General features: G+C 68.3%; 42 protein-coding genes. 22 read left to right on the forward strand and 20 right to left on the reverse strand.

What is annotated here, in order from left to right; genetic code table 11:
- On the reverse strand, window positions 1-2,550 hold a 2,550-nt coding region (locus ACAH41_RS16340), incomplete at its 3' end, for a DUF3683 domain-containing protein (protein ID WP_370538374.1).
- A gap of 174 nt (window positions 2,551-2,724) precedes the next feature.
- Here ACAH41_RS16340 and ugpQ point away from each other — a divergent pair.
- The 3 genes from ugpQ (at window position 2,725) to ACAH41_RS16355 (ending at window position 6,131) form a co-directional block, all read left to right on the forward strand.
- Entirely contained in the window at window positions 2,725-3,495 is a 771-nt protein-coding gene (gene ugpQ / locus ACAH41_RS16345) for a glycerophosphodiester phosphodiesterase (RefSeq protein ID WP_325654811.1), read from the forward strand.
- A gap of 252 nt (window positions 3,496-3,747) precedes the next feature.
- Window positions 3,748-4,944 carry a choice-of-anchor tandem repeat GloVer-containing protein gene (locus tag ACAH41_RS16350; RefSeq protein WP_325654812.1) on the forward strand — a complete coding sequence of 399 codons (1,197 nt, stop codon included), beginning with the start codon at window positions 3,748-3,750 and terminating at the stop codon, window positions 4,942-4,944.
- Window positions 4,945-4,952: 8 nt separating this feature from the next.
- Window positions 4,953-6,131, forward strand: coding sequence for a choice-of-anchor tandem repeat GloVer-containing protein (locus ACAH41_RS16355; RefSeq protein WP_325654814.1), 1,179 nt, complete (start codon window positions 4,953-4,955; stop codon window positions 6,129-6,131).
- A 19-nt stretch (window positions 6,132-6,150) separates the two neighbouring features.
- On the opposite strand, the gene ACAH41_RS16360 is transcribed toward ACAH41_RS16355, so the two are convergent.
- The gene (locus tag ACAH41_RS16360) at window positions 6,151-7,464 is read right to left on the reverse strand and encodes an MFS transporter (protein ID WP_325654816.1); all 1,314 of its coding nucleotides are present in this window, start codon (window positions 7,462-7,464) and stop codon (window positions 6,151-6,153) included.
- Between the two features lie 372 nt (window positions 7,465-7,836).
- On the opposite strand from ACAH41_RS16360, the gene ACAH41_RS16365 reads away from it, so the two are divergent.
- Window positions 7,837-8,997 (forward strand): rhodanese-like domain-containing protein, encoded by a 1,161-nt coding sequence (locus ACAH41_RS16365; protein WP_325654818.1) that lies wholly within the window; start codon window positions 7,837-7,839, stop codon window positions 8,995-8,997.
- A gap of 72 nt (window positions 8,998-9,069) precedes the next feature.
- On the opposite strand, the gene ACAH41_RS16370 is transcribed toward ACAH41_RS16365, so the two are convergent.
- From ACAH41_RS16370 to ACAH41_RS16380, 3 genes are all read right to left on the reverse strand, one after another.
- Complete coding sequence (locus tag ACAH41_RS16370) at window positions 9,070-9,807, reverse strand: MetQ/NlpA family ABC transporter substrate-binding protein (RefSeq protein WP_325654820.1); 738 nt, start codon at window positions 9,805-9,807, stop codon at window positions 9,070-9,072.
- Window positions 9,808-9,842: 35 nt separating this feature from the next.
- On the reverse strand, window positions 9,843-10,895 hold the full coding sequence (locus ACAH41_RS16375; RefSeq protein ID WP_370538375.1) for an SUMF1/EgtB/PvdO family nonheme iron enzyme: 1,053 nt from the start codon (window positions 10,893-10,895) through the stop codon (window positions 9,843-9,845).
- Between the two features lie 108 nt (window positions 10,896-11,003).
- Window positions 11,004-12,944, reverse strand: coding sequence for an arylsulfatase (locus ACAH41_RS16380; RefSeq protein ID WP_325654822.1), 1,941 nt, complete (start codon window positions 12,942-12,944; stop codon window positions 11,004-11,006).
- 195 nt (window positions 12,945-13,139) lie between these two features.
- Between ACAH41_RS16380 and ACAH41_RS16385 the strand changes: the two genes are divergently transcribed.
- The 5 genes from ACAH41_RS16385 (at window position 13,140) to ACAH41_RS16405 (ending at window position 15,269) form a co-directional block, all read left to right on the forward strand.
- Window positions 13,140-13,472: a hypothetical protein gene (locus ACAH41_RS16385; RefSeq protein WP_325654824.1), complete on the forward strand. Its 333-nt coding sequence runs from the start codon at window positions 13,140-13,142 to the stop codon at window positions 13,470-13,472.
- Window positions 13,473-13,477: 5 nt separating this feature from the next.
- Window positions 13,478-13,930: a polymer-forming cytoskeletal protein gene (locus ACAH41_RS16390; protein ID WP_325654826.1), complete on the forward strand. Its 453-nt coding sequence runs from the start codon at window positions 13,478-13,480 to the stop codon at window positions 13,928-13,930.
- A gap of 37 nt (window positions 13,931-13,967) precedes the next feature.
- Window positions 13,968-14,447: a polymer-forming cytoskeletal protein gene (locus ACAH41_RS16395; RefSeq protein WP_325654827.1), complete on the forward strand. Its 480-nt coding sequence runs from the start codon at window positions 13,968-13,970 to the stop codon at window positions 14,445-14,447.
- A gap of 23 nt (window positions 14,448-14,470) precedes the next feature.
- A complete protein-coding gene (locus ACAH41_RS16400) occupies window positions 14,471-14,704 on the forward strand; it encodes a hypothetical protein (RefSeq protein WP_325654829.1) in 234 nt (77 codons plus the stop codon).
- A gap of 130 nt (window positions 14,705-14,834) precedes the next feature.
- Window positions 14,835-15,269: a polymer-forming cytoskeletal protein gene (locus ACAH41_RS16405; RefSeq protein ID WP_325654831.1), complete on the forward strand. Its 435-nt coding sequence runs from the start codon at window positions 14,835-14,837 to the stop codon at window positions 15,267-15,269.
- Window positions 15,270-15,353: 84 nt separating this feature from the next.
- On the opposite strand, the gene argJ is transcribed toward ACAH41_RS16405, so the two are convergent.
- The 10 genes from argJ to ACAH41_RS16455 all read right to left on the reverse strand — a co-directional run bounded on the left by argJ (window position 15,354) and on the right by ACAH41_RS16455 (window position 31,630).
- Window positions 15,354-16,583, reverse strand: a complete 1,230-nt coding sequence (gene argJ, locus ACAH41_RS16410; protein WP_325654833.1) for a bifunctional glutamate N-acetyltransferase/amino-acid acetyltransferase ArgJ — start codon at window positions 16,581-16,583, stop codon at window positions 15,354-15,356.
- A 158-nt stretch (window positions 16,584-16,741) separates the two neighbouring features.
- On the reverse strand, window positions 16,742-17,104 hold the full coding sequence (locus ACAH41_RS16415) for a hypothetical protein (RefSeq protein ID WP_325654835.1): 363 nt from the start codon (window positions 17,102-17,104) through the stop codon (window positions 16,742-16,744).
- Between the two features lie 81 nt (window positions 17,105-17,185).
- Window positions 17,186-18,307, reverse strand: coding sequence for a hypothetical protein (locus ACAH41_RS16420; protein ID WP_325654837.1), 1,122 nt, complete (start codon window positions 18,305-18,307; stop codon window positions 17,186-17,188).
- A 357-nt stretch (window positions 18,308-18,664) separates the two neighbouring features.
- A complete protein-coding gene (locus tag ACAH41_RS16425) occupies window positions 18,665-19,819 on the reverse strand; it encodes a hypothetical protein (protein WP_325654839.1) in 1,155 nt (384 codons plus the stop codon).
- 148 nt (window positions 19,820-19,967) lie between these two features.
- A complete protein-coding gene (locus tag ACAH41_RS16430) occupies window positions 19,968-22,502 on the reverse strand; it encodes a glycogen/starch/alpha-glucan phosphorylase (RefSeq protein ID WP_325654841.1) in 2,535 nt (844 codons plus the stop codon).
- An 82-nt stretch (window positions 22,503-22,584) separates the two neighbouring features.
- Window positions 22,585-24,030: a glycogen synthase GlgA gene (gene glgA, locus ACAH41_RS16435; protein ID WP_325654843.1), complete on the reverse strand. Its 1,446-nt coding sequence runs from the start codon at window positions 24,028-24,030 to the stop codon at window positions 22,585-22,587.
- Between the two features lie 12 nt (window positions 24,031-24,042).
- On the reverse strand, window positions 24,043-25,314 hold the full coding sequence (gene glgC, locus ACAH41_RS16440) for a glucose-1-phosphate adenylyltransferase (RefSeq protein WP_325654845.1): 1,272 nt from the start codon (window positions 25,312-25,314) through the stop codon (window positions 24,043-24,045).
- Between the two features lie 4 nt (window positions 25,315-25,318).
- Window positions 25,319-27,523, reverse strand: coding sequence for a glycogen debranching protein GlgX (gene glgX / locus ACAH41_RS16445; RefSeq protein ID WP_325654847.1), 2,205 nt, complete (start codon window positions 27,521-27,523; stop codon window positions 25,319-25,321).
- Entirely contained in the window at window positions 27,510-29,813 is a 2,304-nt protein-coding gene (glgB, locus tag ACAH41_RS16450) for a 1,4-alpha-glucan branching protein GlgB (RefSeq protein WP_370538376.1), read from the reverse strand. The genes glgX and glgB overlap by 14 nt, the downstream gene beginning before the upstream one ends.
- A gap of 95 nt (window positions 29,814-29,908) precedes the next feature.
- Complete coding sequence (locus ACAH41_RS16455) at window positions 29,909-31,630, reverse strand: alpha-glucosidase (protein WP_325651441.1); 1,722 nt, start codon at window positions 31,628-31,630, stop codon at window positions 29,909-29,911.
- A 170-nt stretch (window positions 31,631-31,800) separates the two neighbouring features.
- Here ACAH41_RS16455 and ureA point away from each other — a divergent pair, with 170 nt between their 5' ends.
- From ureA to ACAH41_RS16490, 7 genes are all read left to right on the forward strand, one after another.
- The gene (gene ureA, locus ACAH41_RS16460) at window positions 31,801-32,103 is read left to right on the forward strand and encodes an urease subunit gamma (RefSeq protein ID WP_325651440.1); all 303 of its coding nucleotides are present in this window, start codon (window positions 31,801-31,803) and stop codon (window positions 32,101-32,103) included.
- An 11-nt stretch (window positions 32,104-32,114) separates the two neighbouring features.
- Window positions 32,115-32,336 carry a hypothetical protein gene (locus ACAH41_RS16465; RefSeq protein ID WP_325651439.1) on the forward strand — a complete coding sequence of 74 codons (222 nt, stop codon included), beginning with the start codon at window positions 32,115-32,117 and terminating at the stop codon, window positions 32,334-32,336.
- Window positions 32,333-32,638, forward strand: a complete 306-nt coding sequence (locus ACAH41_RS16470) for an urease subunit beta (RefSeq protein WP_325651437.1) — start codon at window positions 32,333-32,335, stop codon at window positions 32,636-32,638. The genes ACAH41_RS16465 and ACAH41_RS16470 overlap by 4 nt, the downstream gene beginning before the upstream one ends.
- Window position 32,639: 1 nt before the next feature.
- Window positions 32,640-34,367: an urease subunit alpha gene (gene ureC, locus ACAH41_RS16475; protein WP_325651435.1), complete on the forward strand. Its 1,728-nt coding sequence runs from the start codon at window positions 32,640-32,642 to the stop codon at window positions 34,365-34,367.
- A gap of 391 nt (window positions 34,368-34,758) precedes the next feature.
- Complete coding sequence (locus tag ACAH41_RS16480) at window positions 34,759-36,999, forward strand: M4 family metallopeptidase (RefSeq protein ID WP_325651433.1); 2,241 nt, start codon at window positions 34,759-34,761, stop codon at window positions 36,997-36,999.
- A gap of 150 nt (window positions 37,000-37,149) precedes the next feature.
- Window positions 37,150-37,674, forward strand: coding sequence for a GNAT family N-acetyltransferase (locus ACAH41_RS16485; protein ID WP_325651431.1), 525 nt, complete (start codon window positions 37,150-37,152; stop codon window positions 37,672-37,674).
- A 118-nt stretch (window positions 37,675-37,792) separates the two neighbouring features.
- Window positions 37,793-40,270: a glycoside hydrolase family 2 protein gene (locus ACAH41_RS16490; protein ID WP_325651429.1), complete on the forward strand. Its 2,478-nt coding sequence runs from the start codon at window positions 37,793-37,795 to the stop codon at window positions 40,268-40,270.
- A 21-nt stretch (window positions 40,271-40,291) separates the two neighbouring features.
- Here ACAH41_RS16490 and ACAH41_RS16495 read toward each other — a convergent pair whose 3' ends face one another.
- On the reverse strand, window positions 40,292-41,419 hold the full coding sequence (locus ACAH41_RS16495) for an ABC transporter substrate-binding protein (RefSeq protein WP_325651428.1): 1,128 nt from the start codon (window positions 41,417-41,419) through the stop codon (window positions 40,292-40,294).
- Between the two features lie 192 nt (window positions 41,420-41,611).
- Here ACAH41_RS16495 and ACAH41_RS16500 point away from each other — a divergent pair, with 192 nt between their 5' ends.
- Window positions 41,612-42,244 (forward strand): DUF1653 domain-containing protein, encoded by a 633-nt coding sequence (locus ACAH41_RS16500; protein ID WP_325651427.1) that lies wholly within the window; start codon window positions 41,612-41,614, stop codon window positions 42,242-42,244.
- A 362-nt stretch (window positions 42,245-42,606) separates the two neighbouring features.
- Here ACAH41_RS16500 and ACAH41_RS16505 read toward each other — a convergent pair whose 3' ends face one another.
- From ACAH41_RS16505 to ACAH41_RS16515, 3 genes are read right to left on the reverse strand one after another with little or no spacing between them, the layout of a single operon-like run.
- Window positions 42,607-43,611 carry a tripartite tricarboxylate transporter substrate binding protein gene (locus ACAH41_RS16505; protein WP_325651426.1) on the reverse strand — a complete coding sequence of 335 codons (1,005 nt, stop codon included), beginning with the start codon at window positions 43,609-43,611 and terminating at the stop codon, window positions 42,607-42,609.
- A gap of 41 nt (window positions 43,612-43,652) precedes the next feature.
- Window positions 43,653-45,020, reverse strand: a complete 1,368-nt coding sequence (locus ACAH41_RS16510; RefSeq protein ID WP_325651425.1) for a DUF1254 domain-containing protein — start codon at window positions 45,018-45,020, stop codon at window positions 43,653-43,655.
- A 35-nt stretch (window positions 45,021-45,055) separates the two neighbouring features.
- The gene (locus ACAH41_RS16515) at window positions 45,056-46,165 is read right to left on the reverse strand and encodes a porin (protein ID WP_325651423.1); all 1,110 of its coding nucleotides are present in this window, start codon (window positions 46,163-46,165) and stop codon (window positions 45,056-45,058) included.
- A gap of 163 nt (window positions 46,166-46,328) precedes the next feature.
- On the opposite strand from ACAH41_RS16515, the gene ACAH41_RS16520 reads away from it, so the two are divergent.
- The 5 genes from ACAH41_RS16520 (at window position 46,329) to ACAH41_RS16540 (ending at window position 51,416) form a co-directional block, all read left to right on the forward strand.
- Complete coding sequence (locus tag ACAH41_RS16520) at window positions 46,329-47,096, forward strand: Crp/Fnr family transcriptional regulator (protein ID WP_325651421.1); 768 nt, start codon at window positions 46,329-46,331, stop codon at window positions 47,094-47,096.
- Between the two features lie 76 nt (window positions 47,097-47,172).
- Window positions 47,173-47,820 (forward strand): urease accessory protein UreE, encoded by a 648-nt coding sequence (gene ureE, locus ACAH41_RS16525; protein WP_325651419.1) that lies wholly within the window; start codon window positions 47,173-47,175, stop codon window positions 47,818-47,820.
- Window positions 47,786-48,523: an urease accessory protein UreF gene (locus ACAH41_RS16530; RefSeq protein WP_370538377.1), complete on the forward strand. Its 738-nt coding sequence runs from the start codon at window positions 47,786-47,788 to the stop codon at window positions 48,521-48,523. Before ureE ends, ACAH41_RS16530 begins: the two co-directional genes overlap by 35 nt.
- A gap of 212 nt (window positions 48,524-48,735) precedes the next feature.
- Window positions 48,736-49,374, forward strand: coding sequence for an urease accessory protein UreG (ureG, locus tag ACAH41_RS16535; protein ID WP_325651415.1), 639 nt, complete (start codon window positions 48,736-48,738; stop codon window positions 49,372-49,374).
- A 53-nt stretch (window positions 49,375-49,427) separates the two neighbouring features.
- On the forward strand, window positions 49,428-51,416 hold the full coding sequence (locus ACAH41_RS16540; protein ID WP_325651414.1) for a diguanylate cyclase domain-containing protein: 1,989 nt from the start codon (window positions 49,428-49,430) through the stop codon (window positions 51,414-51,416).
- Between the two features lie 42 nt (window positions 51,417-51,458).
- Here ACAH41_RS16540 and ACAH41_RS16545 read toward each other — a convergent pair whose 3' ends face one another.
- Window positions 51,459-51,656, reverse strand: a complete 198-nt coding sequence (locus tag ACAH41_RS16545) for a bacterioferritin-associated ferredoxin (RefSeq protein ID WP_141289845.1) — start codon at window positions 51,654-51,656, stop codon at window positions 51,459-51,461.
- Between the last annotated feature and the right edge of the window lie 347 nt (window positions 51,657-52,003).

The raw sequence follows: 52,003 nt of genomic DNA on the forward strand, positions 1-52,003 counted from the left end.
ACGCGGCACGTGGGTGGCGCAGACCGGCTTGCACTTGCCGCAGCGCAGGCAGTCCTTGACCGAATTGGCGATCTCGCCGATGTCGCTCTGCTGCATGATCAGCGACTCGTGGCCCATCAGCCCGAAGCTGGGCGTGTAGGCATGCGACAGGTCGGCCGCGTGCACGTCGTCGCCCAGGCGCGTCAGCGCGTCGCCGCGCAGCAGCTTGCCCTTGTTGAAGCGGCCTTCCGGGTCCACGCGCTGCTTGTAGGCGGTGAAGTTGGCCAGCTCGTCGTCGGTCAGGAACTCCAGCTTGGTGATGCCGATGCCGTGTTCGCCCGAGATCACGCCATCCAGGCTGCGCGCCAGCACCATGATGCGGGCCACCGCCTCGTGCGCGGTCTGCAGCATCTCGTAGTTGTCGGAGTTGACCGGGATGTTGGTGTGCACATTGCCGTCGCCGGCATGCATGTGCAGCGCCACCCAGGTGCGGCCACGCAGCACTTCCTTGTGGATGCGCTTGCACTCGTCGAGGATCGCGCCGAAGGCCGCGCCGCTGAAGGCGTCCTGCAGCGGCTTGAAGATCTGCGTCTTCCACGAAGCGCGCAGCGAATGGTCCTGCAGCTGGTCAAAAAACGAGCGGCCGCCTTCCTGTGGCGCGTCCAGGTTCTGCATCCAGTGCGCCCACTGCGCGCGGACTTCGCGGATCAGCGCCAGCGCCTGCTGCACCCGGTCTTCCAGCAGTTCGGCGCTGGGGATTTCGCTGGCGTCGTCGGTCTTGCCCAGCGGCAGGTTGCCGGCGGCGAAGAAGTCTTCGAGCTTGTCGGCCAGCGCGATCTTGTTGCGCAGGCTGAGCTCGATGTTGATGCGCTCGATGCCCAGCGTGTATTCGCCCATGCGCTCCAGCGGAATCACCACGTCCTCGTTCACCTTGAACGCGTTGGTGTGCCTGGAGATGGCCGCGGTGCGCTTGCGGTCCAGCCAGAACTTCTTGCGCGCATCGGCACTCACCGCGACGAAGCCTTCGCCCGAGCGGCCGTTGGCCAGGCGGATGACTTCGCTGGTGGCGCGGGCCACGGCGTCCGCGTCGTCGCCGACGATGTCGCCCACCAGCACCATCTTCGGCAAGCCGCCGCGCTTGCTCTTGGTCGCGTACCCCACCGCCTTCAGGTAGCGGTCGTCCAGGTGCTCCAGGCCGGCCAGGATCGCCCCACCCGGGCGCGACATCTCGCCGAACATGAAGTCCTTGATCTCGACGATGGACGGCACGCACTGGATCGGGTTGCCGAAGAACTCCAGGCAGACGGTGCGCACATGCGCCGGCATGCGGTGCACGATCCAGCGTGCGCTGGTGATCAGGCCGTCGCAGCCCTCCTTCTGGATGCCGGGCAGGCCGGCCAGGAACTTGTCGGTGACGTCCTTGCCCAGGCCTTCCTTGCGGAAGATGCGGCCGGGAATTTCCAGCAGCTCGGTGCGGATCGGCGTCTTGCCGTCGGCCTCGAAATAACGCAGCTCGAAGCGCGCGACCGGCACGTCATGGATCTTGCCGAGGTTGTGGTCCAGGCGGATCACTTCCAGCCACTTGGCGTCCGGCGTCACCATGCGCCAGGAGGCCAGGTTGTCCAGCGCGGTGCCCCACAGCACGGCCTTCTTGCCGCCGGCGTTCATGGCCACGTTGCCACCCACGCAGGAGGCCTCGGCCGAGGTCGGGTCGACCGCAAACACATAGCCGGCGCGTTCGGCCGCATCGGCCACGCGCTGCGTGACCACGCCGGCACCGGTCCACACCGTGGCCACCGGCTGTGCCAGCCCGGGCAGCGGCACCAGCTCGACTTCGGTCATCTGTTCGAGCTTCTCGGTGTTGATGACCGCGCTCTTCCAGGTCAGCGGCACGGCACCGCCGGTGTAGCCGGTGCCACCGCCACGCGGGATGATGGTCAGCCCCAGCTCGACGCAGCTGGCCACCAGCCCGGCCATCTCGGCCTCGGTGTCCGGCGTCAGCACCACGAACGGGTATTCGACCCGCCAGTCGGTCGCGTCGGTCACGTGGGACACGCGCGACAGGCCGTCGAACTTGATGTTGTCCTTGGCCGTGTGGCGGCCCAGCAGCTTGCGGCTGCGGATGCGCAGCGCGCCGACATGGTCAAAGCGCTGCGCGAAACGGTCCACCGCCTCGCGCGCCTGCGCCAGCAGCTCGCCGACAAAGGCGTCGCGCGTCGCGTCCGCATCCGGCGTGCGGCGCTTCTCGACCTCGGTCAGCCGGTGGTGCAGGGCCGCGATCAGCTGGCCACGCCGCTTGGCGTTGTCAAGCAGATCGTCTTCCAGGTACGGGTTGCGTTGCACGACCCAGATGTCGCCCAGCACCTCGTACAGCATGCGCGCGGAGCGGCCGGTGCGGCGTTCCTCGCGCAGCCGGTTCAGCACCTCCCAGGCGCGGGCGCCCAGCAGGCGCAGCACGATTTCCCGGTCGGACAGCGAGGTGTAGTTGTATGGGATCTCGCGCAGGCGAGGGGCCGCCGCATCGGGATGATGCGCGGCAGACACGGTAGAAATTGGGAGCGGTGCGTTCATGGCGGGCAGGTATCGCGAAGCGACCGGCGGGCCGCCCCGCGCCTGGCTGGGGCACGTGGAACCGGATTATTGCAGTCCAACAGAAGCCGCAGCGGCCACACGGGCGTGGCAAACCGCCCCAGCCTTCGTCGTTTGCGCATGGCTGCTTGCCCGCCCATGGCATGCTGGCGCCCCATGCGACACCCTGCAGACCCAGCCTCCCTGCCAGTCTTCCCCCGCTGGATCGCCCACCGCGGCGCCGGCAAGCTCGCGCCGGAGAATACGCTGGCCGCCTTCCGCGACGGCCTGGCCCGCGGCTGGCGGGCCTTCGAATGCGATGTCAAGCTCTCCTTAGACGGCACCGCCTTCCTGCTGCACGACGACACGCTGGAGCGCACCAGCAACGGCCAGGGCGTGGCCGGCGAGCAGCCGTGGGCGCAACTGCAGGCGCTGGACGCCGGCAGCTGGCACAGCACGCCTTTCGCCGGCGAGCCGCTGCCCACGCTGGCCCAGGTCGCCGCGCTGCTGCAGGCCCACGGGGCCTGGCTGGACCTGGAGATCAAGCCCAGCCCCGGCACCGATCTGGCCACCGGCCGTGCCGTGGCCGCCGAGGCGGCCGAACTGTGGGCCGCGCACCCGGGCCAGTTGCTGCTCAGCTCGTTCGAGGTGCCTGCCCTGGAAGGCGCGATGCAAACCGCGCCACAGCTGCCGCGTGGCCTGCTGCTGGACGAACTCCGGGCCGGCTGGGCCGACACCGCCCGCGCGCTGGGCTGCTGCGCCGTCATCACCCACCACCGGCTGATGACGCCCGCCCTGGTCGCGCAGTTGCACGAAGCCGGCTGGGCCGCGATGGTCTACACGGTGAACGACGCGGCGCGCGCCTCCGAGCTTTTTGCCGCCGGGCTGGACAGCCTGGTGACGGATGCGGTCGACCGCTTTGACCCGAAAGATCGTCAATCCGATTGACGAATCCGGGCGCGCAATCCCTTGACTGAAGCCCGCAGGGCGCTTGCGGGCCCGGCGCAAGCTTGCGAGCATCAAGCTCATGAGGAAATGCGCATGGCGATGAAGCAAGCCTGCGCGTCGACTCAATCGCCAATGCCACGCGCTTGTTCAGGCCGGCAGCAGCCCCCGGCCGCCCTGCAACAGCCTTGCCTGCGCGGCCTTCCTTGAAGACGCCACTCAAAAAGCGTCCGTCCTCAGCCCCAGGAAGGCAACATGTCCAAGCATCAAAAGCTCCGCCTCGCATCTCCCCTGACAGCCGTGACCGCGCTGTGCGCTGCGCTCACCGCGCCGCTGGCCCAGGCGGCCACCATCGAGGTCCTGCACGCATTCGTGCCAGCCACCTGCAACCAGCCCTTGGGCAACCCGCTGCGGCAGCCAGACGGCACGCTGTATGGCACCTGCTACAGCGGCGGCGTGAATGGCTCCGGCATCGCCTACCGGCTCAACCCGGATGGCCAGTTCATCCTCCTGCACGAGTTCGACAATTCGTTTCAGTCGGAGGACGGCAAGCTGCCCATCAGCACCCTGGTGATGGCGCCGGACGGCCGGCTGTGGGGCGCCACCCACGAAGGCGGCGAGCTGGGCGTCGGAACGGTCTACTCGCTCACCACCGGCGGCACTTTCACGCTGGGTTTCAGCTTCGACACACCGACCACCGGCAGCGGCCCGGAAGGCAACCTGGCGATCGACAGCGCTGGCGTGCTCTATGGCAACAACTACGAAGGCGGCGGCGGCAAGAGCCACGGCACCGCGTACAGCTACAGCACCACCACGGGCGCGCAGACCACGCTGGCACGCTACACCACGGCGCTGGGCCCGATCAGCCCCACCAACGGCCTGACCCTGGGGCCGGACGGCATGCTTTACGGCGCCGCTGCAGACCCGCACCGGGGCGGCAATGGCGAGCTGTTCCGCATGAACCGGGACGGCAGCGGCTTCCAGCAACTGGCCTTGTTCAAGCGCACCACCTCGGGCGCACAGCCGCGCTATGGCGTCACGGTGCTGGCCGACGGCACGGTCTACGGCGTCAACACCACCGACGGCGCGGCCGGCAAGGGCGCCATCTACCGCTGGCGCAGCAGCGATGGCCTGACGGTGATGCACACCTTCACCGGCGGCACCAGCGACGCTGAACAGCCCAACAGCGTGCTGACCCAGGGCGCCGACGGCGCGCTCTACGGCACCAGCCGCTTTGGCGGCGCCAACGGCACCCGCAACGGTGGCACCGTCTACCGCATGGCACTGGACGGCAGCTTCAGCCTGGTGCGCAGCTTCAACGCCACCGATGCGGTGGGCTTCGAGCCCACCGGCGGGTTGACGCTGGGTGACGATGGCAACCTGTACGGCGTCACCAACCACTCCGCCAGCGACGAATACGCCGGCGGCGCGATCTTCCGCATCGTGCCTTGAGGACCCCCATGTCACATCAAGCATTCAAACTCGCCACCGGCCTGCTGGCCGTGCTGCTCTCAACCGCTGCCCCGGCGGCCACGCTCAGCGTGGCGCACAGCCTGGACCCAGCCCAATGCGGCCTGCCGCAGGGCTCGCTGCTGCGCACCGCAGACGGCAGCCTCTACGGCACCTGCTTCAGTGGCGGCACCAACCGCGCCGGCATCCTCTACCGGCTGGCGCCGGACGGAACCTTCAGCCTGCTGCACGAGTTCACCTACGTCAGCGCAGCCGATGCCTCCGAGCCGGGCCCCGGCCCCATGCTGGCCAGCGATGGCCGGATCTGGGGCAGCGCCACCGGCGGCGGCGGTGAAAACAGCAGCGGCGCGCTCTACAGCATTGGCACCGACGGCAGCGGCTTCCAGCTGAACGCCGTCTTCAGCGCCGATGCCACCGGCGTCTTCCCCAGCCCGCTGCTTCAGACCGCCGACGGCAGCTTCTACGGCGTCGCCAACCAGGGCGGCGGCCGGGGCGGGCGCGGCACGCTGTTCCGCTACAGCGCCGGCGCAGGCCTGGCCAAGGTCATCACCTTCCGCAGCGCGCGCGACGCGGTCTTCCCCACCGCCGGCCTGACACTGGGCGCCGACGGCCTGCTCTACGGCACCGCCAACAGCGGCATCAGCTCGGACACCGCCGGCAACGAAGGCACGCTGTTCCGCATCCGGCAAGACGGCACCGGCTACCAGCGACTAATGGGCTTCCAGCGCGCGACGCACGGTGCGTTCCCGACCGGCGAACTGCTGCTCGCAGCCGACGGCAACTTCTACGGCGTGACCACCCAGGGCGGCCCGCAGGGCGGCGGCACGGTCTACCGCTACACGCCGGCCGGCCAGTTCACGCTGCTGCATGCCTTCTCGGGCGCGGCGAACGACGGTGCCTGGCCCAACGGCGGGCTGGCACAGGGGGCGGACGGTGCGCTGTACGGCGTCACGCTGCACGGCGGCACAGGCGGCAGCGCCGACGTGGGCACCGTCTACCGCGTGGCGCTGGACGGCAGCTTCACCCAGTTGCACAGCTTCGACACCACCAGCTCCGCAGGCTACGCGCCCTACGACCGGCTCACCCCCGCGCCTGACGGCAGCCTCTACGGCGCCACCTCGCACGGCCCGGCCGGCGTCGCGGGCACGGTGTTCCGCATCGTGCCGTGACGAACGGAGGGCACCGCTTTCAGACGGTGCCCTCCTCCACCGCTTCGGTGCCGGAGACGTGCACAGCCCGCGGCAGCTCGCGCACGCTGCGGATGATGGGCAACCGCCAGGCGCCCAGCGCCAGCAGCGAGCAGCCGATGCCGGCAAAACCCAGTGACCAGCGCAGGCCCATGTGCTCGCCCAGCCAGCCCCCCAGCATCGCGCCGGGTGCGGCAGGCAGCAGGATCAGCCAGCGCATGGTGCTGGTCATGCGGCCCAGCAGCGGCTCGGGCGTGACGGCCTGGCGCAGCGAGATGAAGTTGATGAAGATCAGGATCGCGCCCACGCCGAAGCAGCTCAGCATCAGCGCGAAGCAGGCCACGCCCCAGGGCCCCACCGGTGCCACCGCCAGCAGCAGCCAGCCGGCTGCGGTGCCGGCAAAACCAGTGACCAGGCAAGGCCCCGGCCCCAGCTTCTGGCTGATGCGGTCGCCCAGCAGGCTGGCCGTCACGGTGCCCACGCCCAGGCCCACGTAGCTCAGGCCCACCGCATGCTCGCTCATGCCCAGCGTGCGCGTGGCAAACAGGATCTGCACCACGGTCGCCGCCTGATGGCACATCTGCCACAGCCCCACGCAGCTGGCCAGCGCGATCAACAGCCGCTGGCGCCAGACGAACTGCAGGCCGGCGCGCAGGTCGGCCCAGAAGCGGCCAGGCGGCGTGCTGCCGCGCTGCTCCTCAATCTTCAACCCCCGCAGGATCCACGACGAGCCGACCAGCAGCACGGCGTCCACCAGCAGGGCCACCGGCGCGCCCAGCACGCGGATCAGGGCACCGGCCACGCCCGGGCCCGCGACTTCGGCGCCGGAGCTGGCCAGCGCGTTCTTGGCATGCGCTTCGACCAGGCGCTCGCGCGGCACCACCTGGGTCAGCACGATCTGCGAGGCCGAGCCAGCCGTCGTGTGCACCAGGCCGATGAAAAACCCCACCATGTACATCCACGGCATGCCCAGCCAGCCCAGCCACCAGGCGATGGGCACGGTGGCCACCGCGGCGGCCAGCGTCAGCTCCCCTGCGATGTAGACCGGCAGCTTGCGCACCCGGTCAAGCCAGACGCCCGAGGGCAGCGAAAACAGGATGAAGGGCAGCAGCTCCATCGTCGTCAGCGTGCCCATCTGCGTGGGCGTGGCGTGCAGCAGCACCGCGGCGGTGAGCGGCAGCGCCAGCATCGTGACCTGGCCGCCCAGCGAGCTGATCAGGATCGAGGACCAGAGCCGGCGATAGATCCGGTCGCGCAGCAAGTCGTCGGGCGCGAGCCGCAAGCGCTCGCGCAAGTTGTTCCACCAGGACCGCATGGGTCGCCTCACCTGTGTTTTTGTCGGCGGGCTGTCGCAGCCGGCCACTGACCCCGCGCAGCCGGGTCACGGCCTGGCGCAAGGGCGGCCGGCGATGCTAGCAGGCCGGCCGCGCGGGCATGCCGCCGTCAAAAGGGACAGCTGCGCGGCGCGTCCGCACAGGCAGGCAGGCCTCAAGAACCCGACGTGGGGACCCGGCGTGGCGCCAACGCCTCATGCCTGCAGGCCCCCCCTAGGTTCCGTGAAATATGACACGAAACTTACGCTTAACATCCTTTCGCCTATGGACATCAGTTTCATCGCCACGGCCTGAACGGAACGCCGGGAAGTCCGGCCCGGGCCGTCCCTCATGACCCCGGAAGTGACTCAAAAATGAACAAGATCCTGTCGTTGGTTGCGGTCTGCGTGCTGGCCCTGTCGGGCACCGCCAGGGCCGCTGAATCGCCTGCCCTCACGGCCATCATTGCCCTGGAACCCACGTCGAAGAAGGACGGCATGATGCTGTCGCGCAACGGCATGGCGACCAGCCTGGGCAAGCTGGTCGGCAGCCCCATGACGGTCAGCGCCAGCGAGGACCTGGCCGACGTGATGCGCGCCACGCGCAGTGCCGGCTACGACGTCTTCGTCGCGCCACCGCAGGTCGCGGCCTCTGCGCTGCAGCATGGCTACGAGCTGGTCGGCTCGACCGATCGGGCCGAGCAGTACGTGCTGATCGGCCGCAACAGCCTGGCCTCGGCCAAGAATGCGCGCGGCGCCCGCATCTACCTGCCGCAGCAGGACTCGATCTACACCTACATGGCGCGCGGCATGCTGAACGCCAACGGCCTGTCGCTGAAGGACCTGTCCGACGTGCGCTACGAGCGCTACCCGCAGGCGGGGCTGACGGCGCTGGCCATCGGCGCCTCGGACCTGACGGTGGTGCGCCAGAGCGACTGGGACGAGTGGGCCAATGGCAACCCCGGCATGGCCAAGGTGCTGGCCACCTCGACGCCGGTGCCCGGCGGCCTGTCGGTGGTGGTGAAGAAGGAGCTGCCGCCGGAGATGCGCACCAAGATGACGGCCTGGTTTGCCAACAGCGCGCCGGCCATGGGGCTGAAGCCGGTCACCGTGCATGACAACCTGAGGGAATACAAGTCGGTAGCCGAGCTGGGCGTGTTCACGCCACTGTCGCTGCCCGGCGCGAAGCTCGTCCATGCCAATGAGGTACAGGAATTGGTGGCCCAGGGCGCCGTGCTGGTGGATGCCCGCAACGACAAGGAATACGGCGCCAAGCACATCCCCGGCGCGGTGCTGATTCCCTATGTCGAGAAAAGCCTGAAGGACATTGCCTTCGACGCCAAGCAGGACGACTTCTCCGGCCTGGCCAAGCTGGACCTCAGCAAGCCCACCATCTTCGCCTGCAACGGGCCGGAATGCTGGAAGTCGTACAAGGCCAGCCGCGCAGCGATCAGCAAGGGCATGAAGACGGTCTACTGGTTCCGCGGCGGCCTGCCGGAATGGGAAGCCAGCGGCATGACGGTCGCCCGTGAATGAAACTGGCTGAGGGCTTTGCCGCCGACCCGCCAGTGGAAGGCGATCCGGCTCACGGCGGTGCGCCACCAGAGATCACCAGGGGCGGCGCACCGAGCCTTGGTAGCGGCTCAGCAAGAAGGCCTTGACCGGTTCGGCGTGATAAGCCGCGACCAGTTGCGCCACCCACGGTGAATCCTTGTCCTGCCGGCGCACGGCCAGCACGCTGGCGTACGGGCTGCGGGCGTCTTCCAGGCCCAGGCTGTCGCGCCCCGGCTGCAAGCCACCGGCCACCGCCTCCTCTGGGCCCATGACCACCAGCGCGGCCCGGTCCAGCGCGGCAAACAGCTTTGCCGCGGGTTGCCGCTGCAGCTTCAGTGCCAGCCGGTTGCTCACCACGTCGCCCAGCGTGGCATGCAGGCCGCTGTCGTCGCGCAGCGTGATCACGCCATGGTTGTGCAACAGCAGCAAGGCCCGGCTGGTGCCGGCTGGCTCCCGCGGCAATACCAGCGTGTCGCCTTGCGTCAACTGGCGCAGGCCGCGCAAGCGACGCGAATAGAGCGCCATCGGCAAAGTCAGGGTGACGGCCACGCTGACCAGCTGCCCATGCAGCGGGTCGGTCGCAAAGGCCACGCCGTCCTGGAAGCTGACGGCGTCCAGCGCGCCGCGGGCCAGGTCGGCATTCAGCGCACGGCCTTGTTCGCGCACGTCGAGCTGCAACTGCAGGCCTTGCGGCGACAGGTCGCGCACCAGCGCCAGCACTTCGGCCTGCGGACCCGGCACGGTGCCGATGCGCAGCGGCGCAGCGGCCCACGCCGCGCCTGTCAACGACATCAGGCCAGCACCCAGGAGGAGACGGCGATCACGGTTCATGGCGCGCGCAAGACCGTGCGGAAGCCAATGTGCGCCGTCGCCAGATCGGCCTCTTGTGACTCGCGTGCCGAAGCCCGGTAGCGCACGCAGAAATCCGGCGCGCAGAGGAAGGAGCCGCCCTTGATCACCATCGAGACCGTTGGCCCCGAGGGCTTGTGCTGCGCGCCTGCCACCGCCGCCGTGTCGCCATTCATGTGCGGCCGGTGCGGGCCGCTGTAGGCGTCGCGTGTCCATTCCCAGACGTTGCCGATGGTGTCGTGCAGGCCCCAGGCATTGGCGGGATAGCAGCCGACCGGGGCCAGGCCTTCGTGGCCGTCTTCGTGCAGGTTCAGGATGGGGAAGCTGCCCTGCCAGTAGTTGGCGGTCGGCTTGCCGGTCGCGTCACGTGGCGCGTCGTCCAGCATGTCGGCTTGCTGGCCGGCCTTGGCGGCGTATTCCCACTCGGCCTCGGTCGGCAGGTCACGGCCCAGCCAGTGCGCATAGGCCAGCGCGTCGGCCTGGGTCACGAAGCTGACCGGTAACGCGTCGCGCCCGGCCTGGTCGCTGCCAGGGCCGCCAGGATGGCGCCAGTCCGCCCCGGCGACGAATTGCCACCAGGCCAACGGCCGTTGCTGCAATTGCTCAGGTGTGGGCACCGAGAACACCACGCCGCCGCCCTGGCGTTCGGCCTCGGTCACGTAGCCGGTCGCCGCGACAAAGGCCGCGAACTGGGCCACCGTGACCTCGGTCTGGTCGATCCAGAAGCCAGCCATGCGCACAGGCGCGGCCGAAGCTGGCCGCTCGTCCGGGTAACCCTTGGTGCTGCCGAACTGGAAGCGGCCCGCCGGCAGCGCCACCATGCCGGCATGCGCATCCTGGCGCCAGCCGGGCGGCAGGCCGGCGTAGGCCTTGCAGGCGGCTTCGTTGCCCAGCGTGGGCAGCGGCACGCCGCGCGCTGCGTCCGGCGGTGCCTTGTGCGCCGCCGCCGAATACCAGGACACCAGCCCTGCCATCACCAGCACGAAGCCGGCACCGGCGCGCCGCGCGCCAGCTTGTCGCCACAACATCATGCGACTCCACTCCAAAGAATCGATGGCGCTTTCAAGAAGACGCCGGGCCGCCCCAAGTCTTCTTGACCCCTCGGGGGGCCTGACGCGGAGCGGCAGGTTCGGGGGCACTCAGTAGTAGCCAGCGGGGCGCAGCGGCTCGACCGCGCCGACGTTGCCCATGTAGCCGCTCCACTGCTGGATCAGTTGGTCCAGCTGCGCCGGGTTGGTGACCGAGAGGTCCTTGTTCTCGCCGCGGTCGGTGCTCAGGTCGTAAAGCGCCCAGTGGCCGTCCAGCGGGCCGAACGGGGGCTCGGTCCACAGGGCCTTCCACTTGCCGTCGGCGCTGGTCAGGTAGGCCCGGCCGTAGGACTCGTCGCCAAAGGCCTCGGTGCGCACCGGGTCCGTGGTCTTGCCCAGCAGCACGTCGACCAGCGACTTGCCGCTCACCGGATAGACGTAGCGGTTGTCGTAGACCACCTTGCCCTTGTTCGCGTCGACACCGGTCAACACGTTGATGGCGGCGGGCGCGGGCGTGCTGGGCGGCGTGACACCGGCAGCGGCCAGGATGGTCGCGGTGATGTCGGTCACGTGGGTGAAGACGGCGCCGTTGGCCGCTGCCTTCTTTTGGCCCGGCAGGTGCACGATCAATGGCGTGCCGACGCCGCCTTCGCCCATGTAGCCCTTGGTCTGCTTGAACGGCGTGGCGCTGACCTCGGCCCAGCGCTGGCCGTATTGCAGGCGCTTGGCGGCGGCCTGGCCGTTGTCGGTGCCCAGTGTCGAATAGACCGGATCGACCGCATTCGCTTCGTCCACCGGCTTCGGGTCCAGGCTGGCCGCGTTGGCCGGGAAGCCGCCACCAGCGTTGGTGCCGATGGGCCAGCCTTCGGCGCCGTTGTCCGACTGGAAGATGATCACCGTGTTCTCGTACTGGCCGATGTCCTTCAGGTGCTGAACCAGCAGGCCGATGTTGTGGTCGAGGTTGTCGACCATGCCGGCGTAGATCTCCATGTAGCGCGCCTGGGCCTTCTTCTCGAGATCGCTCAGGCTGCTCCACTTCTTGTTGTAGTGGCCCTGGCCGTAGTCCACGTAGCCGTCGGCCACGGTGTGCACCGCGCTGATGTACTTCGCATCGGCGGTGCCGTTGTTGGCGGTGGGCGCCGAGACGGTCAGCGTTTCCGGCTCGCCAGCAAACGGCGTGAAGTCCTTGGGAATCAGGCCCAGGTCCTTCTGGCGCTGGATGCGGGCATTGCGCACCGCTTCGTAACCCGCGTCGTACTTGCCCTTGTACTTGCTGAGGTAGGGCTCGGGCACCTGCAGCGGCCAGTGTGGCGCGGTGTAGGCCGCGTAGGCGAAGAAGGGCTTGCCGTCGGCCTTGTGGGCGTCGATGTCGCTGATCAGGCGCTGGGTGTAGAAGTCGGTCGAGTAGAAGACCTCGGGCGAACCGCCGGTGCCGCCCGGCTGCCCAGGTTGCCCGGGCTGCACATAGGCGCCGTTTTCGGTGTAGTTCTTCGAACCGGCGGCTTCATGGCCAAAGTGGTTGTTGGCGGCCCCGCCGAGCAGCGCGTAGCTGCTCTCGAAACCCCATTGGTCCGGCGTCTGGCCAACGGTACCGAGGGCGACGGGCGCATCGACGTTGGCCACGTTCGAACCCAGGTGCCACTTGCCGGCCATGTAGGTGTGATAGCCCGCGTCCTTCAACAACTGCGCAACCGACAGTGCGCGGTCATTGAGGTATCCCTCATAACCTGGCAGGCCCTTTCGCTCGTCGCTGGGCGCGCCCATCGTGCCTTCGCCAACGAGGTGATGGTCGGTGCCGGAAATCAGCATCGAGCGGGTGATGGCACAGACGGTGCCGGTGTGGTGGTTGGTCAGCAGACGGCCGCTGGCGGCCAGCGCGTCGAGGTTGGGCGTTTCGATCTCGCCGCCGAAGGCGTGCACATCGGAGTAACCCAGGTCGTCGGCCATGATGAAGACGATGTTGGGCTGCTTGGGCAGGCTCAGCGTCTCGCTGTTGTCGTCATCGTCATTGCAGCCCGGCAGCACCGCCAGCGCGCCCAGAACCCCGACCATGGCCAAACCGATCATCGACCGGCGATGGGCTCCCCCAACTGCTTTTGACTTCCGCACTGAACTGACCCCATTGATTGTTTGTGGGAAAGCGAGTCTCGCGAGCGGCATGGCAATGCGGAACGAATGAATCGGCGCAAGCAAATGCGAAGCGCGATGATTGAATTCAGAGACACCGGCTTGGTGATAATCACATCCATGTCTTCGCCCGATGCCGACTTCGACCGCTTCTTCACCGAGCACATCGTCGGCCTGCCCACGCTGGTGGACATGGGGCGCAGCGCGTCGGTGCGCCAGGTCTCGGACCGCGGCGTGCGCATTGGCGCCCTGGGCGAAAAGGCGCGGCTGATCGGCTTGGCCGGGCGCACGCTGCTCAGCCGCGACCCGACGCGCGCAGTGGCCGGCCAGCCGCTGGCACTGCCCGGCCTGATCGCGCTGCGGCGCAAGGTGCTGGTCGCCGGGCTGGTAGCCTGGAGCTTGCTCATTGGCGGCACGGTCGCCGGTGCCTGCATCTGGTGGATGAAAAGCTGAGCAGCATGACAAGCGTCTTCCAGGAAAGCAGTTTCCCCAGCGGCCACGACAGCCTGGTCATCGACCCGGTGGCCATGAACATCATCAACCGCGTGGCCGAAGGCACGATGCTCAACGGCGAGCTGCTGTTCAAGGGCGGGCTGCTGCTGCAAGGCACGCTGCGCGGCAGCGGCGAGATCGCCGGCAAGCTGGTGATCTGGCACACCGGCCAGCTGCAAGGCAGGTTCCGCGTGCTGGGCGACCTGTACGTGCTGGGCCACCTGGGTGGCGTGGCCGATGAGGCCGACGCCACGACCCAGGTCGAATGCCAGGGCACGGTGCACGTGGCCAGCACCGGCATCTGCACCGGGTCGTTGAGCGCCTCGCGGCTGCGCCTCTATGACGGCGGCGTGCTGCAAGGCCCGTTCCGCACCCTCAAGCACGAACGCTCGCTGCCGGTGCTCGACACCACCGCCTGAGCCCGCCCTCCTTTCTCCTCACCCGCAGCACCACCGCATGAGTGATCCAGACGCCCTGCCCCGCCCCTCGGCCAGCGAACTGCCGCGCATCCCGCTTGGCCCCACGCTGCCCGACATGCGCGCGCTGCCTACGCTGGGCGCCGCCCAAGTGCTGCACCCGGCACCCGACAGCCGACCGGCCGGCCAGCACTCGCTGCTGGGTGCCGGCTGGGAGTTCGAAGGCCAGGCCCGCATCGCCGGTTCGTTGACGGTGGCGGGCGTCTGGCGCGGCCGGCTGGACGCGACGCCGGCGCAAGGCGAAGGCCACGTCATCATCACCGAGAGCGGCCGGCTGCAAGGCGAGCTGCAGGCGCGCAGCCTGTCGGTACTGGGCCATGCAGACGGCCTGCTCCAGGCCAGCGGCCGCGTCACGCTGCATGCCAGCGCTGTCGTCAGCGGCCAGGTGCGCTACGGCCAGTTGCAGGTCAATGGCGCGGAGCTGAATGCGCGCGTCGAGCGCCTGGTCGACCTGCCCTGAGCTGCTGAGCGCCATCGTCCACCATGTCCAACCCGAGACCCAGCGGCGAGTCCGGCCCGCCGGTCGTGTTGCGTTCGCCCGAAGCGCTGCGCCGCGCCGCGCTGGCCCGCGCCTCGCAGCACGCCGCGCCCATCGCCCGCCGCCGCATTGCCTGGCGCTGGGCCGCATTCGTGCTGCGCCGCGCGCTGCTGTGGGGCTTCGTGCCGGCCGCGGTGCTGCTCACGCTGTGGTGGAAAAACGGGGCGCACTGGCCTTGAGCGAGCGGGCCTTGCCACGTCTCGCACGCGTCGCACGCCTCGCAGGTTTCGTTTGGACGCAGCCTCTTCCAGCCCCGCGGGCACAATGCCCATGGTCAGAATCCCCGACCTTTGCAGAAGTGAGTGAGCCATGAACGGCGCAGACCAGAACCCGAACACCGCCAGCTTCACGCCCCGCCTGGTGCCGGTGGAACCGCTGAACGCGATCTCCAGCCTGATCGCCGAAGGCGCCGTCTTCGAAGGCACCTTCAGCACCACGCGCGACCTGGGCCTGCGCATCGACGGCACGCTCAAGGGCCCCATCCAGCTGCAGCAAGGCGGCACCGTGCACGTCGGCCCCACAGGCGTGGTCGAAGCCACCCAGATCGAAGCCGACCACGTGCTGATCGAGGGCGTGGTCCGCGGCACCGTCATCGCCCGCAAGACCCTTGAAATCACCGGCTCCGCCACGCTGCTCGGCGACGCGATCTACGACACCCTGCTGGACGTTCACCCGCGCGCCAAGCTGCGCGGCAAGGTGGAATACCGCGGTGAGATGGACGCGCCTGCGCCTGCCACCTATTGAACGCCAAGCTCAAGCATGATGGATTTCAAGGTGAATCGGCAAACCGCGATTTCACCTTGAAAATTCCAAGGACTGCCGACTCGATCAGCTTCGGTAATCCGCGTTGATGCTCACGTAGTCGTGCGACAGGTCGCAGGTCCAGACCGTGGTGGTCGCAGCGCCGCGCTTCAGGTCCACCCGCACCGTGATCTCGCTTTGTTTCATCACGCGCTGGCCGTCTTCCTCGCGGTAGGCGGTGTGGCGGCCGCCCTGGGTGACGACATGAACGTCGTCCAGGTGCATCTCGATCAGGCTCTGGTCCAGGTCGGTGATGCCGGCGTAGCCGACGGCCGCCAGGATGCGGCCGAGGTTGGGGTCGCTGGCGAAGAAGGCGGTCTTGACCAGCGGTGAATGGGCAATGGCGTAGGCGGCGAGCTTGCACTCGGCTTCGTCGCGGCCGCCGTCGATCTGCACCGCGATGAACTTGGTGGCGCCTTCGCCGTCGCGCACGATGGCCTGGGCCAGCAGGCGCGAGACTTCGAACACCGCCGCCTGCAGGGCCTGGCCCTCCTCGCTGCTCAGCGAGGTGATGGCGGCATGGCCGGCGCGCTGGGTGGCGATCAGCAGGAAGGAGTCGTTGGTCGAGGTGTCGCCGTCGATCGTCACGCGGTTGAAGGACTGGTCGGCTGCGGCCTTGACCAGCGGCTGCAGCAGCCCGGGCGCAATGACTGCGTCCGTCGCGACAAAGCCCAGCATGGTCGCCATGTTCGGGCGGATCATGCCGGCGCCCTTGGAGATGCCGGTGACATTGACCGTCTTGCCGCCAATGGTGAGCTGGCGCGACGCGGCCTTGGGCAGCGTGTCGGTGGTCATGATGCCTTCGGCGGCGCGGCCCCAGTGGCTGGGCTGCAGGTCGGCCAGCGCGGCCGGCAGCCCGGCTTCGATGCGTTCGACCGGCAGCGTCTCCATGATCACGCCGGTGGAAAACGGCAGCACCTGTTCGGGCGCCACGCCCATCAGCGTGGCCAGGCTGGCGCAGGTGCGGCGGGCGCGGGCCAGGCCGTCGGCGCCGGTGCCGGCGTTGGCATTGCCTGTGTTGATGACGATGGCCCGCACGGCGCTGCCAGCAGCCAGGTGCTCGCGGCAGACCTGCACCGGCGCTGCGCAGAAGCGGTTCTGCGTGAAGACGCCGGCCACCGCCGTGCCTTCTTCCAGCCGCACGACGACCAGGTCCTTGCGGTTGGCCTTTCGCACGCCGGCTTCGGCAATGCCCAGCGTGACACCGGCCACTGGCGCCAGGTCGAGAGGGTTCGGTGCTTGCAGGTTGACTGGCATGGCGCGCTCACGGTCGAAAAAGAAGGTCCGAAGACGACAAGGGCGCCATTGGGATGTTCCAAATGGCGCCCTGGCGGGGATGCGGAATTGTACGAACGTCGGTGTGACGTTTCGTGGCAGCAGCCCTGGGTGGCAGGGCTTGCAGCTGCCGGGTTCGGTCAGCTCTTCTTGCGGCCCTTGGGCGGGGGCGCAGGCGGCGCTGGTGGCGCGCTGGGCGCGGCAGAGAAAAGGCGCGCGGCGCGGCCCTTCAGCTCCAGCAGTTCGGACGGCGTGACCGAGTACTTGCGGCCGACCACGTCGACCTCGACGCGGAATTCAACTTCCTTCTTGCCGTTGGTCAGCATGCCGGAGGTGAACTCGTAGTCCTCGTCCTCGCCCGGGAAGCCCTCATACGGCGGATCGTTGTCCTCGCTGAGTTTCACGTCGCGGATCTCGCCGCTGGCCAGGTCGAGGACGCCGGTTGATTCAATCACCGACTCGGCCAATTCGTCGATGATCTTGATGGGAAGCTTGAGGTCCACGTGGCGCTCGAACAGAAATGAAACAGGGCCGGGATTGTATGGCGCGGGACAGGCCCGGCCACCATCCCGGCCCTCTTGGCGTCAGCTCTTCTTGGCTTGCGCCTTCAAGGCCTTGCTGACCAGCCCCTGGCCGGTCGGGTCCATCCAGGCCGCGCGCATCTTGCGGCCACACTGCACAGAGGCGTAGTAGGGCTGCTTCTGCGGGTCGGTGTTGTAGACGTTGGCCACGTCGTAGCGGGCGAGCACGCCGTACCACTGCTTGCTCGCGTCCACCCAGGGGTAGAAGCCGAACTTGCCTGGGCTGCTGAAGGCGCCGTCGCCCAGCGTGGGATCGTCCTCCACCCAGTGGCCCAGCGAGTAGTGCCAACGCTCGTCGCTGATGTTGTTCACGCCGCCGGGGCGACCGTTGTTGATCGGGCTGTAGTAGGCGGTGGGGCAGTCGTCGCCGTTGGTGTGGGTGCACACCGTGTGCGTGCCCAGCGCCGGGTTCATGTAGGTGTACGAACCGTTGATCAGGTTGCGCAGGAACTGGGTGTAGCCGTTGACCGACACGCCCAAGCCACCCGCCAGCTGCGGATTGACCCAGGTCAGGCCGCGCTTGGTGTTGGGCAGCAGCTTGGTCGCAGCGGTCAGGTCGGACGTGTCGTCGTCGCTGTAACCCATCGCATTGCCCAGCGCCTGCATGTGGCCGCTGTTGTAGAAGAAGTAACCGTCGTAGTTCGGCGTGTAGTCGCCGTTGGTGCCACCTGCGGCTCCCGGCTCGGACAGGCAGCTCTCCACCGTGGCGGCGGTCGAGCAGGCGTTGAAGTTGACGTAGCCGGCGCTCATCGTGAGGGCCTTGGCCATCACGTCGGTCACCTGGCCCTGCATCTGCTCGACCGCCATGCTGGCGAAGACCCACTTGGTGGCCGAGGCCACCGGAATGGTGGTGGTCGCATTGATGGTCTTCAGGCTGCCGCCGCTGCCACCCTGGCCGCTGGCCTTGAGGCTGACGCCGTCGCCAATTTCCCAGTAGAACGCGGTGAGGCTGGTGCAGGCCGGATCGGTGCTGGTCACGAGCCCGGCCGCAGCAGCCCGCTCGTCCACGGTGGCCGAGTGAGCCGCTGCAGCTGCGAACAGCGACAGCGTCGCAAATGCCACCAGATTCCAGCCAAAACGGCTGGCCATCAGGTTGGCCGTGAAGCCGCCATGATTGGCGGTCATCGTCGCCTGCTGCGCCGCGTCGGTTCGACGCTTTTCACGCGCAGGCGCGCCCATCAGACGGGCATGTCCCGCCTGGTGTCCCAACTTCGTCATTGATCAATCTCTTTCTATGCGGCCCGGTGCGAGTTTTTCGCTACCGACCCGGCATCGCCTGGGCGCTCTCGAACTTGTCCTGGCGCCCTGTCCAACGACACCCCCTGGTGGCTTGGCTGCTCTACAGCTGTCGAAGACAAACATGCAGCAACCATGCCACCAGAAATGTGACAAATTGCGGCGTTCGGCCTGCCGCAAACCCTTGCGGGCACCGCCATCGGGCGCCCATATTTGTCAGGCCAGACCGAGGCCCGGGTCAGCTCCTCAGCTGCCCTTGACCCAGGCCGCCCGGATCTTTCGGCCGCATTGCATCGAGGTGTTGTATGGCGCCTTCTTCGGATCGGCGCTGTTGACATTCACGGCGTCAGTGCGAGCCAGCACACCGTACCAAGTCTTGCTCTTGTCAATCCACGGATAAAAGCCGAAACGGCCCGGGCTGCTGAAGGCGCCATCGCCAACCGTGGGGTCGTCTTCCACCCAGTGGCCCAGCGAGTAGTGCCAGCGTTCGTCGCTGATGTCGTTCGCGCCGCCAGGACGGGACTGGTTGATCGGGCTGAAGATGGCCGTCGTGCAGTCGCTGCCGTTGGTGTGGGTGCAGGTGGCCTGCGTGCCCAGCGCCTTGGCGGTGCTGGCGTAGCTGCCATTCAGGATCTGGCGCAGGAAGCTGGCGTAGCCGGTCGCCGTGGTGGCCAGGCCGCCCGCCAGCTGCGGGTTGATGTAGCTCATGCTGTTGGACATGCCGCGCTGCGAGCGCAAGGCGCTGGCCAGCAGGCTGTTGTTGTCCGGACCCAGGCCGCGGGCATTGCCCAGCACCTGCATGTGGCCGCCGCCGTACGAGAACTTGCCGTCCTGCGCGGCAATGTGGTCGCCGTTGGTACCGCCGAAGCGGCCCGGCTCCTTCAGGCAGGAGGCGACGGTGCCGGTGTTGCTGCAGCTGTCGAAATTGTTGTAGCCGCCGCGCATGCTGAGCAGCGCCACGTCATTGGCCGACAGGCTGCCGGCGGTCTGCTCGATCACCGTGCTGGCGAACACCCACTTCGACGCAGACGCAACCGCCATCACCGTGGTCGCCGTCGGAGCCTTGTTGGTGCTGGTGACGGCGCCACCGGTGCCGTTGGCCTGCTTGCCGGCGGCGTTGCCGATCTCCCAGTAGAAGGGGGTCAGCGAGGTGCAGCTGGCATCCTTGCTGGCCACCTTGGTGGCAGCCGCCTTGCGTTGCGCCAGCGTGGGCGCAGCCGTCGTGGCGGCGGCGATTTCACTCGTGCCGCCGTCCGTGGTCTCGGCACTGGTGGCAGTGCTGCCATCAGACGGCGCCGCAGCAGCGCTTTCGTTGCCAGTCGAGCTGTCTCCACCACCGCCACAGGCGGCAAGCATCAAGGTCAAGGTCCACAGTGGTGTGGCGCGTAACACGGCATTCATCGGTCGAGTCCTCAGGAATTGCCCCGTGTTCACAGGGCTTATCCAGCTATCGACCAATGCCGCCGCTCACTTGAGAGGCGGGGACAAAAAAGCTGAGTCGGGGGGTTTCAGTCCTGCGTCGCGCTGACGCGGCGCAGGATCTGCACCCCTATCGCTGCTGCGGCACCAAGTGGCCGACCGGCAGGCTGGCGGAGGCCTGCAGCGGTTGTGGCAGTTGCACCGGGGTGCTGTGCCAGATGTCGTGGGCGTATTCGGCGATGGTGCGGTCGGACGAGAAGTAGCCCATGCCGGCGACGTTCAGCACCGCGTGGCGGGTCCATTCGTCGGCGTTGCGGTAGAGCGCGTCGACCTTGTCCTGCGAATCCACGTAGCTGCGGTAGTCGGCCAGCAGCAGGTAGTGGTCGCCCCAGTTCACCAGCGTGTCGACGATGGCCTGGTAGCGCTCCGGCTCGCCAGGACTGAAGACGCCGCTGCGCAGCAGCTCCAGCACTGCCGCCAGCTCCGGATCTTTCTCCACCCACTCGCGCGGCTGGTAGCCGCGGGCGCGCAGCATCGCCACCTCGGCCGCGGTGTGGCCGAAGATGAAGATGTGCTCCTCGCCCACGTGCTGGCGCATCTCGACGTTGGCGCCGTCCAGCGTGCCGATGGTCAGCGCGCCGTTCAGCGCGAACTTCATGTTGCCGGTGCCTGAGGCCTCGGTGCCGGCGGTGGAGATCTGCTCCGACAGGTCGGCCGCCGGGATGATGATCTCGGCCAGGCTGACGCTGTAGTTCGGCACGAACACCACCTGCAGCTTGCCCTGGGTGCGCGGGTCGTTGTTGACCACTTCGGCCACGTCGTTGATCAGGCGGATCACCAGTTTGGCCATGTGGTACGCCGAAGCGGCCTTGCCAGCGAACACGACCACGCGCGGCACCCACTGCGCATCCGGCTGGGCCAGGATGCGTCGGTAGCGGGTGATGACGTGCAGCACGTTGAGCAGCTGGCGCTTGTACTCGTGGATGCGCTTGACCTGCACGTCGAACAGCGCGTCCACGTTCAGCACCAGGCCCATCTGCTGCTGCACCAGCGCGGCCAGGCGCTGCTTGTTCTGGCGCTTCACGCGGCGGAAGGCGCCGAGGAAGCCGGGCAGTTCCAGCGCACCCTTCAGCCCTTCGAGCTGGTCCAGGTGGCGGCGCCAGCCGCGGCCGATGCGGGCGTCCAGCAGGGCCGACAGGCCGGGGTTGGCATGTGCCAGCCAGCGGCGCGGCGTGATGCCATTGGTCTTGTTGTTGAAGCGCTCCGGCCAGAGCTTGGCGAAGTCGGCGAAGATCGACTGGATCATCAGCTCCGAGTGCAGTGCCGAGACGCCGTTGACCGAGTGGCTGGTGACCACGGCCAGGTAGGCCATGCGCACGCGCCGCTCGCCGCCTTCGTCGATCAGCGACAGCCGGCGCATCAGCGCCGCGTCGGCGCCATGCTGCTCGGTCAGCTCCTGCAGGAAGCGGGCGTTGATGTCGAAGATGATGCGCAGGTGGCGGGGCAGCACGCGGCCGAACAGCTCGATCGGCCAGGTCTCCAGCGCCTCGTGCATCAGCGTGTGGTTGGTGTAGCTGAAGATGCGGCGACACAGCGCCCAGGCGGTGTCCCAGGGCTGCAGCTGCTCGTCGATCAGCACCCGCATCAGCTCCGGAATGGCCAGCACCGGATGGGTGTCGTTGAGGTGGATGCTGACCTTGTCCGGCAGCTTCTCGAAGCCGCTGTGGGTGCGCAGGTAGCGGTGCACCAGGTCCTGCACGCTGGCCGAAACGAAGAAGTATTCCTGGCGCAGGCGCAACTCGCGGCCATCCGCGGTGGAGTCGTCCGGGTACAGCACGCGCGAGACGTTTTCGCTGTGGTTCTTGGTCTCCACCGCGCCGAAGTAGTTGCCCTGGTTGAAGGCCTTCAGGTCCATCTCTTCAGTGGCCTTGGCGCTCCACAGCCGCAGCGTGTTGGTGGCGGGGGTGCCGTAGCCGGGGATGATGGTGTCGTAGGCCATCGCCAGCACGTCGTCGGTGCCGACCCAGCGCAGTACCGCCGGCCCGCCGCCCGGCGCCGGGCTTTCCTCGATGCGGCCGCCAAAGCGCACGCGGTAGACCACTTCGGGGCGCGGGAACTCCCACGGGTTGCCATGCGTGAGCCAGTAGTCCGGCGCCTCGACCTGGCGGCCGCCCTGGATGGTCTGGCGGAACATGCCGTAGTCGTAGCGGATGCCGTAGCCGAAGCCCGGCACGCCCAGCGTGGCCATCGAATCGAGAAAACAGGCGGCCAGCCGGCCCAGGCCACCGTTGCCCAAGGCGGCATCGGGCTCCAGTTCGAACAGCGCCTCCACGTCGCAGTCGAACTCCTTGAGCGCCTGGCGCAGCGTGGGCATCAATTCGAGCGCCAGCACCGCGTTGCCGAAGGTTCGGCCGATCAGGAACTCCATCGAGAAGTAGTAGACGCGCTTGACGTCCTGCGCGTACTGGGCGCGTGTGGTCTGCATCCAGCGGCCGACCAGGTGGTCGCGCACCGCGTAGGCCGCGGCATGCATCCAGTCCTCGGGCCGGGCCGAGATCGGGTCCTTGCCGACCTGGTAGATCAGCTTGTTGGCAATCAGCCGCTTGAAGGCGGCCACGTCGGTGGCCAGGTGGTCGTACTGGTGCTCGAACTGAGACAGGTCCATGGCATCCGTCGCTTTCTGATGGGGGTCGTGTGAGTCTTGGAAGTTCTGTTCGGCGGCTCGGCCGTGGGAGGATCAGCGCCAGTCACCGGCCGAGTGCTGCGCGGTACATCGCGAGGTACGCCTCTGCCGCCACGCCCCAGTCATGGCGCTGGGCCATGGCGTTGCGCTGCACCGCGCGCCAGTCGCGCGGCCGGCGGTACAGCGCCAGCGCCCGCCGCAGCGCCAGTGCCAGGCCGGCTTCGTCGAAGCTGTCGAACACCATGCCGGTGGCGCTGCCGTCGTCCAGCGCCTCCAGCGAACAGTCGGTCACCGTGTCGGCCAGCCCGCCGACGCGGCGCACCAGCGGCAAGGTGCCATAACGCAGCCCGTACAGCTGCGTCAGCCCGCAGGGTTCGAATCGAGAAGGCACCATGATCACGTCGCCGCCGGCCACCAGTTGATGCGCAAACAGCTCGTCATAGCCAATGCGCACCGCCACCGAGGCCGGCGTTTCCTCCGCCAGCTTGCGGAATGCAGCTTCCATGCCGGGGTCGCCGCTGCCCAGCATTGCAAACTGCGCGCCGCATGCCACCAGGCCGGGCACTGCCGCCTGCACCAGGTGCAGGCCCTTCTGTTCGGTGAGCCGGCTGACGACGATGAACAGCGGCGCGTCCCGCACCACCGCCAGGCCCATCGCGGCCTGCAGCGCAGCCTTGTTGAGCCCCTTGCGGCCCAGCCGGCGGACGTCGTAGGTGGCGGTGATGGCAGGGTCGTGCGCCGGGTCCCACACCGCCGGGTCCACACCGTTCAGGATGCCGTGCAGCACCGCGCTGCGGGTGCGCAACAGCCCGTCCAGACCCATGCCCTGCTCGGGCTGCTGGATCTCGCGGGCATAGGTGGGGCTGACGGTGCTGAGGTGGTCGGCGAAAAACAGCCCGGCCTTCATGAAATTCAGCCCGCCGTGGAATTCCACCCCGTCCACGCCAAAGAAACCAGGCGGCAGGCCCAGCTCTGCGAAGTGCCTGGCGTCGAAGCTGCCCTGGTAGGCCAGGTTGTGGATGGTGAAGACCGAGGCCGCCGGCGAACCCAGCGCGCGCAGGCAAGCCGGCGCCAGGCCGGCGTGCCAGTCGTGTGCATGCACCACCTCGGGCCGCCAGTACGCGTCCGCCCCCTGCGCCAGCTCGGCAGCAGCCCAGCCCAGGCGGGCAAAGCGCAGGTGGTTGTCGGCATACGGCTGCTGGTCGCCGTCGGCATACGGGCCGCCGGCACGCTGGTACAGCGCGGGTGACTCGATCACGTAGCCGGAGGTGTTGGCCGCCGGCAGCTGGCCATAGAGCAGGCGGGCTGCCGGCACCTGGCCGCGCGCCGGCAACTCGGCCACCAGTGCCGGCTCGGCCAGGCCGGCCAGCACCGCGTCGAAGCCCGGCAGCAGCACCCGGGCATCGGCACCGGCGGCCTGCAGCGCCGCCGGCAGCGCGCCGGCCACGTCGGCCAGCCCGCCCGTCTTGAGCAAGGGGAAGATTTCAGCGCAGACCTGCAGCACCCGCATCGATTGGATTCCTTAGAGTTTTCTGAGCATGTCGCGGGTGACCAGCACCACGCCGTTCGGGCTGCGGTAGAAGCGCTTGGCGTCCAGCTCGGCGTCTTCACCGACCACCAGGCCTTCGGGCAGCTTGCAGCGCCGGTCGATCACCGCGTTGCGCACGCGGCAGTGGCGGTTGATCTGCACGTCCGGCAGCACCACGCTGCGCGTGACCTGGCTGTAGGAGCGCAGCAGCACGTTGGAGAACAGCACCGAATCGATCACCGTGGCACCGGAGACGATGCAGCCGCCCGAGACCAGGCTGTCGACCGCCTGGCCGCGCCGGCCGTCTTCCTGGTTGTGCACGAACTTGGCCGGCGGCAGCTGCTCCTGGTAGGTCCAGATCGGCCAGTCACGGTCGTACATGTTCAGCTCGGGCGTGGTCGAGGCCAGGTCCAGGTTGGCGGCCCAGTAGGCGTCCACGGTGCCCACGTCGCGCCAGTACGGGCGCGAGTACGGCGGGTTGGCAATCGCCGACATCGAAAACGGATGCGCCAGCGCCTGGCCTTCGGCCACCGCGCGCGGGATCAGTTCCTTGCCGAAGTCGTGGCTGGAGTCCGGGTCCTGCGCGTCTTCCTCCAGCAGGCGGAACAGGTAGTCCGCGCTGAAGATGTAGATGCCCATGCTGGCCAGCGAGCGGCCGGGCTGGCCGGGCAGCGTGGGCGGCACGGCCGGCTTTTCGACAAACGCGGTGACATGGCGCTGCTCGTTGACCGCCATCACGCCAAAGCCGGTGGCCTCTTCGCAGGAGACCTCGATGCAGCCCACCGTCACGCCGCGGCCGTTGGCCACATGGTCGGCCAGCATGATGGAGTAGTCCATCTTGTAGACATGGTCCCCGGCCAGCACCACCACGTATTCGGGCGGCGTGGAGTTGCGGATGATGTCCAGGTTCTGCCAGATCGCATCGGCCGTGCCGCGGTACCAATGCTCCTCGTTGGTCCGCTGCTGGGCGGGCAGCAGGTCGATGAATTCACCCATCTCGTTGCGCATGAAGCTCCAGCCGCGCTGCAGGTGGCGCAGCAGCGAGTGCGACTTGTACTGCGTGATCACGCCGATGCGGCGCAGCCCGGAGTTCAGGCAGTTCGACAGCGCGAAGTCGATGATGCGGAACTTGCCGCCGAAGTGCACCGCGGGCTTGGCGCGGTTGTCGGTCAGGTTCATCAGGCGCGAGCCACGCCCGCCGGCCAGCACCAGCGCAAGCGTGCGACGCGCCAGCCAGCGGCTGTTCGCACTGCGGTTCAGGTCCATCACATCAGTCTCCGTTCGATCCATCGAAGGCCGCCTGCGCGGCCGGGTTCACGAGCGGCGTCAGCGCCAACGCGGCGCTGCACCAGACCTGCACGCTTCGAGGCGGCAGCTCGCATGATTCAGCCTCTTCGGGCTTGACTGGCTCGCCAGTGGCTGTGGCGCTGTCCAGCAATGATCGCCAAGCGCCACCACGCGGCGGCACCGGCAAGGCAAAACGCTGCGTCTCAGCCGCGGGGTTGAACAGCAGCAGCGTGCAGTGGACCACGCCCGGCGGCGCCAGCAGCACGCTCAGCCCGCGCTCCCTGCGGTCATGCCAGCCGGCTTCGTCCAGCGGCTCGCCGGCCGGCGTGGCCCAACTGACATCGGCCACGCCGTCAGCGCCGGGCAGGCCGCTGAGCCACTGGTCTGAATGCAGCGCAGCATCGGCGCGGCGCAGCGCGGTGAGGCGGGCGATGAAGGCGGGCAAGGCCTCGGTCTCGGCCGGCTTGCCGGCGTCGCCCCAGTCCAGCCAGGACAGGGCGTTGTCCTGGCAGTAGGCGTTGTTGTTGCCGTGCTGGGTGTGGCCGAGTTCGTCGCCCATCAGCAGCATCGGCGTGCCGCGCGAGAGCAGCAGCGTGGCCAGCAAAGCGCGCTGCAGGCGGGCGCGGGTGTGCTGCACCGCCGGGTCGTCGCTGTCGCCTTCGGTGCCGGCGTTCCAGCTCAGGTTGTCGCCGTGGCCGTCGCGGTTGTGTTCGCCGTTGGCTTCGTTGTGGCGCTGCTCGTAGCTGACCAGGTCGCGCAGCGTGAAGCCATCGTGCGAGGTGACGAAGTTGACGCTGGCCGACGGCGGGCGCGGGCGGCGCGGGTCGGCGGCGAAGCGGTCACTGGAACCGGCCAGCCTCGTCGCCAGCGCGGCGCGGGTGCAGCGCTCATGGCCGGGCTGCAGCCAGTAGGCGCGCAGGCTGTCGCGGGCCTGGTCGTTCCATTCCAGCCAGCCGGGTGGGAAACCGCCGAGCTGGTAGCTGTTGGGCGCCAGGTCCCAGGGCTCGGCAATGTGCAGGCTGCGGCGCAGCAGCGGGTCGGCCTGCAGCGCGGCGAACAAGGCCGCACCACCGGAGAACCGGCCGGCGTCGTCGCGCGCCAGGATGGGCGCCAGGTCGTAGCGAAAACCGTCCACCCCGTAAGCCTGCACCCAGTGGCGCAGCGCGTCCACCACCCAGCGCAGCACCATGGGCTCGGCAAGGTTCAGCGTGTTGCCGCAACCGGTCCAGTTCTGGTAGCAGCCCGGGTTGCCGGGTTCGGTGCGATACCAGTGGCGGTTGGCCAGGCCCTTGAAGGCGAGAGATGGCCCTTGCAGGTCGGTCTCGCCGGTGTGGTTGAACACGACGTCCAGCAGCACCTCGAAGCCTTCGCTGCGCAGCTTGGCAATCGCCTCGCGCAAGGCCGGCCCGGCGGTGTGGCCGCTGTCCGCCGTCTCCAACCCGGCCGGGCCGGCATACCGCGCCTCGGGCGCCAGCAGCGCGATGGGCGTGTAGCCCCAGTGGTTGCGCAGGCCCAGCAGTTGCAGCCGGGCCTCGTCGGCGCGGGCCTGCACCGGCATCAGCTGCAAGGTGGTCACACCCAGGCGGCGCCAGTGGGCGATCAGTGCCGGATGGGCCAGGCCGGCGTAGCTGCCGCGCTGGCCGGCCTGCAGGCCCGGATGCAAGGCGCTGGCGCCGCGCACATGCACCTCGGCAATCACGCGCTGGCCCGCGAGCGGCGGCTTCAGCGCCACCGGCTGCGCGGCCAACTCGGGCAGCACGCGAGCCTTCAGCGCGACAGCGGCGTTGTCTTCCGGATGCGGCCGCGAAGGGTCCGTGGGATCGAAGTCCAGGTAGGCCGCCAGCTCGGCTTCGGTGCGGCCGCGGTAGCTGCCGACCATTTCGCGCGCATACGGGTCCAGCAACAGGCGCTGCGGATTGAAGCGCAGGCCCTCGGTTGGCGCCCAGCGGCCGGCCGCGCGGTAGCCGTAGACCTGGCCGGCGCGCCCCCCCGGCAGCGTGCCATGCCAGACGCCCAGTGGGCTCGGCAGCAGCGCCAGCCGCTCGGTTTCCAGCTGGCCCTCGTCGTCGAACAGGCACAGCCAGACCTGCTCGGCCTCGGGCGCCCAGACGCCAAAGCGCAGCCCACCGGGCACGACGCAGCCACCCAGCGACAGCGGGTCGCCAGGCTGCAGCTCAAGGCTGCGCATGCCCGGTTCCGGCGGCGGGTTCGGCAGTGTTCAGGACCTGGAAATCGACCGGCAGCGGGCCGCCGGCCGGGCGCAGCATCAGCGTGGCCAGCGGCGGCAGCGTCAGCACCAGCGAATGCAGCTGGCCGTCCCACGGCACGGCTTCGGCCAGCAGCGGCCCGGGCGAAACGCCGCTGCCGCCATAGGCCGCGTCGTCGGTGTTGAGCAGCGATTCCCACTGGCCGCCTCGCGGCACGCCAATGCGGTAGCCGTGGCGCACCTCCGGCGTGAAGTGGCTGACGACGACCACCGGCGGCGCATCGCCACCGGCCTTGCGCACAAAAGCCAGCACCGAGCTCGCGGCGTCGTCGTGGCGCAGCCATTCGAAGCCTTCGCCAGAGACGTCCCACTGGTACAGCGCCGGGTGATGGCGCAACACCAGGTTCAGGTCCCGCACCAGGCGCTGCAGGCCGGCATGCGGCTCGCGCTCCAGCAGCAGCCAGTCCAGCTGAGCTTCGGCATTCCATTCGCCCCACTGGCCGATCTCGTTGCCCATGAAAAGCAGCTTCTTGCCGGGGTGGCCCCACATGTAGCCGTAGGCTGCGCGCAGGTTGGCAAAGCGGCGCCAGTCGTTGCCCGGCATCTTGCGCAGCAGCGAGCCTTTGCCGTGCACCACCTCGTCATGCGAGAGCGGCAGCATGAAGTTTTCGCTGAAGGCGTAGACCAGCGAGAAGCGCAGCTCGTCCTGGTGGAAGCTGCGGTGCACCGGGTCGCGCGCCAGGTAGCGCAGCGTGTCGTTCATCCAGCCCATGTTCCATTTGTAGTGGAAGCCCAGGCCACCGGATTCGCAGTCGTCCGATGGCGGGCGGCTGACGCCGGCAAACGAAGTGGACTCCTCGGCGATCATGATGGCCTCGGGCCGCTCGATGCCGATGGTCCGGTTCATGCGCCGCAGGAAGCCGATGGCCTCCAGGTTCTCGCGGCCACCGTGCTGGTTCGGGATCCACTCGCCTTCCTTGCGGCTGTAGTCCCGGTAGAGCATGGACGCCACCGCGTCCACGCGCAGCCCGTCGATGCCAAAGCGCTCGATCCAGTACAGCGCATTGCCGATCAGGAAGTTGCGCACCTCGCGGCGCCCGTAGTTGTAGATCAGCGTCTGCCAGTCGGGGTGGAAACCCTCGCGCGGGTCGGCGTGTTCGTAGAGGTGGCTGCCATCGAACATGGCCAAGCCGTGCTCGTCGGTGGGGAAATGGGCCGGCACCCAGTCGAGGATCACGCCCAGCCCGGCGGCATGCGCGGCGTCCACGAAGTGCTTAAAGTCGTCCGGCGAGCCGAAACGCGAGGTGGGCGCGAACAGGCCGGTGGGCTGGTAGCCCCAGGAGCCGTCGAATGGATGCTCCTGCACCGGCAGCAGCTCGAGGTGGGTGAAGCCCATGTCGCGGGCATAAGGCACGAGCTGCTCGGCCAGCTCGCGGTAGCTCAGCCAGCGGTTGTCCGGCCCGCGGCGCCAGGAGCCGAGGTGGACTTCGTAGATGCTGAGCGGCGCGTCCAGCGCGTTGGCACGCTGGCGAACCGGGTCGCTGGCCACGCCGGCCGGCAGCCGCTGGACGATGGAAGCGGTGCTGGGCCGCAGCTCGGCGCGGTTGGCGTAGGGGTCGGACTTCAGGCGCAGCCGCCCGTCGGCACCGACCAGCTCGAAGCGGTACAGGTCGCCTTCGGCCACGTGCGGAATGAAGATTTCCCACACGCCGCTGGCCGGGTGCAGCCGCAGCGGTTGGCGCCGGCCGTCCCAGCTGTTGAAGCTGCCGACCACCGAGACGCGTTTGGCCGCTGGCGCCCAGACGGCAAACCGCACGCCACCAACACCGCCCACGTCCAGCGGGTGTGCGCCCAGCGCCTCGTAAGGCCGCAGGTGCGTGCCCTCGCCCAGCAGCCAGAGGTCCATCTCGCGCAGCTGCGAGCCGAAGCGGTAGGCGTCGTCCAGCCGCGACTGATGCGTGCCCCAGTCGATCTGCAGGCGGTAATCAGGCGCCGCCTGGAATTCGGGCAGCACGCCGCACCACAGGTCGCTGCCGGGCACGCAACGCAGCGGCGCCAGCAGCGCGCCCTGCGGCGTCACCGCACTGACCTGTACTGCACCGGGTAGCAGCACCCGCAGCGCCCAGCCGGCCTTGGCGCCTGGCAGGCGGTGCGGGCCGAGCACGGCAAACGGGTCACCCGATTCGGCACGCTGCAGCGCGGCCACGAGTTCGGCAGCCGGGGCGCCGGGGAAGGCGCCGGGTTCGGCATCAGGCACGGTTAAAACAGTCATGCGCGGAGGCAATGGTCCTGTGCAGAAGTGAAGATCAATCTACCGCAATAAGTGACGGCCGGGCGCGAGAGTTGGCAGCAGCGCGGCCATCGCTGTCAGGCCGCGGTGACAGCAATCGCCGCACCGTGCGCCGGCAGCAACCAGCAGCGGCCGCTGGCGCAGCGCAAGTCGCCCGGCGTTTCCAGCAGTTCCGCCGGGGCAATGGGTGTGCCATTGAACGGCAGCAGCATGCCCAGAGCGGCCGGCAGCGGCACGCTGACCGGCGCATCCCCCAGGTTGAACGCCAGCACCAGCGCCGGCCCGGGGCCCAGCGCCCGCTCGAACAGCAGCACCGGTTCGGCCGCGTCATGGAAACGGATGCTGCCCTGGCGCAGCCTGGCCTCGCCGCGGCGCCAGGCCAGCAGCGCACGGGCATGGTGCAGCGGGCTGGCGGGGTCGGCCTGCTGCAGGTCCACCGAACGCTCGCCGTGGCCCTGGCCCAGCGGCAGCCAGGGTGCGGCGCCGGCGTTGAAACCGGCCTGCAGCGCGTCGTGCTGCCAGGGCATGGGCGTGCGGCAGCCGTCGCGGCCCTTGAACTCGGGCCAGAAGGCCTTGCCGTAAGGGTCCTGCAGCAGTTCGAACGGAATGTCCGCCTCGGGCAGGCCCAGTTCCTCGCCCTGGTAGGTGCAGACGCTGCCGCGCAGCGTGAACAGCAGCGCCTGCAGCGTGCGCGTGAGCACCGGGTCGGGCTGATTGCCGGGCGCCCAGCGCGAGGCCACGCGCGGCACGTCATGGTTGGACAGCGCCCAGCAGCCCCAGCCCCCGGTGCGCGCGAGTTCACGCTCCAGCCCCTCGACCTGCATGCGGATCTGCCTGGCCGAGACGTATGGCGTCAGCAGCGCGAAGCTGTAGGCCATGTGCAGGCGTTTGCCGGCCTCGGTGTAGTCGGCCATGGTGGGCTGCGGGTGGTCGTCGCCCACTTCGCCGATGCTGACGGCGCCGGTGCTGTCCAGCACCTGGCGCACGCGCTGCAGGAAGGCCAGGTTCTCGGGCTGGGTCTTGTCGTGCAGGTGGCGCTGCATGGCATACGGGTTGTCCGGCCGCACCGTCGTCACGCTTTGCTGTTCCTCGGCATCGGCCGGCGGGTTGTCGCGCAGCGAGCGGTCGTAGAACTGGTGGTTGCAGGCGTCGAAGCGGAAACCGTCCACGCCGCGCTCGCACCAGAAGCGCACGTCGCCCAGCAAGGCATCCTGCACCTCGGGGTTGTGGTGGTTCAGGTCGGGTTGGGCGGTGAGGAAGCTGTGCAGGTAGTACTGGCGGCGGCGGCTGTCCCACTGCCAGGCCGGGCCACCGAAGACGCTGAGCCAGTTGTTGGGCGGGCTGCCGTCGGGCCTGGCTTCGGCCCACACGTACCAGTCGGCCTTGGGGTTGTCGCGGCTGCTGCGGCTTTCATTGAACCAGGCGTGCTGCTCGGAGGTGTGCGAGAGCACCTGGTCGATGATGATGCGCAGGCCCAGCGCGTGGGCCTTGGCGAGCAGTGCGTCGAAGTCGGCCAGCGTGCCGAAGATCGGGTCCACCTCGCGGTAGTCGGCCACGTCGTAGCCGAAGTCGGCCATGGGCGACTTGAAGAAGGGCGAGATCCAGATCGCATCCGCCCCCAGTTCGGCCACATGTTCCAGCCGGGCGGTGATGCCGGGCAAATCGCCAATGCCGTCGTTGTTGGCATCGGCGAAACTGCGCGGGTAGATCTGGTAGATGACGGCGCCGCGCCACCAGTCCGGGTCGGGCCGGCGGCCGTCTGCAGTTCGAGGGGAAAGGTCTGAGCTGATCACGGTCATGCAGTCGTTTCCTCGCATCGATTTCTCGTTTTCCCTATCTTGCCCTGAAATCGGGCTGTTGCCCAAGCCAGCGCCAGAGGCTTTGCGCATGCCCCCTGCGGCATGCACACTGGCACCGGCCTTGCAGACACACCTCACCCGGCAGGCCTTCGCCGCCGCAGGAACACCGCATGGAACTGACGCCCCGCGAAAAAGACAAGCTGCTGATCTTCACCGCCTCGCTGCTGGCCGAACGCCGGCTGGCGCGCGGCCTGGCACTGAACTACCCCGAGGCCGTGGCCCTGATCAGCGCCGCCATCATGGAAGGCGCCCGCGACGGCAAGACCGTCGCCCAGCTGATGAGCGAGGGCAAGACCGTGCTCACCCGCGCCCAGGTCATGGAAGGCGTGGCCGAGATGATCCCCGAGATCCAGGTCGAAGCCACCTTCCCCGACGGCACCAAGCTGGTGACCGTGCACCAACCGATTGCCTGACAGGAGCCACCATGCTGTTGCCCTTCCCCATTTGCCGTGCCCTGAACCTGGGCGCTTCGCTGGCCCTGGCCGCGCTGCCGCTGGCCGCCTCCGCGCACCCGGGCCACACCGGTGGCCACCACGGCATCGAAGCCGCCTTCGTCGCGGCCACGCTGATCCTGTACGGCGCCAGCCTGCTGCTGCGCCGCAAGATGCGCGAGCGCCAGGCCTCGGCGCCAAGGTCCGCCCGATGATCCCCGGCGAACTCTTCACCGACGACGGCGACCTGACCCTGAACCCTGGTCGCCGAACCGTCACGCTGGTGGTCGAAAACGCCAGCGACCGGCCGGTGCAGGTCGGCTCGCATTACCACTTTGCCGAGACCAACGCTGGCCTGAGCTTCGACCGCGAGGCCGCGCGCGGCATGCGGCTGAACATTGCCAGCGGCACCGCGGTGCGCTTCGAGCCGGGCCAGCAGCGCACGGTCGAACTGGTGGACCTGAGCGGCAGCCGCACCGTCTACGGCTTCCGCGGCCTGGTGCAAGGAAAACTCTGACATGGCAACCATTGGCAAGCGCGGCTATGCCGAAATGTTCGGCCCGACCGTGGGTGACCGGCTGCGGCTGGCCGACACCGGGCTGATCCTCGAAGTCGAACAGGACCTGACGCTTAAGGCAGGCGGCTACGGGGAAGAGGTGAAGTTCGGCGGCGGCAAGACCATCCGCGACGGCATGGGCCAGAGCCAGGTGCCCAACGGCCCTGGCGCCCACGAGGCGGTGGACCTGGTCATCACCAATGCGGTGATCCTGGACCACTGGGGCATCGTCAAGGCCGACATCGGCATCCGCGGCCGGCGCATCGCCGCCATCGGCAAGGCCGGCAACCCGGACGTGCAGCCCGGCGTGGACATCATCATCGGCCCCGGCACCGAGGTGATCGCCGGCGAAGGCATGATCGTCACCGCCGGCGGCATCGACAGCCACATCCACTTCATCTGCCCGCAGCAGATCGAGGAAGCACTGAGCAGCGGCGTCACCACGATGCTGGGCGGCGGCACCGGCCCGGCCACCGGCACCTTCGCCACCACCTGCACGCCCGGCCCGGAAAACCTGGCCAACATGCTGCGCGCGGCCGATGCGTTTGCGATGAACCTCGGCTTCCTCGGCAAGGGCAATGCCTCGCAGCCTGCAGCGCTGCGCCAGCAGATCGAGGCCGGCGCCATCGGCCTGAAGCTGCACGAGGACTGGGGCACGACGCCCGCAGCCATCGACTGCTGCCTGTCGGTCGCCGAAGCCACCGACACCCAGGTCTCGATCCACAGCGACACATTGAACGAGTCCGGCTTCGTCGAAGACACGATTGCCGCGACCAAGGGCCGCAGCCTCTGCGCCTTCCACACCGAGGGCGCCGGCGGCGGCCATGCGCCGGACATCCTGCGCGTGGTCGGCGAGGCCAACTTCCTGCCCAGCTCGACCAACCCGACCATGCCGTACACCGTCAACACGGTGGACGAGCACGTCGACATGCTGATGGTCTGCCACCACCTGGACGCGTCCATCGCCGAGGACCTGGCCTTCGCCGAAAGCCGCATCCGCCGCGAGACGATTGCCGCCGAGGACATGCTGCACGACCTGGGCGCGATCAGCATGATGAGCTCGGACAGCCAGGCCATGGGCCGCGTCGGCGAAGTCATCATCCGCACCTGGCAGACGGCGCACAAGATGAAGGCCCAGCTCGGCAAGCTGGCCGGCGACCCGGAGCGCCACGACAACGGGCGCCTGAAGCGCTACGTCGCCAAGTACACGATCAACCCGGCGCTGGCCAATGGCATTGCGCACGAAGTCGGTTCGATCGAGGTCGGCAAGTGGGCCGACCTGGTGTTCTGGCGCCCGGCCTTCTTCGGCGTCAAGCCCAGCCTCATCCTGAAAGGCGGCTTCATCGCGATGGCCGCGATGGGCGACCCCAGCGCCAGCATCCCCACGCCGCAGCCGGTGCACTACCGCCCGATGTTCGGCGCCTTCGGCGGCGCTTTGGCCCGCGGCTCGCTCACGTTTGTCAGCCAGGCAGGCCTGGCCAACGGTGTGGGCGACGCCTTTGGCCTCAAGAAGCAGCTCGCCGCCGTGCGCGGCTGCCGCACCGTGCGCAAGACCGACATGATCCACAACAGCTACCTGCCGACCATGGAGATCGACTCGCAAACCTACCAGGTGCGTGCCGACGGCCAGCTGCTGATCTGCGAGCCAGCCACCGTGCTGCCGATGGCGCAGAGGTACTTCTTGTTCTGAGTACGCGTCCAGGCGTAACTTCCGCAAGATCCGGCAACGGCGCGGGAGCGCTGTTGCCGGGCCTGCGGCACCTCGCTCACCCATTTCGCACGGGCGTCTTGTCCACGCTGCCGTGGCCCGTCACCTGGGAAAGGGACAGCCAATCGTTGTTTCCAGGGTGTGTCCCATCAGGGCGATCCCTATGCCGCGTGGGTGGGCAGCCTGCGGGATAGCGCCATCTTCTCGTAGGACCGCCTTGAGGCACCTCAGATCACCAACGACTTAGGGGTTTGACACAGAACTGACGCACTCCGAGCATCCGTCCGCTCGCCAATCCGGGCGGGCATGGACGACATGGCAGCACGCACTACCGTGCGTGAACCCATACCTGTTGGGAGCAATGATGAGTTCGATGAGTTTCAGATGGGCCCAGGGGCAGTTGATGACTGCCCTGGCCGCCTCAGGCCTTCTGCTGGCCACCAGCGCAATGGCCGCGATTCCCGGCAACACGCCGACGGACGTCGCCCGTGCGCTCGGCACGCTGCCATCGGTCGATGTGATCCAGGCTACCTCGGACGGGCTGCCGCTGTTCCTGCGAGGCGACCTCGGTCACGCCCCGCGGCTCGACGCGACGGACCTCGCTGCCACCCAGCTGGCCATGCGCCCGGCGCTGATTCCCGCCCTGACCGCCCTGCGCCTGCGCCCGGCCGAGCTGCAGCTGCGCAAGGTCAACGTGGATCCGAACGGCAACCAGCATTTGCGCTACAACCAGACCCACCGCGGCCTGGACGTGATCGGCGGCGACCTGGTCGTGCACATCGACGGCAAGGGCAAGATCTTCGCGATCAACGGCACGGCCCGCGGCGACATCGCAGCGACGCTGGGCGCCAGGAACGTTGGCGAAAGCGCGGTGCATCCGGCCGTGGCGGCCGATGCACGCTTCGCCGGCATGGCCACCAGCGCGCCACGCAAGGTCTTCCTGCTGACGCCCGAAGGCAAGTTCCACATGGCCTACGAGACGGTGGTCACCGGCACGCGCGGGCAGGACCCGGTGCGCGACAAGGTCTACGTCGACGTGGACAGCGGCGCCATCGTCGCGGTGCATCCGCAGATCCACTTCGCCGAAAACCGCAAGATCTACAGTGCCAACAATGGCACCAGCATCCCCGGCACCCTCAAGCGCTCCGAAGGTCAGGCCGCGACCACCGACACCGATGTCAACGCCGCCTACGATGGCACCGGTGCCACCTACGAAGCCTACAAGGCCTTCTGGAACCGCGACTCCTACAACAACGCTGGCGCCGCGCTGATCAGTTCGGTCCACTACAGCACCAACTACTGCAACGCCTACTGGGACGGCACGCAGATGGTCTACGGCGACGGCAATTCCAGCCAGGGCTGCCTGCCGCTGGCGCGCGCCGTGGACGTGACCGGCCACGAGCTGACCCACGCCGTGACCGAAAACGAGTCCGGCCTGGTCTACTCCGGTGAATCGGGCGGCCTGAACGAGGCCATGTCCGACATCTTCGGCGCCTTCACCGAGGCCTACGTCGATGGCGGCAAGACCGGCACCCTGACCGTCTCGGCCGACACCTGGAAGGTCGGCGAAGACATCCTGCCGCCCGCGCTGCGCTACATGAGCGACCCGGCGGCCGATGGCTCGTCCAAGGACTTCTGGGTCAGCGGCGTGGGCAATGTCGACGTGCACTACAGCTCGGGCATCGCCAACCTGGCGTTCTACCTGCTCTCGCAAGGTGGCACCCATCCACGCGGCAAGTCCACGGTCAACGTGACCGGCATCGGCATGGCCAAGGCCATCCGCGTGTTCTACGAGGCCAACGTCAACATCCTGACCTCCAGCGCCAACTTCCTGGCAGCCGGCAACGCCACCAAACAAGCGGCGATCAACCTCGGCTTGACCGCGGCTGAGCAGGTGTCGGTGGCCGATGCCTGGAATGCCGTGGGCGTGGCGGTGACTGGTGGCACCGGCGGTGGCGGCGGTGGTGGTGGCGGCACGGACATCGTGCTGACCAACGGCACCGCGGTGACCGGCATCAGCGGCGCGGCCAGCTCGCAGGCGTTCTACAAGATCGTCGTGCCGAGTGGACAAACCTCGCTGACCATCGCCATCTCGGGTGGCACCGGTGACGTGGACCTCTACACCAAGCTGGGCGCCCGCCCGACGCTGTCGACCTACGACTGCCGTCCGTACAAGACCGGCAACGCCGAAACCTGCACCGTCACCAACCCGGCGGCCGGCACCTACTACGTGCTGCTCAACGGGTATTCGGCCTACAGCGGCGTCTCGCTGACGGCCACTTACTCCACGACGGGTGGTGGCGGCGGCGGTGATCCGTTGCTGACCAATGGTCAGGCCATCACGATCTCCGGGGCCACCAGCAGCGCGCAGTACTGGCGCATCACGGTGCCGGCTGGCAAGACGCTCACGATCACCACCTCGGGTGGCACGGGCGACGCGGACCTCTACACCCGCTTCGGGTCACGGCCGACCACCACGACCTACTCGTGCAGGCCTTACCTGGGTGGCAACAACGAAACCTGCACCACCACCGGCACTTCGGCAGGTGACTACTACATCATGGTGCGCGGCTACTCGGCCTTCTCGGGTGTCAGCCTGAAGGCGAGTTACTGACGCGAGGACGGGCGGCGGCCAGGCGGCTGCTGCCTGCCACCTCCGACATCGCACGGCCGCCCCACGGGGCGGCCGTTTTCATTTGCGGGCGGCATGGCGACATCGATGTCAGGCCGCCGCAGGAACTGCAGGCGCCCGCAGAATGCCACCATGCAGATCGACGACCACCCCACCGAATCCGACGCCCAGGGCATCGCCACGGTCCACGTGCGTTCATGGCAAGCCAGCTACGCGGCCATCCTGCCGCTCCATTTCGTGGCCGAACTCTCCATCGAGCAGCGCACCGAACGCTGGCGCGGCATCCTCGCGCGCCAAGACTCGAACACGCGGGTGATGCGCGACGAGGCGGGTCAAGTGCTCGGCTTCGTCAGCCACGGGCCTTGCCGCGACGAAGGCGCACTGCACACGCGCGGCGAAATCTGGGCGTTGTACGCGCTACCCGGCGCCTGGGGCCAGGGCGTGGGCCGTGCGCTGCTGCAGCGTGCGCTTTCTGACCTGCTGGCCCGAGGCTGCGACTCAGTGTCACTCTGGGTGCTCAGCGGCAACCAACGCGGCATCCGCTTCTACCGCGCCGCCGGCTTCACCGAAGTGGCAGGCAGTGCGAAGCTGCTGGAACTGGGCGGCCAGACGGTGGAAGAAATGCAGATGATTCGGCCCTTGTTCGACGAAGCCTGAGCTTGGTGCCAGGCGCTCGACACGAACTGGCGCTGCCTCCAAGATGCCCCGCGACGACCGCGGCTGTGCCAGCATCGGTCCTGACAAGATGCCGCCCACCGCACCCGGAGCCTTGCCCATGACCGTTGCCACCACCGTTCGACCGTTGCACGAAGCTTGGCTGTTCCGGGCGGCAGAGCCTGAGCTCTCAATGCTGGAGAACCTGACGGCGGAAGCCGACTGGCGGCCAGCGACGGTGCCGGGCACGGTGTACCAGGACCTGATTGCGCAGGGCGCGATTCCGGATCCGTACTTCGGCACGCAGGAGGCCGAGGTGCAGTGGGTGGCGGAGAAGGACTGGTGCTACCGATGCGACTTCGAGGTGGACGGCGCGGCACTGGCCACGCATGTGGACCTGGTGCTGGAAGGCTTGGACACGTTTGCCACCGCCTACCTGAACGGGCAGCGGGTGCTGGTGAGCGACAACATGTTCGTGCCGGCGCGCATCGAGGTGCGCGGCCTGCTGAAGCCGGGCACGAACCGGCTGGGGCTGTACTTCGAATCGGCCCAGCGGCGCGGGCGCGAGCGCGAGGCGGCGCTGGGGCGGCGCAACCTGTGGAATGGCGAGTCCAGCCGGCTGCATGTGCGCAAGGCGCAGTACCACTACGGCTGGGACTGGGGGCCGGTGCTGTTGACAGCCGGCCCGTGGAAGCCGGTCAGGCTCGAAACCTACGAGGCCCGGCTGCACGAGGTCGACAGCACCGTGCGCCTGACGCCGGACCTGGGCCATGCGCGCGTGGACGTGCGCTGCGAACTGGCAGGTGCGCCGCACGCGGCACTGATGCTGCACCACCAGCTGCATTCCCCGCAGGGCCAACTTGTCGCCGAAGTGCAGTCGCCCGCAGGCACCGAAGCCAGCCTGCACCTTGACGCGCCGGAACTCTGGTGGCCCAACGGCCAGGGCGGGCAGCCGCTCTACACACTGGTCACCACGCTGCTGGCTGGCGAGCAGGTGCTGGACACGCACCACCGCCGGATCGGCCTGCGCACGCTGCGGCTGGTGCAGGAACCGGTGGCGGGCGAAAAAGGCAGCTCTTTCTGCTTCGAGGTCAACGGCCGCGAGCTGTTCATGGGCGGCGCCAACTGGATTCCAGACGACAACCTGCTCAACCGCATCACGCCCGAACGCTACCGCCTGCGCGTGCAGCAGGCGGCCGAGGCCAACATGAACATGCTGCGTGTGTGGGGCGGCGGCATCTACGAGGACGATGCGTTCTACGCCGCTTGCGACGAACTCGGCCTGCTGGTCTGGCAGGACTTCCTGTTCGCCTGCGGCATCTACCCGGCCAATCCGGCGTTCCTCCGCAGCGTGGAAGCCGAGGCCAGCGCGGCCGTCAAGCGCCTGCGCCACCATGCCTGCCTGGCACTCTGGTGCGGCAACAACGAGGACTACGCGATCGCCGAATCGATGGGGCTTTATGGCAAGGGCAAGGACATGGCCCGCTTCGAAGCCCGCGCCATCTACGAGCAGCTGCTGCCAGAGCTCTGCGCCCGGCTGGACCCGCAGCGCCCCTACTGGCCCGGCAGCCCGTACAGCCCCAGCGCCACCGAGACGCTGGACTCCGACAACCCCACTGTGGGCGACCGCCACAGCTGGGAGATCTGGCACGGCGCGATGCTGCCGTACCAGCGCTATCACACGGTGCAGGCGCGCTTCGTCAGCGAGTTCGGCATGCAGTCGCATCCGTCGCTGGGCCTGCTGCAGCAGGTCATCCCCGAGGCCGAGCAATTCCCGCTCAGCCGCACGATGGCCGCGCACAACAAGGCCGGCCTGCCGCTGCAGGACGGCCACCGGCGCCTGGCGGTGTATGTGGCCGACACATTGAATGCCGGACCCACCTTGGCCGATGCGGTCTACGCCACCCAGTTCGTGCAGGCCGAGGCCATGCGCTACGCTTTCCAGGACTTCCGCCACCGCTGGCTGGGCGCTGGCCGGCGGGCGGTGGGTGGTGCGCTGGTCTGGCAGCTCAACGACTGCTGGCCGGTGACCAGTTGGGCCATCATCGATTCGCTTGGCACGTTGAAACCGGCCTGGCACGCGATCCGCCGCGCGCTGGCGCCGATGGCCATCGCCGTGCGGCAGCTCGACGGCCAGGCCTCCTGCTGGGTCTCGTCAGCGCTGGCGGAAACGCGCTGCGAAGTCCGCCTGCAAGGCCATGCGCTGGCCGGCGGCAGCAGCGCAGTGCAGACGGCCGAACTCGTCGCGCAAGCCAATGGCAGCACCGGCCTGAGCTTCCCGCTGAACCTGGCCGCCCCCACCGTCGTCGAGGCCAGCCTGTGGGTCAACGGCGAATGCATCGCCCGCGACTGCGCTTGGCCCGAACCGTTCCGCTTCCACCCGCTGGGCGACTGCGGCTTGCGGGTGACACGCCACGCAGGCAGGCTGACACTGCGCACCGAGCGCCCGGCCAAAGGCATCTGGCTGGCTGCGCCCGGCGTCAACTTCTCCGACAACTTCATCGACCTGATGCCCGGTGCGCTGTGCAGCATCGAACTGTCTCGCGGCGACGTGCCCGTCCAGGTAGCGGCACTCGATCAGGTACCGTTCCAAGCTTGAGCGCCATGCGTGCGCGACTTCTCAGTGCCGCACGCGCCCGTCATCGGTCAGGATCGTCATGTCAACGAACTTCGAGCCGCTGTGGCGCTGGGCCGAGAAGTTGACGAAAAAGCCGCCGAGGTCGAAGTCGTGCAGCGATTCGAGGCCGGCCACCAGGCTCTCGGCATGGATGTTGTTGCCCGCGCGGCGCAGGCCTTCGACCATGGTTCGTGCGGCGACATAACCTTCCATGCCGCTGTAGCTCGGGTCCTTGTCGGGCAGGTTGGCGGCCTTGAGCCGGTCGAGGTATTCGCCCGCCACGGGTGTGCGGGTCGAGAACGGGAACGGCATGACCTGCGAGACGATCACGCCCTTCGCGGCCGAGCCCAGCTCGTCGGCCAGTGCCTGCGTGCCGACAAACGAGAGGTTGTAGAAATTGCCGCCAAAGCCGGCCAGCCTGGCCGCGCGGATGAAGGCCGCGCAGGACTTGTAGGCGCTGATCTGGATCACGCACTCGGGCGAGCCCGCCACCACGCTCTTCACCGCGGCGGCCACGTTGGTGGAATTGCGCTCCACCGTGCCCAGCGACACCGGCGCCAGGCCCAGCGGCTTGAGCGCCGCCTGCACGCCCTGCAGACCGGACTGGCCGTAGCTGTCGTCCTGGTAGAACACGGCCACCCGCTTGATGCCCACCGCGGTGATCTGCTTGACGATCTCCGCGGCCTCGTCGAAGTAGGACGCCCGCACGTTGAACACGTAGCGGTTGAACGGCGTGCGCAGCGCTTCTGCGCCGGTGTAGGGCGCGACAAACGGCACCTTGGCCGCCGTGAACAAGGGCAGCGCCGCGAGCGACGTTGGCGTGCCGACATAGCCGAACAATGCGGTGACGCCTGCGCTGATCAGCGACCGGGTGTTGGCGGCGCAGCGCTCGGGTTCGTAACCATCGTCCATGCTGCGCAATTCGATCTTGCGCCCACCGATGCCACCACGTGCGTTCACCTGGTCAAACACCAGCATCGCCCCTTGCCGGAACGCCAGGCCAAGCTCGCTGGCAGGCCCGGTGAATGGCGCGGACTGGCCCAGCAGGATGGGCGCACTGTCGGCCAGCGCGGGCAGGCTGGCGGCGCCGGACAGGGCGGCAAGATGACGAAGGAGGTGACGGCGATTCATGGCGTGAAGCAAGGCAGGACCGGGGAAGGACGGACATCTTGACGAGGAACAGCGCGCGGCGGTCACGCAGCTTCGCCAGGCGTCATGCATCGTTAAAAATGGCCGCGAGTATTTCACGCGCTTGGTGACTGCGAAGCGACACCCCTGGCTGGGCTACCCTGCCACTCCGAGACCCAACACCACACGACCCTCATGAGCGAGTCCGACCCCCTGCCCGCCCTGCCCCGGCTTCAGCCGGGCCGCTACCGCCACTACAAGGGCGGCGAATACGAGGTGGTGGGCGTGGCCCGCCACAGCGAGAGCCTGGCAGCCTTCGTGGTCTACCGGCCGCTCTACAACCAGACCGGCTGGTGGGTGCGCCCGTTCGAGATGTTCACCGGCGAGATCACCAGCGAAGGCCACACCCAGGCCCGCTTTGCGCTGGTGGCGGGCGATGCATCCGCATCTCCTGAAGCCGCACTGCTCGCCACGCTGCAGGCTCTGGAGGCCGAGCTGCATCACCCGGGCGCACGCTGCTCACCCGCGCGGCTGGACCAGCTGCTGCATGCCGGCTTCCGCGAAGTGGGCCGCTCCGGCCGCCCATACACCCGCGAGACGGTGCTGCAATTCCTTGCCGGCCAGGCTCACTGGCCAGACGTGCTGGCTTGGGGCCACGCGGTGCAGCCGCTGGGCCCGGACACGGCCTTGCTCACCTACCAGTCCGCCCACCGTGCGGCCGGGGACACGCTGGTCAACACCACCCACCGCTCGTCCGTCTGGCAGCGCACGCAGAAGGGCTGGCAACTCCTGTACCACCAGGGAACACCTGCAGCCGAAGGGACTTGAGCCTGCGGCGGGCAGCGGCCAACACAATGCAGCCTCCCCGTTTCCCGCCGAGGAGAACGCTGTGGCATTGACCGAATCGACCGACAGTCAGCGCTGGCACCTCATCTGACGACCTGGCTGCAGCGCGCGAATGCGGCCTCGGCACGGCCTGCGTCGAGCGCCCGCTCGAATTCGGCGCGTCGCAGGTCGAGGACGTGTCACCGCAGGACGGCAACGACCTGCAGGTGCGGGACTTCTTGCATCTGGCAGAGTTGCTTGGCGGCTAGCGTCTGCAGAGAGGCCGAGCGGGAGCGCATCGAGTTGGCGACCCGACAGGTCTTACCCGGTAAAGCCGCTTTCCCAGGGCCATTCTTCATCGGCACTCAGTCCAGCTCCACCCCCGTCTGCCGCACCAGCTGAGCCCAATCCTTCAGGTCCTGGCGGATGGTGGCGGCGAACTCCTCAGGGGTGCTGGATGGCATCTCGTTGGTGTTCAGTTCGTTCATGCGCCGGCGGATGGCGGGGTCCTGGATCAGCTGGTTCACGGCCCGGTTGAGCTTGTGCACGATGGCGTCCGGCGTGCCGGCGGGGGCGAACAGGCCGTACCACGCATAGGTGGTGAACGGGTAGCCGGCTTCGTTCATCGTGGGCACGTCCGGCATCAGCGGCAGCCGGGCCGGGCCGCTGTTGACCAGCGGGCGCAACTTGCCGGCCTTGACGAGTTCCACCGTGGAGGTGGTGTCGGCAAATGCCGCGTTGACCTGGCCGCCCAGCAAGTCTTGCACGCAGGGCGCGGTGCCTCTGTAGGGCGCATGCGTCATCTGCAGTCCGGCCTTCTTGCTGAGGCTTTCCATCGCGAGGTGACCGCCAGAGCCTGCGCCCCAGGAGCAGTAGGTGAGCTGGCCGGGCCGGGCCTTGGCATAGGCGACGAAGTCCTGCAGCGTCTTGACCGGCATGTCGCTGCGCACAAGGAGCAGGTTGCCGCCCCTGCCGATCTGCACGACGGGCACGAAGTCGCGCAAGGTGTCGTACGGCAGCTTGCGGTAGAGGCTGGGGTTGACCACCATGGCTGCGGCGTAGGCGAACAGCAACTTGTGACCATCGGGAGACGCGTGGGCCACCGCATCAGCGCCGAGGATGCCGTTGGCGCCGGGTTTGTTCTCGACCAGCACCGGCTTCTTGAGCAACTGCGCCAGCGCGGGTGCGAAGAGCCGGGCCACGGTGTCGGTGCCGCCCGCCGCCGCGGTGGGCACGATCAAGGTGATCTGCCTCGTGGGGTAGCCCTTGGCGGCGTCATCGACCGGCTCGGCGTGGCTGGCAGGCGCGAGCAGGCAGGGCCAGGCCTGCAAGGCCAGGCGCCAAGGGAAAAAGGAGGATTTCAGTCGCATCGGGTGGGAGGGCATGGGACGCATCGCGTGCCCGCACCCTATCACCCCGCGACGATGTCTTCCTCGCGCTGCAGCGGCGGCAGCGGCGTGCGCGACTCCAGCACCGCGTCGCTGGGCAGGTAAAAACGCAGGCAGAGGTAGAAGCCATCGGCCGGCGCCGGCAGCCAGTTGGCCCGCGCGGAGGGCATGTCGAACTGGTCTTGCGGCGGCTTGTGCGAGAGGGTCAACGTCAACCCGCCATCGGCGTCGTACTGCAGGCCGGGCGTGCGGTCGCCGATGGCATGGCGGTGCAGCACGTTGGGCACCAGCATGCCGTCGGCGTTGCTGTAAAGCGTGAGCGACCAGAAGGCATAGACGCGGGGCAAGGTGCCGGGCTTGAAGCGCATGCGGTAGCGGTGGCTGCCGGTGAGGGGCCGGCCCTGCGAGTCGTTCAGCGCCAGCGAATAGGTGGCCTCGCGGCTTTCGAGCATGCCGATGTATTTCAGGGCGACCAGTGCACGGAACTCATAGTCCTGTGCAAAGGTGTTGCCGATCAGCGGCATCTGCAGCCAGCCGGTCATGGTGCGACGGCCGTTTTCCAGCGTGCGCAGCCGCGCCAGCGCCTGGTCCAGCCCTTTCTGAAGTAACGCGAGCTGTTCGCCTTCCGGCACCGGCCAACCTGGGCCCAGGCCCGCACTGGCCAGTGCAGCCTTCAGCCATGCGTCGTCCTCGGGCGGCGGGTCGTCACGCAGCGCGCGGTTGACCAAAGTTGCAAACAGCGTGGCATCCAGCGCTGCGTTCGGGTCGCATTCGGGATCGAAGGCGGCGGCCTGGCTGGGCCGGCCGGCCTCCCAGTCCGGCAGGCTGGAGAGACGGATGGCGTCCTGCAGCGCATGGGCCGCGGGCACGTCGCGCTCGTCTTCCTCGACCAGCATCCGGCCCAGCAGCCAGACCCAGCGTGTCGGCGAGATCACATGTTCGTGGCGGCCGCGGAAGGCCGCTGGCACCTCGCCGCGCCAGCCTGGCCCGGTGATCAGGAAGCTGCGCGCCTGGTTGCCCGTGAGGCGCTGGCCGAGGTGCGCAAACGGGTTGGTGAACATGTCCAGCAAGCCCATCACGTGGTAGCGCCCCGCCATGTCGGGCATGTCCAGCACCCAGGCCCCATCCGCCAGGTCCAGCCAGGCGGTGGAATAGAGCGTGTCGTGGTTGGGCGTGGGCACGCGGCTTTGGCCTGGCCGCATCAGCCGGCGCGCGTGCATGAAGCGATTGCACCAGCGCCTGGGCGACGCCAGCGCCTCGCCGCCCGGCAGGCGCTGCGGCGAGGTCAGCGCGCGCATGCGGCACATCTCATACACCGGGTAGGCATAGAGCACAGCCTCCTCGGCCTGGTGCAGCAAGGCATCGTCTGTGGTGGTCTGGCGCTCGTTCATGAACTGCTTTGCATGGCGGCCTGAGGCCTTGTGGTCTAGAAGCTGTGCCGCATGCCCAGGGCCAGCACCTTGGTGTCCTCGTCGCTGCCGGGCGTGATGGCCACCTGCGCCATGCTGACAGACGAGCCGCCGCGGTTGTTCAGCCCCAGCGCGCGGGCGTACAGCAAGGTGCGCTTGCTGAGGAAATAGTCGACGCCCAAGGTCGTCACGACCTGCCCGCGCGGGCTGTCGCGCAGTTCCCGGCGGGCGACTTCGGCCAGCAAGGTGGTGGTGGTCGCGATCGTCCAGCTGGCACCCAGCGAGGTGATGCGCGCGGCCGGCACGCCGTCGAGATTGGATGTGTTGCGCACGAAGTTGGCAGACAGCTGGAACTGCTCGCTGAACTTGTACGAGCCGCTGAAGGCCTGGTATTTGGACGTGGCCGGCTTGGCCACCGGCCTGGCGGCCGAGCCTTCTCGTGCGCGCTGCAGGCCGTAGCCAAGGTAGACACTGTCGCTGGTCCAGCCAACGCGGCCGCCGACCAGGTCGCCGCTGTGACGGCTGTCGACCTGAGACTCGCCAGGCGCCCAGGCCAGGTCGACGATCAGCGGGCTGTCGATCGGCGTGCGGTAGCGCGCCATGTTGCTGCCGCGGGCAGCGAAGGGGTTCATGCGCGTCTGGCCGTCAATGGCCGAGACCAGGTTCAGCGGCGAGAACACCACGTTCAGGCCAAACGGATCGGCCCGGTAGATGCCGTAGAAAACCGGGGTGTACATGCGGCCGAGGTCGACCGAACCCCAGGTTCCGGCCAGGCCGACATAGATCTGCCGCGTCCAGCCGAATTCGGGCCCAGGCCCGGTACCCGTGCCGGTGTCGGCGTTGAGGCCGCTTTCCATCAGAAAATTGGCGCGCAGCCCATCCCCAAGATCCTCGGTTCCCTTGAAATTGATGCGCGAGGCAATGTTGCCGCCATCGTCCACCCGGTATTGGGTGCGCGAGCCGGCCTTGGCCCAGGCGACGTATTGGTCCACAGCGCCAGACAGCGTGACGCTGCCTGCCAGCGCCGGCGAGACCCATGCGGTGCCCAGCAGAAGCGCGCTGCCGAGCGACATGCGGGTCTTGAACAAGAAAGCATCGTGAGCGAGGATGCTGGCCTGGTATTTCATGTTTTGATCTCCCTGCGGTCGGCCAGCCCGGGTGCCAGCTGCACCGTGCTTGTCCGTGAACAACGATAGGCCGCGGCGCTCGGCCAAATCTGTCAATCGATTGACAGAATGGGGAAGATCCGCGGCAATCGCACATCTTCACATCGCCAACGCGTTGCGCCCCTTGCCAAGCCCTGAAGCCCCCCCCGATTCGTCCAGCGAAGCCGATCACGCAGATGGCGAGACGCCGCGCGACAACAGCCTGCTGATCCAGCGCGTGCTGCGCTGGACCGAGCTGTTTTCCGAGTGGCCCTACCCTCGCATTGCCAACCTGATGCTGTCGGCCCGGCTGGTCCGCCATGCGCGCGGCGCGCTGGTGCTGGGCCACGACATTGCGCGGCGCGAGTTGCTGGTGCTGGTCTCGGGCATGGTGGAAATCAGCCGCACCAATGCCGACGGCCGCAAGTACCTGCACAGCTTCATGTCGCCAGGCCATGTGGCACCGCTGGTGCGGCTGCTGGACGAAATCCCCCTGGGTTTCTACAACTACACGGCGCACGAGGAGTCGCAGGTCATCCACCTGCCGGCGGACGCGGTGATCGCCGAGCTGGACGCCGAGCCCAGGCTGTGGAAGGACGTGTCGCGTCTGGCGCTGCGGCGCCAACGCGAAAGCCTGCAAAGCCTGCACCAGCAGGTGCTGGGCTCGCTGCGGGTGCGCCTGGCCGCCACGCTGGCCAGCCTGGCCGGCCAGACCGGCACACCGCTGCGCAGCGGCCAGAGCCTGAGCATCGGCCTGTCGCAGGGCGACCTGGCGACGATGCTGGGCGTTTCGCGCCAGACCATGAACAAGGAACTGCGCCAACTCGCAGACGAAGCCGTGGTCGCTGCCGTCTACAAGCGCATCATGATCCTCGATGCAGACAAACTCCGCGACATCGCCGCGAATGGGTGAATGGGGCACCTGGCCTCGCGGGTACGCCCGGTACCATCTCGGCCTGTCGTTGTCTCTCTCTGCCAAGGCCGCTGCCATGCTGACCATTCGCAAACTCATTTCCCGCGGCCAGGGCCTGGCCCCTGTGTTGCTCAAGCGCGCCGCCACGGTGGAGCTGGACTGGGATGTGCGGCAGAAGAGCCGCTTCGAGGCGCAGGACTCCACCGGCCGGCGACTGGGCGTGTTCCTGGCACGCGGCAGCGTGGTGCGAGGTGGCGACGTGCTGGTGGCCGAAGACGGTTCGCTGATCGCCGTGAAGGCCGCGCCACAGCAAGTGCTGGAAGTGCGTGCGTGTGACCAGCACGGCAGCCCGTTCGACCTGATGCGCGCCGCCTACCACCTGGGCAACCGCCATGTGCAGCTCGCCCTGCAGCCCGATCACCTGCTGCTGGAGCCTGACCACGTGCTGGCCGACATGCTGCGGCAGATGCATTTGATCGTGCGGGAAACGCAGGTCGCCTTCGAGCCGGAGGCCGGCGCCTACGCGGCAGGTGGACACGCCCATGGCCATGCGCATGACGACCACGGGCATGACCATGCCCACGGGCACGATCACACGCCTGCCGCGGCCCCCGCACCGGTGCGCGGCAAGCCGATCGGCATCGCCGTCGCAGCGGCAGCGCCGCATGTGCATGGCCCCGGCTGCGGCCATGACCATGGACATGACCACGGGCACGATCACTGAGCCCATGGCCCCTGCCGAAGCCCTGAGCCCGAGCGCGCTGCTGCAGCTGCTGTGGCTGGCCTCGCCAGCGCTGCCGGTTGGCGGCTTCAGCTATTCGGAGGGGCTGGAAGCAGCGATTGAAAGCGGGCTGGTGCGGGATGACGTGTCGGCCGGCGACTGGCTGCTGGACCAGCTGAAGCTGGCGCTGGCACGGGCCGACCTGGCCGTTGCCGCCGCCGCGCACGAGGCCTGGCAGCAGCACGACCTGGTGCGGGTCACCGCGCTGAACGATTGGGTGCGCCAGACCCGCGAAAGCAGCGAGATGCGGCTGCAGACAGAGCAGATGGGCCGCTCGCTGCAGCTCTGGTTGCTGCAGCGCCAGCCGCAGGACCCACGCGTGGTGGCGCTTGGCAGCCTGGCCCCGGCGCCCACCTGGCCGGTGGCCTTCGCACTGGCCGCGCTGCACACTGGCGCGCCGCGCCGCGAGGCGCTGCTGGCACATGCGTTCGGCTGGGCCGAGAACATGGTGCAGGCTGCGATCAAGTCGGTGCCGCTGGGCCAGAGCGCCGGGCAACGCATGCTGGCGCGGCTGGTGGAGGCCTTGCCGGCAGTGATAGACGCCACGCTGCAGTTGCCCGACGACCAGCGCCAGGCCTGCACGCCGATGCTGGCCATCCTCAGCGCCCAGCACGAAGCGCAGTACTCGCGCCTGTTCCGCTCCTGAACGGCGCGCTGCGTGATGCAGCGCACGGCTACGTCGGCATCGTTGACAGTGGGCATCGCGGCCTGAGGTCAGCCCAAAGGTTTCGCGCAGGCGGCGGTGCGGGCCGGCAGCTCCTCCCCCTCGCCTTTCGGCCGGCTCGGGCCGCTTCTGCAGGCGCCGCCCATGTCATGATGAAGCCTTGTTGTCTTCACCTGCACTGCCGGACCCGCACCATGACCCAGCTGCCCGCCCAACGCACCAAGACCTTGCCGCCGCTGCGCGTCGGCGTTGGCGGCCCGGTGGGCTCGGGCAAGACGACGCTGGTCGAAATGCTGTGCAAGACGATGCGCGACAAGTGGGACCTGGTCGTCGTCACCAACGACATCTACACCAAGGAAGACCAGCGCCTGCTCACCGTTGCCGGCGCGCTGGCACCCGAGCGCATCATGGGCGTGGAGACCGGCGGCTGCCCGCACACGGCGATCCGCGAAGACGCCTCGATCAACCTCGAAGCGGTGGACCGCATGCTGGCCCAGTTCCCTGACGCCGACATCGTCTTCATCGAGTCCGGCGGCGACAACCTGGCCGCCACCTTCAGCCCCGAGCTGAGCGACCTGACGATCTACGTGATCGACGTGGCAGCGGGCGAGAAGATCCCGCGCAAGGGCGGCCCCGGCATCACCAAGAGCGACCTCTTCGTGATCAACAAGACCGACCTGGCGCCACATGTCGGCGCGGATCTTTCGGTCATGGAGGCCGATACCAAGCGCATGCGCCCGAACCGGCCGTTCGTGATGACCAACCTGAAGACCCGCGCGGGCCTGGCCGAGGTCGTGCGCTTCATCGAGACCAAGGGCTTGCTGAGCGACTGACGCCCGCGTTGCCCCCCGCACTCGCCCTTCGCTCACGCCAGCCGCCGCGCACCTTGGGCAAGTTCGCTGTCCTCCGCACGCTGAAGTTCCGCATCACCGCCATGGTGGTGGCGATTGGCGTGCTCGCTGCGCTGGGCACGGCGCAACTGGTGCTGCAGGTCACGCAGGCCGACCTGCAGCAGATGCTGCTGAACGCCGAGCGCGACAACCGCGAGCGCACTGCCGCGCTGCTCGGCAGCAAGCTCAACACCCTGCGCCAAGTGCTGACCCGCGCGGCGCAGCACAGCAGCGGCGTCGATTGGCGTGACAGCGCCGCGTTGGTGCAACTGCTGAGTGGCGAAACCGCGCTGGCCAGCCTGTTCGACGGCGTCTTCGCCGTGGGGCCAAACGGCAGGATGCTGGCCCGTGTCGACCAGAAGGCAGCCATCACCCGGGACCTGCCCGACGTTGGCGACCGTGACTACTTCCATGCCGCCATGCGCGGCGACCAGCCGGTGGTTTCCGCGCCGCTGCGCAGCCGCACGCTGAACGCCCCCTTGCTGGTCATCGCCGCTCCGGTGCTGGATGCCCAGGGCCAGCACGTGGGCCTGCTGGCCGGTGGCTTGCTGCTCGAGTCCAGCAGCCTGTTTGCGCAGCTCAACATCAAGGCCGGCACCGATGGCGTGATCGACCTGGTGATGGACAAGCAAGGCCGCATCCTGGCCCATCCGGACAGTGGTCGCCTGCTCGGCCTGGCGGCCGACGAGCCTGGCCTGCGCGAAGCCGTTGCCCGCTGGCAGGCGGAAGGCAGCCCGGCCGAGCCCGAGGGCCGGGCCGAGTGGTCAGAGGGCTACCTGGTGGCCACGGCCGGCATCCCGTTGTCGGACTGGGTGCATGTGCGCCTGACCCCGGAGGCCTCGGCCTTGCTGCCGGTGCGCGACGCACGGCGCAGCGCCTGGATCGCCGCGGCGCTGGCGGCACTGCTGGCCGGCGGCGTGGCGGGTGCCGGCTCCTGGCGCATGGTGCGGCCCATCTCGCGTCTGCAGCGCCGCGCCGAGGCCATGCTGGTCAACGGCGACGACAGCGCCGAGCGCTGGCCTGTGGGCCATGGCGAGGTGGGGGCGATGGCGCTGGCTTTCCAGCAGCTGCTGCAGCAGCGCGCCCAGCGCCAGCTGGAGGTCAATGAGCTGCTGCAGCAGCTCGAAGCCGTGGTCGACCATGCGGAGGTTGGCATTGCGCTGACCCGCCACGGCCGGCTGGAGGTCGTCAGCCGGCGTTTCTGCCAGATCTTCCGGGCCGAACGCGAGCAGCTGGTGGGCCAGCGCACCCGGGTCCTGTATGCCGACGACATGGCGCACGCCGAGCAGCGGGCGCGCATCGGACCGGCGTTTGCGTCACACGGCAGCTTCGAGGGCGAAGTCAGGCTGCAGCGGAGCGACGGCGAAGGTTTCTGGGCCCGCATGCGCGGCCGCGTGGTGCAGCCGGGCAACCGCGGCGCCGGCACGATCTGGGTCGTCGACGATGTGACCCAGGCCAGGCACCACCGCGAACAGCTGACCTGGGCCGCCAGCCATGACGCCTTGACGGGCCTCGCCAACCGCAGCGCCTTCGAAGCGGCGCTGGAAACGCTGACGCAGGAAGCCGAGCATGCACCGTTCTGCGCGCTCTTCGTCGACCTGGACCGCTTCAAGCAGGTCAACGACAGCAGCGGCCATGCGGCGGGCGACGCCTTGCTGCGCGGCATTGCCCAGGTGCTGGCCGCGCCGCTGCGCCGCTCCGACTTGGCCGCCCGCCTGGGAGGCGACGAATTCGCGGTGCTGCTGCCGCATTGCCCGCTGGAACGGGCGCAGGCAATTGCCGAAACGCTGCGTGCCGAAGTGGGCCGCTACGCACTGAGCTGGGAAGGCGCAAGCCATTCGGTCGGCTGCAGCATGGGGCTGGTGCTGGTCAACGGCCGGCATGCGAGCGCCGCCGAAGTCCTGCGGGATGCCGATGCAGCCTGCTACCGCGCCAAGCGAGAAGGCCGCAACAAGGTGGTGCTGGCCGGCGTTGCAAGCCAATAGGCGTTTCGCGGGGTTCCGTCCCGCGGAACCGGGTGCCCCACTTCAGGTCGTCTGCGCGCTTTCGTGCGGCTGCGTGGCGCAGGCTGCGTCAAAGACTTCGCGTGCGCAGTCGTGGCAGCAGCCGCAGCAGGACGCGGCGCGGGTCATGTCCTTCAGGACTTCGAAGTCGCGCACGCCGTGCACCTGGACGACTTGGCGGATGTCTCGGTCGCTGACGCGGTTGCAAAGGCAGACGATCATGGGAACCTGCGAGTGACGTGAACTCGGGAATCGAAAACGCAGGCGAAGCATAACCTGAATGCAAATGCTTCTCAAATACCTGCACTCTGGTGGGGCCAAGTCCCGTGACGCGCTGCACGTTCGCAGACCTTGAGCCGCATGCCCCGATACCGCCAATGTCGCACCCCGGCGGTGTCGCGCAGCCATGAAAAAAGCCGGCGCAAGGCCAATGCCAGTCAGTTAAGGTCCATAAGGCCTGAAGCAGGCTAAAAAGGGAACGTGTCGAACACGTTCCCTTTTTCATTTTGTCTGGCCTGCTGCAAAACACATTGGACGAAACGCTGGCGAGCTTGCCCGCTGCCGGGATT

The sequence above is a fragment of the Ideonella sp. genome (assembly GCF_041287625.1).
Classification (GTDB): Bacteria; Pseudomonadota; Gammaproteobacteria; order Burkholderiales; family Burkholderiaceae_C; genus Ideonella.

Bases quoted from the DNA above. Each gene is read 5' to 3' on its own strand.
- ugpQ (WP_325654811.1), top strand. From the start codon at position 2,725: ATGCGACACCCTGCAGACCCAGCCTCCCTGCCAGTCTTCCCCCGCTGG.
- ACAH41_RS16350 (WP_325654812.1), top strand. From the start codon at position 3,748: ATGTCCAAGCATCAAAAGCTCCGCCTCGCATCTCCCCTGACAGCCGTG.
- ACAH41_RS16355 (WP_325654814.1), top strand. From the start codon at position 4,953: ATGTCACATCAAGCATTCAAACTCGCCACCGGCCTGCTGGCCGTGCTG.
- ACAH41_RS16360 (WP_325654816.1), bottom strand. From the start codon at position 7,464: ATGCGGTCCTGGTGGAACAACTTGCGCGAGCGCTTGCGGCTCGCGCCC.
- ACAH41_RS16365 (WP_325654818.1), top strand. From the start codon at position 7,837: ATGAACAAGATCCTGTCGTTGGTTGCGGTCTGCGTGCTGGCCCTGTCG.
- ACAH41_RS16370 (WP_325654820.1), bottom strand. From the start codon at position 9,807: ATGTCGTTGACAGGCGCGGCGTGGGCCGCTGCGCCGCTGCGCATCGGC.
- ACAH41_RS16375 (WP_370538375.1), bottom strand. From the start codon at position 10,895: ATGATGTTGTGGCGACAAGCTGGCGCGCGGCGCGCCGGTGCCGGCTTC.
- ACAH41_RS16380 (WP_325654822.1), bottom strand. From the start codon at position 12,944: ATGGTCGGGGTTCTGGGCGCGCTGGCGGTGCTGCCGGGCTGCAATGAC.
- ACAH41_RS16385 (WP_325654824.1), top strand. From the start codon at position 13,140: ATGTCTTCGCCCGATGCCGACTTCGACCGCTTCTTCACCGAGCACATC.
- ACAH41_RS16390 (WP_325654826.1), top strand. From the start codon at position 13,478: ATGACAAGCGTCTTCCAGGAAAGCAGTTTCCCCAGCGGCCACGACAGC.
- ACAH41_RS16395 (WP_325654827.1), top strand. From the start codon at position 13,968: ATGAGTGATCCAGACGCCCTGCCCCGCCCCTCGGCCAGCGAACTGCCG.
- ACAH41_RS16400 (WP_325654829.1), top strand. From the start codon at position 14,471: ATGTCCAACCCGAGACCCAGCGGCGAGTCCGGCCCGCCGGTCGTGTTG.
- ACAH41_RS16405 (WP_325654831.1), top strand. From the start codon at position 14,835: ATGAACGGCGCAGACCAGAACCCGAACACCGCCAGCTTCACGCCCCGC.
- argJ (WP_325654833.1), bottom strand. From the start codon at position 16,583: ATGCCAGTCAACCTGCAAGCACCGAACCCTCTCGACCTGGCGCCAGTG.
- ACAH41_RS16420 (WP_325654837.1), bottom strand. From the start codon at position 18,307: ATGACCGCCAATCATGGCGGCTTCACGGCCAACCTGATGGCCAGCCGT.
- ACAH41_RS16425 (WP_325654839.1), bottom strand. From the start codon at position 19,819: ATGAATGCCGTGTTACGCGCCACACCACTGTGGACCTTGACCTTGATG.
- ACAH41_RS16430 (WP_325654841.1), bottom strand. From the start codon at position 22,502: ATGGACCTGTCTCAGTTCGAGCACCAGTACGACCACCTGGCCACCGAC.
- glgA (WP_325654843.1), bottom strand. From the start codon at position 24,030: ATGCGGGTGCTGCAGGTCTGCGCTGAAATCTTCCCCTTGCTCAAGACG.
- glgC (WP_325654845.1), bottom strand. From the start codon at position 25,314: ATGGACCTGAACCGCAGTGCGAACAGCCGCTGGCTGGCGCGTCGCACG.
- glgX (WP_325654847.1), bottom strand. From the start codon at position 27,523: ATGCGCAGCCTTGAGCTGCAGCCTGGCGACCCGCTGTCGCTGGGTGGC.
- glgB (WP_370538376.1), bottom strand. From the start codon at position 29,813: ATGACTGTTTTAACCGTGCCTGATGCCGAACCCGGCGCCTTCCCCGGC.
- ACAH41_RS16455 (WP_325651441.1), bottom strand. From the start codon at position 31,630: ATGACCGTGATCAGCTCAGACCTTTCCCCTCGAACTGCAGACGGCCGC.
- ureA (WP_325651440.1), top strand. From the start codon at position 31,801: ATGGAACTGACGCCCCGCGAAAAAGACAAGCTGCTGATCTTCACCGCC.
- ACAH41_RS16465 (WP_325651439.1), top strand. From the start codon at position 32,115: ATGCTGTTGCCCTTCCCCATTTGCCGTGCCCTGAACCTGGGCGCTTCG.
- ACAH41_RS16470 (WP_325651437.1), top strand. From the start codon at position 32,333: ATGATCCCCGGCGAACTCTTCACCGACGACGGCGACCTGACCCTGAAC.
- ureC (WP_325651435.1), top strand. From the start codon at position 32,640: ATGGCAACCATTGGCAAGCGCGGCTATGCCGAAATGTTCGGCCCGACC.
- ACAH41_RS16480 (WP_325651433.1), top strand. From the start codon at position 34,759: ATGAGTTTCAGATGGGCCCAGGGGCAGTTGATGACTGCCCTGGCCGCC.
- ACAH41_RS16485 (WP_325651431.1), top strand. From the start codon at position 37,150: ATGCAGATCGACGACCACCCCACCGAATCCGACGCCCAGGGCATCGCC.
- ACAH41_RS16490 (WP_325651429.1), top strand. From the start codon at position 37,793: ATGACCGTTGCCACCACCGTTCGACCGTTGCACGAAGCTTGGCTGTTC.
- ACAH41_RS16495 (WP_325651428.1), bottom strand. From the start codon at position 41,419: ATGAATCGCCGTCACCTCCTTCGTCATCTTGCCGCCCTGTCCGGCGCC.
- ACAH41_RS16500 (WP_325651427.1), top strand. From the start codon at position 41,612: ATGAGCGAGTCCGACCCCCTGCCCGCCCTGCCCCGGCTTCAGCCGGGC.
- ACAH41_RS16505 (WP_325651426.1), bottom strand. From the start codon at position 43,611: ATGCGACTGAAATCCTCCTTTTTCCCTTGGCGCCTGGCCTTGCAGGCC.
- ACAH41_RS16510 (WP_325651425.1), bottom strand. From the start codon at position 45,020: ATGAACGAGCGCCAGACCACCACAGACGATGCCTTGCTGCACCAGGCC.
- ACAH41_RS16515 (WP_325651423.1), bottom strand. From the start codon at position 46,165: ATGAAATACCAGGCCAGCATCCTCGCTCACGATGCTTTCTTGTTCAAG.
- ureE (WP_325651419.1), top strand. From the start codon at position 47,173: ATGCTGACCATTCGCAAACTCATTTCCCGCGGCCAGGGCCTGGCCCCT.
- ACAH41_RS16530 (WP_370538377.1), top strand. From the start codon at position 47,786: ATGACCATGGACATGACCACGGGCACGATCACTGAGCCCATGGCCCCT.
- ureG (WP_325651415.1), top strand. From the start codon at position 48,736: ATGACCCAGCTGCCCGCCCAACGCACCAAGACCTTGCCGCCGCTGCGC.
- ACAH41_RS16545 (WP_141289845.1), bottom strand. From the start codon at position 51,656: ATGATCGTCTGCCTTTGCAACCGCGTCAGCGACCGAGACATCCGCCAA.